The sequence below is a fragment of the Bradyrhizobium sp. NAS80.1 genome (genome assembly GCF_001908205.1).
Classification (GTDB): Bacteria; Pseudomonadota; Alphaproteobacteria; order Rhizobiales; family Xanthobacteraceae; genus Bradyrhizobium.
In genome coordinates this window covers 1-49,433 of the sequence record NZ_LGHL01000059.1, presented here as the reverse complement: position 1 = coordinate 49,433, position 49,433 = coordinate 1, and the positions used below count along the sequence as shown (strand labels likewise).

Here is a 49,433-nt window from a genome sequence, read left to right as displayed (position 1 = left end):
ATTACCGACACCTCACTCCAGGGCATGGACGGCCTCCCAAATCGACCAATCCAGCCCATGTTGATGTGTCAGCTATGTCTCCGAACACCCGTCAGTGATCTGTTCGGGCTAAACAGAAGCGGGCGATCCAGTACTCCGAGACGGTTATGATGAATCGAGGGGCCGCGGCGTACTGGATGCCCCGCTTTCGCGGGGCATGACACCGTCTTTGGCGGCCGCCCTACCGCTTCCTGTTCACGAACGCCTGCATCAGCCGCGTCGGTTCGTCCGTCAGGAACGACTCGCCGAATACCTTGACGCTGAGATTGACCGACTCCGTGAGCGGCAGTTCCTCCCATTGCCGCAGCAGCGCCTTCTGCGACCGCAGCGCTTCGGGGCCGCATTCGAGCAGAGCCTTCACGGTGTGCTCGACCTCGGCATCCAGGCCGCTGGCTGCCGCGACCTTGTCGACCAATCCCCAGGCCAGTGCCGTCGGCGCATCGATGTTTTCGGCGGTCATCACCAGCCAGCGCGCGCGGGCCCAGCCGATCAGGCGTGGCAGCAGGGCGGCGTGGATCACCGAGGGGATGCCGACGCGAACCTCCGGCATGCCGAAATGCGCATCATGCGCGGCGATCCGGAAGTCGCAGGCCGCCGCCACCTCGAGCCCGCCGCCGAGGCACCAGCCGGGCATGCGCGCAATGACGGGGGCCGGGAAGGCTCGCACGGCCTCGCAGAGATCGCGCAGACGGCTGATGAAGGCTTCGGCCGACTTCTGGTCGAGCTTCACCATCTCCTTGATGTCGGCGCCGCCGATCATGCTTTTCTCGCTCTGGCCGCGCAGCACCACGACGCGGATGCTGCGGTCGGTGGCAAGCTGTTGCAGGCCTTCGCGGACCGCGTCGGTCACGGGCGAGCCCAAGATATTCAGCGAGCCGGCGTTGCAAATCGCGACATGAACGACGCCGCGCGCATCGCGCGTCACGCCGCAGTGGTTGTTGAGCATTTCCATCGTGGCATCTCGAAGGTTTCGTGGACATGCGCAGTGGCGCGCCGGTCGGGACCACTTCCGGGCCGAAAAGCCGGACTTGTCAAGCGGGTGGGAGGCGGAGTTGCCAGTGCGAAGTCCGTGACATAGTATGACATGCATCATACAAAGAGGCCGTCATGACCCAACCCGATCAACTCGACCTGTTTTCACCTGCGCACCGGCGCGAGCGCGTGGTGGATTGGCTGGCGCCTGCGCCGGTTGCGAAAGTGGCCATGGGCTTGTCCGGCATGGACGCCATGCTCGGCATTCGCGACGGCCGGCTGCCGCCGCCACCCTTCGCAAAACTGATCGGCTTCGTCATGGCCGTGGTGGAGCCGGGCCGGATCGTGATGGAGCTGGAGCCGCGCGAGGATCTCGAAAATACCATCGGCCTGCTGCACGGGGCGACAGCCGCGGCGCTGATCGACACCGCCATGGGCTGCGCGATCTCGACCCGGTTGGAGGCGGGGCAATCGTCCGTGACCCTCGACCTGAAAATGACCTTCTTGCGCCCGCTCTCGGTCCGGTCCGGGCTGATCTCGGCCGAAGGTAAGATCATCAAGCTGGGGCGCCAGACCAGCTACACCGAGGGTTTCGTGCGCGACGGCAAGGGCGCGCTGGCGGTGCATGCAACTGCAACCTTTTCCATGATCGGCAATAACTTAACATGAATTAATGCTCCGTCCCGGCTGTTTCTGTGGTATAGGATGATCTCCGACATTCAATGAGACGCGCATGCGCTATTCCCGGGAACACAAGCAGGAAACCCACGACCGCATCGTGAAGAAGGCCTCGGTGCGGCTGCGTGAAAAGGGTGCCCACGGCATCGGCGTCGCCGACCTCATGAAGGAGGCCGGCCTGACCCATGGCGGCTTCTACGCGCATTTCGACTCCCGCGAGGCGCTGGTGATCGAGGCCTTTGCCTATGCCATGGACCGCTCGATGGAGCACTGGCGCAAGCAGTCGGACCAGGTCGCGCCCGAGAAGCAACTCACCCAGATCGTCGAGACCTATCTCTCGGCGTTGCATCGGGACAATCCCGGTCATGGCTGCTCGATCCCAGCGCTCGGCGCCGAAATCGCCCGCGAGAGCCCGAAGACGCGAAAGGCCTTTGCCGGCAAGCTCGACGAGATGGTCGAGATGATGACCGATTTCATTCCGAACCTGCCTCGCAAGGCCGCGCGCAAGCAGGCGATCGCGACGCTGGCCACGATGGCCGGCACCATGCTGCTGGCGCGCATCGCCGGCTCCAGCGAACTGTCGGATGAGGTGCTGAAGGCGGGCAGGGACAGCGCGCTCGATGGCGCGCGGCGCGAGCCGGCCAAGCCTGCGGCAACGAAGAAGCCGAAGCAGTAGGGCCAGATGCCGTAGGGTGGGCAAAGGCGCGTCAGCGCCGTGCCCACCATCTGGCCACGACTGCGATCGATGTGGTGGGCACGCTTCGCTTTGCCCACTCTACGAGAAACTGCGAATTCATCTTCCCGCAAACAGCGCCCGCTCGCGCTCCACGATCTCGCTGATGTAATCCGCCACGGCCCTGATCCGCGCGAGATCCTTGCTGTCGGCGTGCATTAGCATCCAGAACGTCCGCGTGATCGACACTTCCTCCGGCAGCACCGGAACGAGCTGCGGGTAGTCGCTCGCCATGAAGTGCGGCAGCACCGCGATGCCGAAACCCGCGAGTGTGGCGTTGAGCTGCGCGATCAAATTGGCGCTACGCAAGCGCGCGGAAATCCGCGGCGACACTTGCGGCAGATAGTCGAGCTCCGGCGTGAACAGCAGCTCCTCGATGTAACCGACGAAGCGATGTTGCGGCAGGTCCTGCCGCGAGGCAATCTTCGGGAAGCGATCCAGATACGCCGGCGCGGCATAGAGCCCGAGGCGGTAGTCGAGCAGCTTGCGGCCGACGATGCGGCCTTCCTTCGGCATGGTCAGGCTGATCGCGATATCCGCCTCGCGCTTGGAGAGGCTGAACAGCCGCGCGGTGGCCACAAGTTGCAGATCGAGATCGGGATAGCGGTCGGCGAAGGGGGCCAGCCGCGGCGCCAGGAAGGCGGTACCGAAGCCGTCAGGCGCGCCGATCCGTACTGTGCCGGTAAGTCGCGCCACCGAGCCGCCGACCTGCTCCTGGTTGGCGACGATGGTCGATTCCATCGCCTCCGCGCTGTCGGCGACGCGCTGGCCGGCCTCGGTGAGGAGGTAGCCGGTCTTGCGCCGGTCAAACAGCTTTGCAGAGAGATGCTTCTCCAGCCGGTCAACGCGGCGGATCACGGTCGCATGGTCGACACCGAGCTGTTTTGCCGCAGCCGATACCGAGCCGCCCCGCACGATGGCCAGCACGAAGCGAAAGTCGTCCCAGTCGATGCTACCTTGATCCAGCATTTTCGCACATCTATGGTGCAATATCTCAGACTTGAATCCTATAAAATGCAGGTCAATAGGATTTGTCAAAGTGATCTAACCTGTTTCGTGGGAGGACTTCATGCGCGCAGTCGGACATTTCATCGGTGGCAAGGAAGTAAAGGGCACGTCGGGCCGTACCGCCGACGTCTTCGAGCCGATGACTGGTGACGTCCAGGCCAAGGTGGCGCTGGCCTCCAAGGCCGAGGTCCGTGCGGCTGTCGAGAACGCCCGCGCCGCGCAGCCCGAATGGGCCGCGACCAACCCGCAGCGTCGCGCCCGCGTCATGACGAAATTCGTCGAGTTGGTTCAGCGCGACTATGACAAGCTCGCCGAGCTGCTTGCGCGAGAGCACGGCAAGACCGTTCCCGACGCCAAGGGCGACATCCAGCGCGGCCTCGAGGTCGCGGAATTCGCCTGCGGCATCCCGCATTTGATGAAGGGCGAGTTCACCGAGGGTGCCGGCCCCGGCATCGACATTTACTCTATGCGCCAGCCGCTCGGTGTCGTCGCCGGCATCACGCCGTTCAACTTCCCGGCCATGATCCCGATGTGGAAGTTCGCCCCCGCGATCGCCTGCGGCAACGCCTTCATCCTCAAGCCGTCAGAGCGCGACCCTGGCGTGCCGATGAAGCTCGCCGAATTGATGATCGAGGCGGGCCTGCCGGCGGGCATCCTCAACGTGGTCAACGGCGACAAGGAAGCGGTCGACGCCATCCTCGACGATCCCGATATCAAGGCCGTCGGCTTCGTCGGCTCCACGCCGATCGCGCAGTACATCTATGAGCGCGCCGCCCAGACCGGCAAGCGCTGCCAGTGCTTCGGCGGCGCCAAGAACCACGCCATCATCATGCCCGATGCCGACATGGACCAGGCGGTCGATGCGCTGATCGGCGCGGGCTACGGTTCTGCCGGCGAGCGCTGCATGGCCGTCTCGGTCGCCGTTCCCGTCGGCAAGACCACCGCGGATCGTCTGATGGACAAGCTGATCCCGCGCGTCGAGAGCCTGAAGATCGGCACCTCGATCGATCCGTCGGCCGATTACGGTCCGCTGGTCACGCGCGAGGCGGTCGAGAAGGTCAAGAGCTACATCGACATCGGCATCAAGGAAGGCGCAACCCTCGCCGTCGACGGCCGCGGCTTCAAGATGCAGGGCTACGAGAAGGGCTTCTATCTCGGCGGTTCGCTGTTCGACAACGTCACCAAGGACATGCGGATCTACAAGGAAGAGATCTTCGGCCCGGTGCTCTCGGTGGTGCGCGCGCACGACTACAAGGAAGCGCTGGCGCTGCCGTCGGATCATGACTACGGCAACGGCGTTGCCATCTTCACGCGCGACGGCGACGCCGCGCGCGATTTTGCGGCCAAGGTCAATGTCGGCATGGTCGGCATCAACGTGCCGATCCCGGTGCCGATCGCCTATTACACCTTCGGCGGCTGGAAGAAGTCGGGCTTCGGCGATCTCAACCAGCACGGCCCGGACTCGGTCCGCTTCTACACCAAGACCAAGACGGTGACCTCGCGCTGGCCGTCCGGCGTCAAGGAAGGCGCGGAGTTCTCGATCCCGACGATGAAGTAGGGCTGTCGCCCAACCCGTCATTGCGAGGAGCGTAGCGACGAAGCAATCCAGTCTTTCGCGGAGACGGTCTGGATTGCTTCGCGGAGCCTGTCATCGGGCCGCGCTTCGCGCGGACCCGGTGGCTCGCAATGACGGCGGGGCAAGAAGGGTAAGCGGCAACGATGCAGTTCGCTCTGAACGAGGACCAGATCGCGGTTCGCGACATGGCGTTGGCGTTTGCGGCGGAGAAGATCGCGCCGCACGCGCTGCGCTGGGACGAGGAGAAGCATTTCCCCGTCGATGTGATGCGCGAGGCCGCCGCGCTCGGCATGGGCGGCATCTACATCCGCGACGATGTCGGTGGCTCCGCGATGACGCGGTTCGACGCGGCGCTGATCTTCGAGGCGCTGGCGACGGGTTGCCCGACCACCTCGGCCTTCATCTCCATCCACAACATGGCGTCCTGGATGATCGATGCCTTCGGCAGCGACACCCAGCGCCACAAATGGCTGCCAAAACTCTGCTCGATGGAGCTGATCGCGAGCTACTGCCTGACCGAGCCGGGCGCCGGCTCCGATGCGGCAGCACTGCGCACCCACGCGGTGCGCGATGGTGATCATTACATTCTCAACGGCCAGAAGCAGTTCATCTCGGGCGCCGGCGGAACTGATCTCCTGGTCGCAATGGTGCGGACCGGCGGCGACGGCCCCGGCGGCATTTCGACGCTCGTGATCGACGGCAAGACGCCTGGCGTGTCCTTCGGCGCCAATGAGCGCAAGATGGGCTGGAATGCACAGCCGACCCGCGCTGTGATCTTCGAGAACGCCCGCGTGCCGGTTGCCAACCGGCTGAGCGAGGAGGGCGTCGGCTTCAAGATCGCGATGGCCGGTCTCGACGGTGGCCGCCTCAACATCACGGCTTGCTCGCTCGGCGGCGCACAGACCGCGCTCGACAAGGCGCGCGCCTACATGAAGGAGCGCAAGGCCTTCGGCAAACGCCTCGACGAATTCCAGGCGCTGCAGTTCCGCCTTGCCGACATGGCGATCGAGCTCGAGGCCGCGCGCACCTTCTTGTGGCGGGCGGCTGCTGCGCTCGACCGGAAAGACCCTGACGCCACCATGCTGTGCGCGATGGCAAAACGCTTCGGCACCGATGTCGGCTTCGAGGTTGCCAATCATGCGCTGCAGCTTCACGGCGGCTACGGCTACCTCAGCGAATACGGCATCGAGAAGATTGTGCGCGATTTGCGCGTGCACCAGATCCTCGAAGGCACCAATGAAATCATGCGGCTCATCGTGGCCCGCAAACTGATCGAGGGCGCGCGATGAATGTAGTGGAGGAGGGCGATCTCATCGTTCGCCGCGAGGGTGCGGCGGGCGTGATCCGCCTCAACCGTCCCAAGGCGATCAACGCCATGACGTTGGAGATGTCCATCGGTATCGACGCGGCGCTGGACCGGTTCGAAACCGATCCCGACGTCGCCGTGATCGTGCTGGAGGGCGCCGGCGAGCGGGGGCTCTGTGCCGGCGGCGACATCCGCGGCCTCTGGGAGAGCTCGCGCGAGGGCGGCGATCTCGGCGCGCGGTTCTGGCGCCAGGAATACATCATGAATGCGCGGATCGCGAAGTATCCGAAGCCCTATGTCGCATTCATGGACGGCCTCGTGATGGGCGGCGGCGTCGGGCTATCAGGCCATGCCAGCCATCGCGTCGTCACCGATCGCACCAAGCTCGCAATGCCCGAGGTCGGGCTCGGCTTCTTCCCCGATGTCGGCGGCACCTGGCTGTTGTCGCGCTCGCCCGGCGAGATCGGCACCTATTTCGGGCTGACCGGCCAGATCATGAACGGCCCCGACGCGATCCACGCGAAATTCGCTGACGCCGTTGTGCCGGCCGCCAAATGGCCGGAGCTGCGCGAGGCATTGACCAAGGTTCGTCCGGGCGTAACCGCAGCCGACGTCAGCAAGCTCATCAACGGTTTTGCGACCGGTGAGACCGCTGGGCCGGTCGCCGCGAAAGAGCCGATAATCGACGCACTGTTCGGCTTTGACCGGATGGAAGACATCTTCGCCGCGCTCAAGCGCGACGGCTCCGAGTTTGCGCTAGGCACGTTGAAGACGCTCAATGAGAAGTCGCCACGCGGCATGGTGGTGACACTGAAGCTTTTGCGGCTCGCGCGCACCGCGTCGAGCCTGGAGGAGTGCCTGGTGCGCGAGTATCGTGCCGCGCTGGAAGTCTTCCGCAGCGACGATTTCCGCGAGGGCGTGCGCGCCGCCGTCATCGACAAGGACCGCAATCCGACCTGGTCGCCGCCACGCATCGAGGATGTCACGCCGCAGATGCTGGCGCCGTATCTCGCCGAGATCGGCGCTGACGAGCTGAAGTTCAACTAACAACGCTACAGCGGAGGAAATGAAGATGGCCACGATCGCATTCATCGGTCTCGGCAACATGGGCGGCCCGATGGCCGCCAACCTGGTCAAGGCCGGCCATAAGGTGGTGGCGTTCGATCTCGTCGAAGCCTCCCGCAATCAGGCCAAGGCCGATGGCGCCAGCATTGCCGACAGCGCATCGGGCTCAGTGAAGGGCGCCGATGTCGTCGTCACCATGCTGCCGGCCGGCAAGCACGTGCTCGGCGTCTGGAACGAGATCGTTCCCGCCATGACCAAGGGCGCGCTGATCATCGACTCTTCCACCATTGACGTCGAGAGCGCGCGGCAGGCGCATGCGCTGGCCGCCAAGCACGGCGTGCTCTCGGTCGACGCGCCGGTCTCCGGCGGCACCGGCGGTGCCAAGGGCGCGACGCTCACCTTCATGTGCGGCGGCGAAGAGAACGCGTTTGCGGCGGCAAAGCCCGTGCTTGAGAAGATGGGCAAGAAGATCGTGCATTGCGGCGGCGCGGGCGCAGGCCAGGCGGCGAAGATCTGCAACAACATGATCCTCGGCATTTCCATGATTGCAGTCAGCGAGGCGTTTGCGCTCGGCGAGAAGCTCGGTCTCTCGCACCAGGCGCTGTTCGACGTGGCCTCGACCTCGTCGGGCCAGTGCTGGTCGCTGACCACATATTGCCCGGTTCCGGGCCCGGTGCCGACCTCGCCGGCCAACAACGACTACAAGCCGGGCTTCGCCTCGGCACTGATGGTGAAGGATCTGACGCTGGCGCAGGATGCCGCGAAGGCCGCTGGCGCGGCAACGCCGCTCGGCAAGCATGCGCAGGAGATCTATCAGTCCTTCGACGCAGCCGGCCAGGGCGGGGTGGATTTTTCCGGAATCATCAAGCACGTTCGCAGCCTCGCTGGAAAATAGCGGGGCTTTGCTCGCAGCCCGGATGGAGCCGACGGGTCGGCGCGAAGCGCCGCCCGATGGCAGGCTGCGCGAAATCCGGGACAGCTTCTGCCAATTGCGTAGCCGGGTCCCGGTTTGCGCTTTGCCCTCCATCCGCGCTACGCTCGAAGCTCAATTCGACGGGCTCGGACCATGACGACATTTCAGGAAGCGCGCGCGTTCCTTCTGCAACACCGCACGGACTACGAGGCAGCAGTCAAAGGCTTCCGCTGGCCCGATCCGGTTCCCTTCAACTGGGCGCTCGACTGGTTCGACGAGCTGGCGACGAACGCGAAGAGCAAGGACAGGCCCGCACTCTGGATCGTCGACGCCGCACAGGACGGGCAGACAAAGCTTTCCTTCGCGGCGCTGTCGCGGCGTTCCAACCAGGTCGCAAACTTCCTCCGCGCGCAGGGCCTGAAGCGCGGCGATCATCTCCTGCTGCTGCTCGGCAACGTGGTTCCGCTCTGGGAGACCATGTTAGCTGCGATAAAGCTCGGCGTCGTCGTGATTCCCGCGACCACGCTGCTGACGGCCGAGGAACTCCGCGACCGGCTCGATCGCGGCAAGGCGAAGGCGGTGGTGGCCGCCGAGGACCAGGTCCCGAAATTTGCGACGCTCGGCGCCGAAAAGCTCGTGCGGATCGTGGTCGGCGCAGTCTCCGATGGCTGGCTTGCCTATGACGAGGCGACGAAAGCGCCGGAGAGCTTTACGCCTGATGGCCCGACCAAGGCCGACGACCCGATGCTGCTCTATTTCACCTCGGGCACCACGGCGAAGCCGAAGCTGGTCCGGCACAGCCAGCGCAGCTATCCGGTCGGCCATCTCTCGACCATGTACTGGATCGGGCTGATGCCCGGCGACGTCCACCTCAACATCTCTTCGCCCGGCTGGGCCAAGCACGCCTGGAGCTGTTTCTTCGCGCCGTGGAATGCGGGCGCGACTGTGTTTGTGGTCAACCAGCCGCGCTTCGACGCAAAGGGCCTGCTCGCCATCATCGGCCGCTGCGGCGTCACCACGCTGTGTGCGCCGCCGACGGTGTGGCGGCTGTTCATCCAGGAGAATCTTGCGTCGTTCAAGGTCGCACTGCGCGAGGTGTGCGGCGCCGGCGAGCCGCTCAATCCGGAGATAATCGACCAGGTGCAGGCCGCCTGGGGCCTCACCATCCGCGACGGCTACGGCCAGACCGAAACGACTGCGCTCGCTGGCAATTCGCCGGGGCAAAAGATCAAGGTTGGCTCGATGGGCCGGCCGCTGCCGGGCTTTCGCGTGCAGGTCAGCGATGCCGACGGCCATCCGGCGAAAGAAGGTGAGGTGGCGCTGGTGCTGGGCGCCGCCCGTCCGGCCGGCCTCATGCAGGGCTATCAGGGCGATGACGGCAAGCTTTCGGGTGCGGAGGGCGAGCTCTATCGCAGCGGTGACGTCGTCTTCGCGGACGAGGACGGCTATCTCACCTTCGTCGGCCGTTCCGACGACGTCTTCAAATCCTCCGACTATCGCATCAGCCCGTTCGAGCTGGAGAGCGTGCTGCTCGAGCATGAACTGGTCGCCGAAGCCGCCGTGGTGCCGAGCCCGGATCCGATCCGCCTCGCCATCCCCAAGGCCTTCGTGCTGCTGACGTCGGGCGCGGAGCGGACGCCGGAGACGGCGCTCTCCATCTTCAAGCACCTGCACACGCGTCTTGCTCCGTTCAAGCGCATCCGCCGCCTCGAAATCGTCACCGAGCTGCCGAAGACGATCTCGGGCAAGATCCGCCGCGTTCAGCTCAGACGGTTAGAGCGCGACGACGACCGCAACGATGCCCTGCGCGGTCGCGAATTCCGGGAAGAGGATTTTCCGGAGCTGTCGAAACCCAGGGGTGAGACCTGATCAAAGTACGCTCGTCATTCCGGGGCGCGCGGAGCGCGAGCCCGGAATCCATTGCGCAGCACACACCGCGGTGCGATGGATTCTCAGATGCGCAATTGCGCATCATAGTTCGATGCTGCGCATCGCCCCGGAATGACGGCACTAGGAGTTATCAATGAACGAAGTCTGGAAGAAGCCGCCGATTACGCTAGAGGCCTATCAGGCCATGGTCGGCAAGGAGATTGGCGTATCGTCGTGGCACCTGATCGATCAGCCCCGCATCGACACCTATGCCGACGTGATCGAGGATCACCAGTTCATCCACGTCGACCCCGAGCGTGCGAAGGAGACCGCCTTCGGCACCACCATCGCGCACGGATTCCTGACGATGTCGCTGCTGTCGATCATGTCCTACGAGGTGATGCCCGCGATTGCCGGCGCCACGATGGGTGTCAATTATGGTTTCGACAAGCTGCGCTTCATCTCGCCGGTGCGCTCGGGCAAGCGCGTCCGCGGCCGTTTCGTGCTGGCGGAAGCCAAACTGCGCAAGCCGAATGAGCTGCAGTCCCGCACCAATGTGACGGTGGAGATCGAAGGCGAGGACAAGCCAGCGCTGGTCGCGGAGTGGCTCGGCCTGATCTATTTCGCTTAAGTCGGGGCGTCATGGCCGGGCTTGACCCGGCCATCCATCGCTGCTCAAAAGCTGTCCAAATCTCTCGCGGAGCGCTCTTACCCTCTCCCCCTGTGGGAGAGGGTGGCTTCGCGGAACGCGAAGCCGGGTGAGGGGTCTCTCTCCACGATCTCGGCTGCCGCGAGATACCCCTCATCCGGCGCCGTAGCCGACGCTACGCGTCGGCGTTCTCTTAAGAACGGCGGCCGTAGGCCGCCTACGCCACCTTCTCCCACAAGGGGCGAAGGAAGAAAGGAAGCACTCATGGCAATCAGGTTCGACGGACGCGTCGCCATCGTCACCGGCGCGGGCAATGGTCTGGGGCGCGCGCATGCGCTGGGATTGGCGAGCCGCGGCGCCAAGGTCGTCGTCAACGATTTCGGCGGCGCGCGCGACGGCACCGGCGGCTCGCTGTCGCCGGCAGAAGCCGTGGTCGAGGAGATTCGCAAGGCTGGCGGCACCGCGATGGCCGATGGCGCCGATGTCTCGAATTTCGAGCAGGTCACCGCCATGGTCGAGCGCGCCACCAAGGAATGGGGCAGCGTCGACCTGATGTGCGCCAATGCCGGCATCCTGCGCGACAAGTCGTTCGGCAAGATGGAAGCCGCCGATTTCCAGAAGGTGCTCGACGTGCACCTCGTCGGCACCTTCTATTGCTGCAAGGCGGCCTGGGCCGGCATGCGTGACCGCAACTACGGCCGCATCGTGCTGACGACGTCGTCCTCCGGCCTCTACGGCAATTTTGGCCAGGCCAATTACGGCGCGGCGAAGTCCGGCATGGTCGGCCTGATGAACGTGCTCGCCGAGGAAGGCCGCAAGAACAACATCCGCGTCAACATCATCTCGCCGACGGCGGCGACCCGCATGACGGAAGAGCTGCTGCCGCCGCAGGCGCTGCAGCTGATGAAGCCGAACGCGATCACGCCCGCGGTCGAATACATGCTGAGCGAGGACGCGCCGACCCGCACCATCATGGGCGCAGGTGCCGGCTCCTTCGCGGTGATCAAGATTTTGGAGAGCGAGGGCATCAACCTGCCGGAGTCCGAGTGGACGCCGGACGCGGTCGCCGCGCATTTCGCCGAGATCAGCGACATGTCGAAGGCCAGGGCGTTGCAGGGCGCGTTCGAGCAGACGCAGAAATATGTGGCGCAGGCCGCGGCGAGGGCGGGCATCAAGCTCTAATCGCGCCGTCATTCCGGGGCGATGCGCAGCATCGAGCCCGGAATCCATCGTGCCACAGAATCCGCCGCCCAATGGATTCCGGGCTCGCGCCCAAGCGGGCGCGCCCCGGAATGACAGGCCTCTTTCTGGCGTGAGAATCTGGCCTAAACTCCCGCCATGACCACAACGGAAAACCATGTCGCCGTCATTGGCGCCGGTCCCGCCGGGCTCATGGCGGCGGAGGTGCTGGCACGGGGCGGCGCCCGTGTCACCGTGTACGACGCGATGCCGTCCGCCGGCCGAAAATTCCTGATGGCCGGCCGGGGCGGACTCAATCTCACCCACAGCGAGCCGCTGCCGCACTTCATGGCGCGCTATCGCGGGGCGGCACCAAAGCTGCAAGCGGCGATCGCCGCGTTTTCGCCGGACGCTTTGCGCGCGTGGAGCGAGGCGCTGGGCGAGCCGACCTTCATCGGCTCCAGCGGACGGGTGTTTCCGAAGGCATTCAAGGCCTCGCCGTTGCTGCGTGCCTGGCTGCGGCGGCTCGATGCCGCCGGCGTGCGGTTCGCGTTTCGTCATCGCTGGACCGGCTGGGATGAAGAGGGGCGGCTACAGTTTCAAACACGCGGCGGCGCGCCTGCCATCGCGGCCGACGCCACCGTGCTGGCGCTCGGCGGCGCAAGCTGGCCTCGCCTGGGCTCCGACGGCGGCTGGACGACCATTCTGGCTGACAAGGGCGTTTCGATCGCGCCGCTACGGCCCGCGAATTGCGGCTTCACCGTCGCCTGGTCGGATGTCTTCCGCGCGCGCTTTGAAGGCCAGCCGCTCAAGGGGATCGCGCTGACCTTTGGCCCGCACAGCCTGCGCGGCGAGGCCATCGTCACGCAGGCGGGCATCGAGGGCGGGGCGATCTATGCGCTCTCGGCCGAACTGCGCGAGGCGATTGCCGCGAAGGGCGAGGCGGTCCTGCACCTCGCCTTGCGCCCCGATGTCGGTCGCGCCGAGCTGGTCAGGCGGCTGTCGGCATCGCGCGGAAAGCAGTCGTTCTCGAACTTCCTGCGCAAGGCCGCGCAGCTTGCGCCAGTGGCCGTCGGCTTGTTGCAGGAAGCCAGGATCGGTGCGGGGCAATCGTTGTCGGCGATGCCGCCGGCGCAGTTGGCGGAGCTCATCAACGCTGTTCCGATCAAGCTCGCCGGCACAGCTCCCATCGCGCGCGCAATATCGAGCGCCGGCGGCGTTTCGTTCGATGAGACCGACGCTGACTTCATGATCCGCAAACTGCCTGGCGTGTTCGCCGCGGGCGAGATGCTGGACTGGGAGGCGCCGACCGGCGGCTACCTGCTCCAGGCCTCGTTTGCGACCGGCGCCGCGGCGGGCAGGGGTGTGTTGAGGTGGCTCAACTTGTAGGATGGGTAGAGCGAAGCGAAACCCATCATTTCCAGCACCCGCCAAGTGCCGATGGGTTTCGCTTCGCTCTACCCATCCTACGAACCGCCTACCGCAGCTTCCCCCGCGCCGCGACCGGGAGCGTGCCGATGATCTCCTCGCCGCGCACCATCACCACCTCGTCCATCATGTTGACGACGACGCAGACGTGGTTCGGCACGATGCGGACGACGTCGCCGACATTGGGACGCGTGTTGCTGCGGGAGAGATCGAGGAAGCCGTGCTCCTCGGCGAAGCGGGCGATCTTGGCTTCGGGGTGCTCCAGGATCAGGCCGTGGCCGTCGAGCCCGCCGGTGTCCGACGTCAGCGTCTTCGAGCCGGCGTCGAGGATCCCGCGCTCGGGCGCGGCACGGCTGACCACCGTCGAATAGATGTGCAGCGCGCAGTCGTCCCAGCTGGCGACGCCGGCCGCAACCTGCATGCGGTCGTTGTAGATGTAAGTGCCGAAGCGATGCTCGGTACCACCGTTGAGCTTGCCGAGATTCTTCAGGTTCGGCGTGCCGCCGGTCGAGACGATCCTCGCGTCCAGCCCGTGCGCGCGCACGCCGGCCAGCGCCTCGTCATAGAACTTCTGCGCGTCGGCCCAGCCGGTCTCGGTCGGATACATCATGAAGCCGGCGAATTGCAGTCCCTTGGATGCGGCGATCTCGCGCGCCAGCGCAATCGCTTCGGCCGGCGTCTCGACGCCGGCACGCTTGCGGCCCGTGTCGCACTCGACCACGACCGAGAGCGGACGGCCCGACGCCGCAGCAGCCTTGGGCAGACCAGCGACGACGGTCGAGTTGTCGGCGGCGACCGTCATATTCGCCTTGGCCTGCAGCGCGCCGAGGCGGGCCATCTTCTCTTCGCCCAGCAGGTTGTAGCTGATCAGGATGTCGTCGATGCCGGCATTGGCCATGATCTCGGCCTCGCCGAGCTTCTGGCAGGTGATGCCTTTGGCGCCGCCTGCGATCTGCATCTTCGCGATCGTCGGGTTCTTGTGCGTCTTGATGTGCGGGCGGTTGGCGACACCGGCGTCATCGCAGGCCTTCTGGATTCGCGCGATGTTGCGCTCGACCTTGTCCATGTCGATGACGGCACAGGGCGTGCCGTATTCGCGCGCGATCTTTGCTGCGAGGGGAGTGGTCATGTGATCTCTCTGTTTTCGGCCCTGTAGGATGGGTAGAGCGAAGCGAAACCCATCAGAACCAATTCCCTTTGCGCGATGGGTCTCGCTGCGCTCTACCCATCCTACGATTTAAGCCTGTTCAATCTCTTCGCGGAGCATTTCCAGTTCGAGCCAGCGTTCCTCGGCTGCGGACAGTTCGTCATGCGCCTTGGCGATGGCGGCCGAGGTGTCGTCAAATTTCTTGCGATCCTTGGCGTAGAGGTTGGGATCGTCGAGCACGCGCTGCAGTTTTGCGATGTCCGCGTGCAACGTTTCCATCTTCTTCGGCAAGGTTTCCAGCGCATGCTTCTCGTTGAAGCTCAGTCGCCGTTTTGGCGCGGCGGCGGGAGCGGTTAGACGCTCCTCCTTCTTCTCGGCGGGGGCCTGCGCCTTCGCCGTCTCGCGCTTGAGGTCCGCACCGCGCTGCGCCAGCATGTCGCTGTAGCCGCCGGCATATTCGATCCACTTGCCATTGCCTTCCGGCGCGATCACCGAGGTGACGACGCGGTCGAGGAAATCGCGGTCGTGACTGATCAGGATCACCGTGCCCTCGTAATCGCCGAGCATCTCCTCGAGCACGTCGAGGGTCTCGAGATCGAGATCGTTGGTCGGCTCGTCCAGCACCAGAAGGTTCGACGGCTTCGCCAGCGCGCGCGCCAGCATCAGGCGGCCGCGCTCGCCGCCGGAGAGCACCTCGAGCGGCGTGCCGCGCTGCTCCTGCGCGAACAGGAAGTCCTTCATGTAGCCGACGACGTGCTTCGGCTTGCCGCCGACCATGACATGATCGCCGCGGCCGCCGGTCAGCGCCTCCGCAAGCGTCGATTTGGGATCGAGGCTTTCGCGGTGCTGGTCGAGTGTCGCCATCTCCAGATTGGCGCCGAGCCGCACCGTGCCGGAGTCCGGCTCCGCGCCGCCGGTGAGCAGATTGACCAGCGTGGTCTTGCCGGCGCCGTTCGGCCCGATGACGCCGAGCCGGTCGCCGCGCTGGATGCGGGTGGAGAAGTTCTCGATGATCTTGCGCTCGCCATAGGCCTTGGTGACGTTCTTCGCCTCGATCACCAGCTTGCCGGATTGCTCGGCCTCGGCGGCGGCGAGCGTGGCGCTGCCAGCCGTGCCGCGATAGTTGCGACGCTGGTCGCGCAGCGCATGCAGGTTGGCGAGCCGCTTGACGTTGCGCTTGCGCCGGCCGGAGACGCCGTGGCGCAGCCAGTGTTCCTCGTCGACAATCTTGCGGTCGAGCTTGTGCTGGTCGCGCTCTTCCTCGGCCAGCACCTCGTCGCGCCAGGTCTCGAATGATGCAAAGCCGCGATCGATTTGCTTGATCTTGCCGCGGTCGAGCCACGCGGTCGAACGAGAGAGATTGGTGAGGAAGCGGCGATCGTGGCTGATCAGCACCAGCGCGCTGCGGCGGCTGTCGAGCTCCTTTTCCAGCCATTCGATGGTGGAGAGATCCAGATGGTTGGTCGGCTCGTCGAGCAGCAGGATGTCAGGCGAGGGCGCCAGCACACACGCCAGCGCCGCGCGGCGCGCTTCACCGCCGGAGAGTTTTTGCGGGTTCTCGTCGCCTGTGAGCCCGAGCTGCTCCAGCAGATAGCGCGCCTGATGATGGTCGTCGCCGGGCGCAAGGCCTGCCTCGACATAGGCGAGTGTGGTCTTGTGGTCGCCGAAATCCGGCTCCTGCTGCAAATAGCGAACGGTAGCGCCCGGCTGCACGAAGCGCGTGCCGGCATCGGGCTCGACGATGCCCGCTGCGATCTTCAGCAGCGTCGACTTGCCCGAGCCGTTGCGGCCGATCAGGCAGACGCGTTCGCCCGGTGCGACATTGAGCTCGACGCCGCTCAGGAGCGGCGTACCGCCAAAGGTCAGCTTGATGTCTTTCAGTTGGATCAGCGGCGGCGCCATGAATCAGCCTTGGCTCGAATTCTGGCTCATTGCGGCCTGTTCAGTGCGGCGGCGCTGGATCCGGCGCAGCGTCTGGTCGAGCGCCGAGAGGAAGGCGGAGCGGTCGCGTGGCGCGAAGGACCTTGGTCCACCCGTGACTTCGCCCGCCGAGCGCAAATCCGTCATCAAATTGCGGACCGCCAGCGTCATCCCGATCGATTCTTCCGTGAACAGCTTTCCGTTCGGTGCGATCACGTCCGCACCGGTCTTCACGCAGCGGCTGGCGAGCGGAATGTCTGATGTCACGACTACGTCGCCGGGCCGAGCGCGCTCCGCGATCCAGTCGTCGGCGGCGTCCATGTCCGCGCCTGCGGCGATGCGCTCGATCAGCGGATCCTGCGGCACGCGGATGAAATTGCCGGCGACCACGCTCACGGGCACGCCGTGCCGGATCGCGACGCGGTAGATCTCGTCCTTCACCGGACAGGCGTCGGCGTCGACATAGATGCGGGTGGGGGTGTCAGTCATTCGCCGCGTGGTACCCCATTCGGGCCGCAAAGGCGAGGGGATTGACCCCAGTTCCTCAGGGCCTACCATCGGGGGCGAAATAGCAAGAACAAAGGGAAGATGACCTCATGCCGAACCGGCTCGAAACCTACCGCGTCGAGGCCTACAACACCGCAAAACAATCCGAAAACAAGATGCATGACAACACGGTGGCGCGCCGCTTCGGTTTCTCCGGCGGGCTGGTCCCGGGCGTCGATGTCTTCGCCTACATGATGCATGTGCCGGTGGCGCGCTGGGGCCGCGATTTCCTGTCGCGCGGGCTGATCGAGGCCCGTTTCATCAAGCCGGTCTATGACGGCGAGACCTCCGATGTCGAGGCGACCGAGCACGACGGGCTTCTCACGATCGAGGTGTTCAGCCGCACCGAGCTCTGCGCAACGGGAACGGCCTCGCTGCCGGCCGTCGCGCCTGCGGTTTCGCTAGGCGACTACGTCGAGGTCGCTGCGGTCGCCGAGCGCAAGCCCGTGAGTCCCGCGACATTCGAGACCGGCAAAAGGCTGGGCACGACGCCCCGACGCTGGGCCGGACAGGAGGCGACCGATTATCTCGCCGATATCAGGGAGGCCGATCCGATCTTCGCGCGCGAAGGGCTCGGTCATCCCGGCCTGATCCAGCGCGTCATGAACCGCGTGCTGGTGGACAATACGATCCTGGGGCCGTGGATCCACGTCGGCAGCCGCATGCAGCTGCTGTCAGCCGCACGCGCCGGCGACGAGATCACCGCGCGGGCGCGGGTCACCGCGAACTACGAGAAGAAGGGCCACCGCTTCGTCGAGCTCGACGCGCTCGTCGTCGCCAACGGCACGACGCCACTGGCGCATTGCCAGCACACGGCGATCTATCAGCCGCGCGAGCAGGCGGCGGCGTAAGGCGCGGGTCGGAGGCAGTCGGGTAGTACGCACTTGCCCCAAAAGACGGTGTCATGCCCCGCGAAGGCGGGGCATCCAGTACGCCGCAGCTTCTCGGCTCTTGCCGCGCCGTCTCTGGAATACTGGATCGCCCGCCTTCGCGGGCGATGACAGCGGTGGGTGTGGACGCGGCGCGCGACTCTCCGAGAGCGTAGGCCTTACGCCGCCCCCTTTGCGTCCTGGATCGCCCGCCACACCCGCTCCGGGGTCAGGGGCATGTCGATGTGCTTGATGCCGTAATCGGACAGTGCATCGAGCACCGCGTTCACGACCGTTGACAGGCTGCCGGCACAGCCGGCTTCGCCGCAACCCTTGCTGCCGAGCGGATTGGTCGTGGCCGGCACCGGGTGATCGCCGACCGTCATGAACGGGACGTCCTCGGCGCGCGGCAGGGCGTAGTCCATCAGTGAGCCCGTGATCGGCTGGCCGCTCTCGTCGTAGCGGATCTGCTCCATCAGCGCTTGTCCAATGCCCTGGACGACGCCGCCATGGAGTTGGCCCGCGACCAGCATCGGGTTGATCACCGTGCCGAAATCGTTCACCGCGCTGTAGCGCACGATCTGCACCACGCCGGTGTCGGGATCGATCTCGACCTCGGCGACGTGGCAGCCGTTCGGAAAGGCCGACGGCACCGGCTCGCTGGTGTGGTCGACGTCAAGGCTGTCGGGCACGCCGTCCGGAACCTTGCCGTCGTGCAGGCGCTTGGCCAGCTCCATGATGTCGATGCTGCGGTCGGTACCGGCAATCGTAAAACTGCCGTCGGCGAATTCGATGTCGGCCTCGGACGCTTCCAGCATGTGCGCGGCGGCGCGCTTGCCCTTCTCGATGACGAGTTTTGACGCCTGCACGATCGCCATGCCGCTCGCCGTGATCGAGCGCGAACCGCCCGTGCCGCTGCCAGTGTGGACGATGTCGCTGTCGCCCTGCACCAGTTTCACGTTCTCGAAGGGCACGCCGAGCTGCGCGCACAGGACCTGTGCGAACGGCGTGGCGTGGCCCTGGCCGTAGTCGTGCGTGCCGGTGATGAGCTGCACGCTGCCGTCGGGATCGAACACGATCTTGCCGAGCTCGACGCTCGGCGGTGCGGTGACTTCGAGATAGGAGCCGACAGCGATGCCGCGCAGCTTGCCGGCCTTCTTGCTCTCCTTCTTGCGCTTGACGAAATTCTCGTGGTCGGAGATTTCAAGCGCCTTGTTGAACACCGCCTGGAAGTCGCCGCTGTCATAGGTGACGCCGGAGGAGGCCGGGAAGGGCATCTGGTTCGGCTTGATGAAATTGCGCTTGCGCAAGGTCAGCCGGTTGATCCCCATCTCGTCGGCGGCGCGGTCGATCAGCCGCTCCATGTAGTAGTTCGCCTCGGGCCGGCCGGCGCCGCGATAGGCGCCCATCAGCGTGGTGTTGGTCAACACCGTCTTGATGTCGACCGCCATCAGCGGCGTGCGATAGACGCTGGAGAAGTTCTTGCCGGTGTTGAGCGAGAGCGGCCCCGGCGCGACGCCGGTGATGTAGGCGCCGAGATTGCCGTAGCCGGAAAGCTTCGCCGCGAGGAAATGTCCCTCTGCGTCGAGCGCCAACTCGGCATGGATCTTCTGCGCGCGGCCGTGGCTGTCGGAAAGGAAGCTGGTCGAGCGCTCGTCCAGCCATTTCACCGGACGTCCCAGCGCCTTGGCCGCATACAGGATGCACATGTACTCGGGATAGTTGACGTTCTTCATGCCGAAGGAGCCGCCGACATTGGCGGTGAGGATGCGCACCTTCTCGTTCGGCACTTTCAGGTTCTTGGCGAGGTTGGCGCGGTTGCCGGCGACGCCCTGCGTCGGCATCTGGATGGTGTAGCGCTCGGTTGTCTTGTCGTAGGAGGCAAGCCCCACGCGCGGCTCCATCGAGACCACGGCGACGCGGGTGTTCTCGATATCGACCTTGGTCACGTGGGCGGCGCTGGCAAAAGCCGCGTTCACCTTCTCCATGTCGCCATAGTGGTAGTCGAGCGCGACGTTGTTCGGGATGTGGTCGTAGAGAAGGGGCGCGCCGGGCTTGGCGGCTTCCTCGGGGTCCGTCACCGACGGCAGCGGGTCGATGTCGAGCTCGACGGCTTCGGCCGCATCGCGCGCCTGCGCCAGGGTCTCGGCCACCACGAAGGCGACGGGATCGCCGACAAAGCGGACCTTGTCGGTCGCAAGCGGCTGGCGGTTGGTCTGGAGCAGGGGCGAGCCGTCGCGGCTCTTCAGCGGCAGACCGCACGTGAACGGACCATAGCCGGCGGCATCGAGGTCCGTCCCGGTCCACACCCCCAGCAGGCCCGGCATCGCCTTGGCGGCCTCGGTGCGGATGCCGCGGATGACGCCATGGGCATGGGTCGATCGGACGATCACGGCGTAGGCCTGGCCGGGCAGGTTGAAATCGTCGGTGTAGCGGCCCTTGCCGCGCACCAGCGTGTCGTCCTCCTTGCGGCGGACCGGTTGCCCGACGCCGTATTTTTGCAGTGCGATAGCGATTTCGAGCGACGACGATTTTGTGTGTTCTTGCATGGAAATGACCTGAAAAGCCGGCATTTGCGCATTTTCGCGGCAGCGGAGGACCGGACCCCGTTCAGATAACCCACCACCCCGTTCACGACAACGCACGAATGGGCATGGTCCCATGTGATGCGTTGTTGCGCAGGCCCGCCGCGCTGCTAATGTTTCAGGCGAAAAAGCAATTCCTGATCGGCCCGACCGGCCGCGGAAAGACAATTTGTATGAATGACCACACGCGGCTCCGCGACGGCCATGCGCCGCACGGTGAGCTGAATGGGTCGATGGCGGCGGTGGCGTTGGCCTCCGAACCGGCCGTCGGCGCGCAAGCGCCGGGAACCGGCGTCTATGCGGCGCTCGACCTCGGCACCAACAATTGCAGGCTCCTGATCGCCTGTCCGACCAGCGATGGCTTTCGCGTGGTCGATTCCTTCTCGCGCATCATCCGGCTCGGCGAGGGCGTCTCGGCAACCGGGTGCATCAGCGAGGGCGCGATCGAACGTGCCATCGCGGCGCTCAGCATCTGCCGCGACAAGATCAATTTGCGCAAGGCCAAGCGGTTGCGGTTGATCGCGACCGAAGCCTGCCGCGCGGCCTCGAACGCGGAAGGTTTCCGCAGCCGCGTCGCGGCCGAGACCGGCATCGAGCTCGAGGTCATCGACCGCGAGACCGAGGCTGCGCTCGCTGTGCTCGGCTGTTCGCCGCTGGTCGACCCGAGGGGGCGCGGTGCGATCCTGTTCGACATCGGCGGCGGCTCGACCGAGCTGGTGCGGATCGAACGCGATCCGACAGGGCAAGATCCGGAGCCGCGCATCAAAGCCTGGATGTCGATCCCGTACGGCGTGGTCACGCTCGCCGAGCAGTTCGGCGGCCGCGACGTGACGACGGACATCTACGCGGCGATGGAGCGCGAGGTCGCCAGCCACGTCGCGCCGTTCGCCGAACAGCACGGCCGCGATCTCACGGACATGCATCTGCTTGGCACCTCCGGCACGGTGACGACGCTCGCCGGCATCCATCTCAATCTCTTGCGCTACGATCGCCGCCGCATCGACAGCATCTGGATGAACGATGCCGACATCACCGCGACCATCAACAGGCTGCTCGGCATGAGCTACGCGGAGCGCGCCGGCAACAATTGCATCAGCGTCGAGCGTGCCGATCTCGTGCTGGCCGGCTGCGCCATCCTCGATGCGATCCGCCGTGCCTTTCCGCTGCCGCGCCTGCGCGTCGCCGACCGGGGCCTGCGCGAAGGCATGCTGGTCGAGATGATGCGCGAAGACGGCGCGCTCAGGAGCTGGTGAGATGGGCAAGGACACCACCGGCCGCTTGCACGTCCAGGTCAAGACCGGCGGCAAGCGCAAATTGTCGTCAAAGCTCTGGCTGGAGCGCCAGCTCAACGATCCCTATGTCGCGAAAGCCAAGGCTGCGGGCTATCGCTCGCGCGCGGCGTTCAAGCTTCTGGAGATCGACGACAAGTTCCGGCTGCTGAAACCAGGCATGGCCGTGGTCGACCTCGGCGCGGCACCCGGCGGCTGGAGCCAGATCGCCGCCAAGCGCGTCGGCTCCGCGGAAGGCAAGGGCAAGGTCGTCGCGATCGACCTGTTGGAAATGCCTGAGATTCCCGGCGTCGATTTCGCGCAGCTCGATTTCATGGACAACGACGCACCGGACAAGCTCACAGCGATGCTGGGCGGCGGCGCCGACATCGTGATGTCCGACATGGCCGCCAACACCACCGGCCATCGCAAGACCGACCAGCTCCGCATCGTCGGCTTGGTCGAAACCGCGGCCGCGTTTGCGTGCGATGTGCTCAAGCCCGGCGGCACGTTCCTTGCAAAAACGTTCCAGAGCGGCGCCGACGCCGAGCTGCTCGCCCAGCTCAAGCGCGATTTTGCAACGGTGCGTCACGTCAAGCCCGCCGCGAGCCGGCAGGATTCCTCCGAGCGCTACGTCCTGGCGACGGGGTTTCGGGGCGGGGCGAAAGCGTAGCCACGATTTCCGTCATTCCGGGGCGCCTCGAAGAGGCGAGCCCGGAATCCATTTCTCCCAGCGTTCCTGCGGCACAATGGATTCTCGGATGCGCAATTGCGCGTCATAGCTCGATGCTGCGCATCGCCCTGGAATGACGGAAGGTTCACCCCAGCCGCTGATCCCGAACGTCCTGTGTATCCTCCGTCGCCGTCTTGACGGCGGCGGTCGCCGCGCTCTTCGCAGCACCCTTGCGGCTCGCGATTTCAGTTGCCTTCCGGCCGGATATTTCGTGGCCGGCATCGGCCGGCATCTGCCAGAAGAACCAGCTCGATGCCGCCGAGGTCAGCGCGACCACGACGAAGGCGGGAGCAAACACGGTGGCGTTGAGTTCGCTGACATGGCTGAGCCACATGGTCGTCTCGACCGAGGCGGCGCCGACGGCGACGCCGGCCGAGACCGCCAGCTGCTGGTTGACGCTGACGAGCGTGGTGGCGCGGCTCATCTGTGCGGTCTCGACGTCGGCGTATGCCACCGTGTTGATCGCGGTGAACTCGAGCGAACGGAAGAAGCCGCCGACCACCAGGATGACCATGATGATGAGCAGCGGCGTCGACACCGTAAACAGCGCACAGACGCCGAGGAAGAAGGCGCTGATGATCGCGTTCACCGTCATCAGGTTGCGGAAGCCGAAGGCGCGGATGATGCGCGCCGCCAGCGTCTTCATGCCCATGGCGCCGAGCGAGGAGGCGAAGGTCACGAGGCCCGAATGGAACGGCGTCAGCCCGAAGCCGATCTGCATCAGGAGCGGGAGCAGGAAAGGCAGCGCGCCGATGCCGAGCCGGAACATGAAACCGCCGAAAATGGCCGCGCGCAGCGTCGGCAGGTTCAGCAGCGAAAAGTCGAGCACCGGCGATCCCGTCCGCCGGGCGTGAATGACATAGAGCGTCATCGAGATCGCCCCGCCGACGACGAGCGCCGCGACCGTGCTCCATGGCAGGAGGTTGAGCCCGGCGACTGAAAGCCCGAACGCGATGCCGGAGAGCCCGATGCCGGCGAGCACCATGCCATAGAGGTCGAACGGCTCCTGCGTCTCGCTCTTGATGGGATCGATGAAGCGCAGCGCCATGAAGATGCCGAGCAGCCCGATCGGGATGTTGATCAGGAAGATCCAGTGCCACGACGCATAGGTCGTGATGAAGCCGCCGAGTGGCGGCCCGATCACGGGGCCAATGAGGGCAGGGATCGTCACCCAGGCCATCGCATTGACCAGCGCGCTCTTGTCGACCGAGCGCAAGAGCACGAGACGCCCGACCGGCGTCATCATCGCCCCGCCCATGCCCTGGAGGATGCGCGCGAACACGAAGTGGGTCACCGAGGTCGAAAGCGCGCAGCCGACCGAGCCGACCATGAACACGCCGACCGCGATCGCGAACACCATGCGGGCGCCGAAGCGGTCCGCGGTCCAGCCGCTCGCCGGGATAAACACCGCGAGCGAGAGCAGGTAGGAGGTGATCGCGAGCTTCAGCGTCAGCGGGCTCGTGCCGATGTCGGCCGCGATCGCCGGGAGCGAGGTGGCGATCACCGTCGAGTCCATGTTTTCCATGAAAAGCGCGGTGGCGACGATCAGCGGAATGATGCGTTGCTTGTCGACCATGACAGATTGGTAATGGAAATCAGAAGCGAGGGTGAATTGCGGCTTATCATCGCCGCCGGACCGGGACCATTGCGGATCAATGCATAGCACCTAAATCCTGCGTAACAACGGTGTGACCCCCAAGGTGATCCCGGAGGCGGTTGCGCTCGCTGCTGGAGACCCGCGATGATTTATCTGCTTGCCGCGCTGCCGCGAGGCGTGAGGGGGCAGGGCCTCTGGCTCCCGGTCATTCCGGGCTCGCGACTTCGTCGCGCCCCGGAATGACGGTGCGCATGGGCTATCCACGCTGAATTTACGTAAAAAGTGCCTGTGCATGGCTGGCCAGCGGTCCGAATTGCTTTGATTCGTCATCCGGCCGTGCTATCGACCCGCGTCAACCCCACCGATGGGCTCCGATTCTCCGGCGATGCCGCAAGGTACGCCGAGGGCGGCGCTCATCCATAGCTATTTGCGGCACGGCCGCAGGAAGGAGTTGGCATATGGCCACGGTGCAACTTCAAGGCATCCGCGAAGCCTTTACGTTCGACGACGTGCTGTTGAAGCCGGGCCTGTCGGACGTCATGCCGGGCGAAGTCGACATCCGCTCCCGCGTCACGCGCGCCATTCCGCTCAACATCCCGATCATGGCGTCCGCCATGGACACGGTCACCGAGGCGCGCATGGCGATCGCCATGGCGCAGGCCGGCGGCCTCGGCGTCATCCACCGCAATTTCGATCCCGAAGGGCAGGCCGCCCAGGTGCGGCAGGTCAAGCGGTACGAGTCGGGCATGGTGGTGAACCCGCTCACCATTAGCCCCGAGGCCACGCTCGACGACGCGCTCAAACTGATGAGCGATCACGGCATCTCCGGCATTCCCGTCGTCACCGGCGCGGGCAAGTCCACGCCGGGCAAGCTGGTCGGCATCCTCACCAACCGCGACGTGCGCTTTGCGACCGACCGTCAGCAGAAAATCTCCGAGCTGATGACGCACGAGAACCTCGTCACGGTGCGCGAGAATGTCAGCCAGGATGAAGCCAGGCGGATGCTGCACAAGCACCGCATCGAGAAGCTGCTGGTCGTCGATGACCAGTATCGCTGTGTCGGCCTGATCACCGTGAAGGACATGGAGAAGGCGGTCGCCCATCCGCTCGCCTGCAAGGACGCGCAGGGCCGCCTACGCGTTGCCGCCGCGACCACCGTCGGCGACACCGGCTTCGAGCGCACCGAGCGCCTGATCGATGCCGGTGTCGACCTCGTCGTGGTCGACACCGCGCACGGCCACTCCCGTCACGTGCTGCATGCGGTGAACCGCATCAAGCGTCTCTCCAACTCCGTGCAGGTCGTTGCCGGCAACGTTGCGACCTCCGATGGCGCGCAGGCGTTGATCGATGCAGGGGCGGACTGCATCAAGGTCGGCATCGGTCCGGGCTCTATCTGCACCACACGCATTGTCGCCGGCGTTGGCGTGCCGCAGCTCACCGCGATCATGGATGCGGTGGAAGCCGCGAAGAAGTCGGACATCCCCGTCATCGCTGACGGCGGCATAAAGTTCTCCGGCGACCTCGCGAAGGCGCTCGCCGCCGGCGCCGACATCGCCATGGTCGGCTCGCTGCTCGCGGGCACCGACGAGACGCCCGGCGAAGTGTTTTTGTGGCAGGGCCGTTCCTACAAGGCCTATCGCGGCATGGGCTCGGTCGGCGCGATGGCGCGTGGCTCGGCCGACCGCTACTTCCAGCAGGACATCAAGGACTCGCTCAAGCTCGTGCCCGAGGGCATCGAGGGCCAGGTGCCCTACAAAGGCCCGGTCGGCAACGTCATGCACCAGCTCGCCGGCGGCTTGCGCGCCGCGATGGGTTATGTCGGCGCAAAGGACATGAAGGACCTGCACGACAAGGCCCAGTTCGTCCGCATCACCGGCGCCGGCTTGCGCGAAAGCCACGTCCACGACGTCACCATCACGCGCGAAGCGCCGAACTATCCGGGCGGGGGTTAGTCTCGCTCCGCTCTCATGCCCCGGACGCAGCGCAGCGCTTCTTCAGCGGTGCGCTGCAGAGCCGGGGCCCATCTTTGCGCTTGGTCGCGTGTGGCCATCTGGGTCCGGCTCTGCGCAGCAGCGCAAGAGCGCTCCAGCGCGTCCGGGACACGAGAGGGGGCGCATGTCGTTGCCGCTAACCGCTCCGTCGCTTTTGTATTGACGCGCTTCGCTCCCTCCGCTTCGGTTCGCGGCGAAAGACAATCCGGAGGAAGCCATCATGTCCCAAGGCAAACGCATCGTTCTCGCCGCACGCCCTGTCGGCGAGCCCAAGTCGTCCGATTTCCGCATTGAGGAATTCGCAGTCCCGACGCCTGGCGCGGGTGAAGTCCTGCTGCGCACGATCTGGCTCTCGCTCGATCCCTATATGCGCGGGCGCATGAGTGAGGGTCCGTCCTACGCCGCACCGGTACCGATCGGTGGCGTGATGGAAGGCGAGGCGGTCAGTGAGGTCGCAGCCTCCAACAATCCGGACTTCGCCAAGGGCGACATCGTGCGCATCCGGTCAGGCTGGCAGACGCACGCCATCTCCAACGGCAAGGGACTGATCAAGGTCGATCCGAAGCTCGGGCCGATCTCGACGTCGATCGGTGTGCTCGGCATGCCCGGCATGACCGCCTATACGGGCCTGCTCGATATCGGCAAGCCGCAGGCATGCGAGACCGTCGTCGTCGCCGGTGCCTCTGGTGCCGTCGGCTCGGCCGTGGGCCAGATCGCGAAGATCAAGGGTGCACGCGCGGTCGGCATCGCCGGCGGCAAGGACAAGTGCGACTACGTGGTGAAAGAGCTCGGCTTCGACGATTGTCTCGATCATCGCGAAACCGATCTCGCCGCCAAGCTGAAGTTCGCCTGCCCGAAAGGCATCGACGTCTATTTCGAGAATGTCGGCGGCGCCGTGTTCGAGGCGGTCTTCCCGCTGCTCAATCCGTTCGCGCGCGTCCCGGTCTGCGGCCTGATCGCCCACTACAACGACACCGAGGCCAAGCCGCCGAAATGGGCGGCGTCCATGATGCGCGCGACGCTGACCAAGCGGCTGACCTTCCGCGGCTTCATCGTCTCCGACTTCGCCTCCCGCCATGGCGACTTCCTGCGCGACATGTCGGGCTGGGTCCGCGACGGCAAGGTCAAGTACAAGGAGTTCGTCACCGAGGGTCTGGAGAGCGCGCCCAGCGCCTTCATGGGGCTCCTGAAGGGCGCCAATTTCGGCAAGCAGCTGGTGCGGGTGGGGCCGGACAAGGCCTAGAGCTAAGTATTCGTTGCACCGGCGCCACAGTCCCGGCGCTGATGGTTAAGAAAGCGTCACCGATCGGCCACACCCGCCCGTAAAACCCGCAGGTGTGACCGTCGGTTCATTGACGTCCGGGCGAAGGCATTGAATCATCGCGCATATTTTAGGTGTTGCGATGTTAGAGATTGGTATTTTCTGCGTAATCCTTCTGGCCGCCGGATATTGGGCGGCGATGTACGTCATGGGGCGCCACGACGTGATCCATGGCAAGTTCGTGCACAGCGAGGACGAAGGCGCGTTCGCACCATCAGTGATGCCGACGCCTCCGCCGCCATTTCCGAAACGTCCATTCAAAGCCGCCCAGACCGACAGTGTCCCGCCTGCCAATGACGCGGTGGCCACGCCGGTAAACAGCGAAGCGCTGCAGTCCTTGCTCGCCGCGATCCAGCAGGATCTGAAGAGCGTCGCGTAAAGACCGTCGCTAATGCTCGCCGCCCATCTGGGCGAAGAGCTCCTCGATATCGACATCGACCTGGCCCGCTGCGCGGATGTGGCGAACCTCAAAGCTGTCGGGCCGGAAGCGATATTCGACGAGGCCGACTTCCTTGATCCCGATCCGGTCCTGGCGTGCGTCGTTGATCTTGAAGCCGGCCGACGGCGCCCAGACGTGCCTTGTGTGACGATAGGTGAAATCGCGCCGTTGATGAACGTGCCCGCTGGCGATGAGGCGCAGATCGACTGACGCAAGCATCTCGATCAGCCGTGCCCGTGCCGGCTGCGGCACGTAGCGGATCGAGGTTTCCGCCGTCTCGGGGTCGTCGGGCAGGTTGAGAAACACCGGCTTGTGCAGGAACAGCGCGACCGGCCTGCCGTTCGTGCGCGATATCTCCTGGGACAGCCAGTCGAACTGCTCGGCCTCGAAGGCGAGCCCTGAATTCATCACCGGCGAGTTGAGGCCGATGAAGCGCCAGCCCGCGGCCTCGAACGACCAATGGTCATCGCCGATGATATCGCAGAATTGCTGGCGGTGCGTTTCCGCAACCGGCGGCTTGGGCGCCGGCCCGATCACTGTCGGATTGTCGCCGATGTCGTGATTGCCCGGCAGGTAGCGGCAGGCGACGGGCAGGGCGTCATGCAGGCGCCTGGCGAATGCGACGTCGTCGCGGCTGGTCGGCCCGTCGAACGAGACGTCGCCGGTGTTGACGACGAGATCGGGCCTGCCAGCGTCGATATGCTCGCTGATGCGGTGGAAATTCGCGATCAGTCCGGGGAAGCGCTGGCCAAGATGGGTGTCGGAGATCTGCGTCAGGCGAAATTCGGACATGGGCTGATCATAGCCCGGCCAGGCGTCGGAACAATGACACCACAACACGCGGTAGCGAATCGTGTCGATCTCGCCTTGCGCCCCGAAAGGCGCGGAAAATCGCTTTAACTATCGGCAGTTGGTCGCCCCCCTTTGGAACGCCGGTTGAGCGGGCTGATTGTCAGCGGCAACGGTGACGGCTAATGGACGCCTGCTGTGGGCGCTTGCTCGCCAATCCTGATCTGAAAGATTCAAATGACCCCCGCTGCCCGGCTGTCCGCAGCCATCGAACTGATCGACACCATCGAGAGGGACCGCGTGCCTGCGGCCAAGGCGCTGAAGGAATGGGGCACCGCGCATCGCTTCGCCGGCTCGGGCGACCGCGCCGCCATTGCCGGCCTCGTCTGGGACGTGCTGCGCCGCTATGCCTCGAGTGCCTTCTTGATGGACGCCGATACCGCGCGGGCGCGGCTGATCGGCATGCTGCGCCTCGAGCGCGACATGGACACGGCGACCATGTCCGCATTGTTCGACGGCAGCCGCTTTGCGCCCGAGCCGCTGACGGGGGTCGAGCAGGCCGCGCTCGCCTCGCGCTCGCTGAAGGACGCCCCCCGCAGCCGTCGCCGGCGACTACCCCGAATGGCTTGATCCATATCTGGCAAAAGTGTTCGGCGAGGACCGTGCCGCGGAGGCCGCCGCGATGGCGAGCCGGGCCCCGTTGGACCTGCGCGTCAACACGCTAAAATCCAATCGCGACAAGGTGCTGCGCGCGCTTGCTCATCTTCACGCGAAACCGACGCCGTGGTCGGCAACGGGCCTGCGCATCGAGCTTTCGGCCGATGCGCGCAATCCCGGCATCCAGGCCGAAGAGGATTTCATCAAGGGCGCGATTGAAGTGCAGGATGAGGGATCGCAGCTCGCGGCCAGCTTCACTGCGGCCAAACCCGGCGAGCAGGTGATCGATCTCTGCGCCGGGGCCGGCGGCAAGACGCTGGCGCTCGCCGCGCTAATGCAGGGCAAGGGCCGGCTGATCGCGACCGACCGCGACAAGCGCCAGCTTGCGCCCATCCACGAGCGGCTGTCGCGCGCCGGCGTCCACAATGCCGATGTCCGCACGCCCAAGGGCGAGGCGGATCCGCTTGCCGACATCCGCGCCTCAGCCGACCTCGTCGTGATCGACGCGCCCTGCACGGGAACCGGAACCTGGCGCCGCAACCCCGACGCCAAGTGGCGTATGCGGCCGGGCGCGCTGGAGATCCGGCTGCGCGACCAGGCCGAGGTGCTGGAGCGCGCCGTGCCGCTGGTGAAGCCAGGTGGCCGCATCGCCTACATCACCTGCTCGGTGCTGGCGGAGGAGAACGGCGAGCAGGTGAGGGCGTTCGTGGAGCGCCATCCTGAGTTTACGGTGCAGCCGCCCGAGCAGACCGCGAGCGTGCTCTGGGACAAGGCGGAGGCCTTCGCTGAGGCCGCGCTGCAATCGCCGGAGGGCTGGCTGATGACGCCGCGGCGGACGGGGACGGATGGGTTCTTCGTCTCGGTGCTGAAGAAGACGGGCTGATCTCGCGCGGCCGTCATTCCGGGGCTCGCGAAGCGAGAGCCCGGAATCCATGGAGCCGCAGCGACCGCCGCGCGATGGATTCCGGGTTCGCCCTGCGGGCGCCCCGGAATGACAACTACAGGCGCCCAAAACGAAAGCCCCGCGCACCGAATCCCGGTCGCGGGGCCTGTATTGGTTGCGCTCTGCCGGTACGTCCGTGGTCAGAGCGCAGTGCGCCGGTATTAGCCGACGCGGAGATTGTCAGCCGAGGACTTGCCGCTGCGACGATCGGCGACGACGTCGAACGAGACCTTCTGGCCCTCGTTGAGGGTCGAGAGGCCGGCGCGCTCGACCGCGCTGATGTGCACGAACACGTCCTTGTTGCCGTCATCCGGCTGGATGAAACCATAACCCTTTTGGGTGTTGAACCACTTCACGGTGCCCATAGCCATGGGAATTTCCTTTGTTAGAGAAGGTACGCACGCAGACCGGTACGCACCATTGCGCCCTTGATCCTGATCAGTCGATGGTTGGGGAAATCATCTGAAGCGTGCGCGCCCGTCTGCAACGAAGCGAAGCGGCCCAGTCGTTCGGCCAATATCGATGATCACAATCTAGCGAGTTATTAGGGCTTCTTCAAGGCACCACCCGTTGATCGGGATTCCGCCAAAAGTTTCTATTTTGCGGTGCAAATTAACCGTCCCGCGCGCCTCAATCGACGATGAACAGCGTCGCGCCCGTCACTGTCGAGGACCGGTGCGCGGCATCGCCGAAATCCGAGACCTGGTAGCTCATCCCCGGCATCAGCTTGAATGTCCGCCCGTCGCGCAGCTCGGTGTCGAGCTCGCCCTTGAGCACGTAGAGCACGTGGCCGCGATCGCACCAGTGGTCGGCGAGATAGCCCGGCGAATACTCGACCATCCGCACCCGGAGATCGCCGATGTTCAGCGTCCGCCACAGCGCATGGCCGGTCTCGCCGGGATGCACGGTCGCCTCCACCTTGCTCCAGTCGGTGACGGTGAAGGGGGAGGTCGGGAGTTTCATGGTGAGAATCCTGCTTCACTGCGTCTTTGCGTGGGCGGTTAAAGCGTTTTCGAGCGAAGTGGATAGCGGTTCGCGTAAAGAAAACGCGTCAAAACAAGAATCTAGGGCCCCGTTCCGATCCCATCGGAACGGAAATGGCTCTAGGGCGTCAGCGCGCAGCCGGCCGGCTCCCGCATCCTACTCGCGGTGACGACCCATGCCAGCAGCGCGGCGGCGCTGATTCCGGCGCCCAGCATGCAGACGCCGGTCCAGCCGGCCACGGCATACACCATGGTCGACGCGATTCCGCCAACCGCGCTGCCGATCGAGTAGAACACCATGTAGCCCCCGACCAGCCGGCTTGCCGCGTCGGGACGCGCTGCGACGATCAGGCTCTGGCTGGTCACATGCACCGCCTGGAGCCCGAGATCCAGCATGATCACGCCGGCAACGACGAACCAGAGCGAGATGTGCAGGCAGGCTATCGCGGCCCAGGCGGCAAGCATCAGCATCAGCGACAGTCCGGTCGTGCGTTTGGCCCATCCGAGATCGGCGAGGCGCCCGGCATTGCGCGCACCGAGGGCTCCGGCGAACCCGGCGACCCCGAGCAGTCCAATCGTCGTGTGCGACAGCGCGAAAGGCGGCGCCGAAAGCGGCAGCACGATCGACGTCCAGAACACGTTGAGATCGGCGAAGATCAGGAACGCAAACAGCGCGCGCTCGCGCAGGATCGGTTCCTCGACGAACAGCGCCGCCGTCGAGCGCAACAGCGACAGATACGAGGAGGCGGCCATTGTGGCTTGCGGTCTGCGGGGCAGGACACACAGCAGCAACACGGCCATGGCGAGCATGAGGCCGGCCGAGACCAGGTAGACCGTGCGCCAGCCGCCGACATCGGCCAGCGCGCCCGAGGCGAAGCGCGCGAGCAGGATTCCCCCGACAACGCCGCTCGTGACGGTCCCGATGGCGCGGCCGCGGCCGTCCGGTGTCGCGAGCGTCGCGGCAAAGGCGACGAGGACCTGGACGACGACGGCGAGCACGCCGACCAGAGTCAGTCCCGTGAGCAGGACTGCGGCGTGCGATGCGGTGCCGACGATCACGAGGCCGATGGCTGACAGCGCGATCTGCCCGGCGATCAGGCGGCGGCGATCCCAGAGGTCGCCGAGCGGCACGATCAATATCAGGCCGAACGCGTAGCCGATCTGCGTGAAGGTCACGACCATGCCGATCGCGGCGGGAGCGATGCCGAGGTCGTGGGCCATTGCGTCGAGCAGCGGCTGCGCGAAGTAGATGTTGGCGACGCTCAGGCCGCAGGTCAGCGCGAGCAGCAGCGCCATTGCGGGGGAAAGCCCGCGCCCCGCCGTTCCGGCAATAGTCTTTGGGCTCTCTTTGGCGAGGTCGTCGCTCGTCATCCGTAGTCTCCGGCAGTTTCTGCTTGGTCCTATAATAGGACCAGTTGCGCGCGGCGCTGTCTAGTCTTATTTTAGAACCAATTTGGAGAGGAACATGAAGCGGACCGGTTTTTCCGAGGCTGACTGCCCCGTGGCGCGCGCGCTGGACGCAATCGGGGACTGGTGGTCGCTCCTGATCGTGCGCGACGCCTTCGACGGGCTGCGCCGGTTCGGCGATTTCCAGAAGAACCTTGGCATCGCCAAGGGGATGCTCAGCACGCGCCTGCACAAGCTGGTGGAGCTCGACGTGCTCGAGCTGGTCCCGGCCTCCGATGGGAGCGCGTATCAGGAATACGCGCTGACGAAGCGGGGACGCGACCTGTTTCCCGTCATCGTCGGTTTGCGCCAATGGGGCGAGGCGCATCTCTTCGCCCGGGGCGAGGCGCATTCCGACCTGGTGGACCGGGCGGGCCAGCCGGTCGGGCAGCTCGTGCTGCCGTCGCGGACTGGCCAGCCGCTGACATGGTCCGATACGAAGGTCCGGAAGATCGGTGCGCGCAGGCGCTGATGGAGCTAGCCGGATGGGTGACGTCAGTGCGGCAGATGGTTCGCCGATCCCTGCACGATCAGCCCCGCCGCATTCAGGCGCAGATACTCGCAGATGCGCTTGCCCGAATTAGGTCAATGATACTGATCTATATCCATTTGTCCATGCCCGAAGAAGAATGTGGGCCCGCGCACACACGCGGTTGCGGGGAGGGGCGCCGTCGCGTATCTGCTTGCCATGACAGCAGCACAGAACGACCGCTCCGCGTCGACGCCCTCCGTGGCCTCGGCGCACGACAAGATTCTCATCGTCGACTTCGGCAGCCAGGTGACGCAGCTCATTGCACGTCGCGTGCGCGAGGACGGCGTCTATTGCGAGATCGTCCCGTTCAACAAGGCCGAAGAGGCCTTCAAGGAGATGAAGCCGAAGGCGGTGATCCTCTCGGGCGGACCGGCCTCGGTGCTCGACGACAACGCCCCGGCCGCTCCCATGTCGCTCCTCACCGCCGGCATCCCGGTGCTCGGCATCTGCTACGGCGAGCAGACCATGGCGCAGCAGCTCGGCGGCACCGTCGAGGCCGGCCACCACCGCGAGTTCGGCCGCGCCACCATCGAGGTCACTGACGACTGCGCGCTGTTCGAGGGCGTCTGGCAGAAGGGCGGCCGCTACGACGTCTGGATGAGCCACGGCGACCGCGTCACCAAGCTGCCTGAAGGCTTCCGCGGCGTCGCCAAGGCTCAGGGCTCGCCGATCTCCGTCATCGCCGACGACAAGCGCAAATTCTACGCGATGCAGTTCCACCCCGAAGTGGTGCACACGGTGGACGGCGCAAAACTCCTCCGTAACTTCGTGCGCAAGATCGCCGGCCTCTCGGGCGATTGGACCATGCGCGCCTTCCGCGAGGAGGAGATCCAGAAGATCCGCCAGCAGGTCGGCGAGGGCAAGGTGATCTGCGGCCTCTCCGGCGGCGTCGATTCGGCCGTTGCGGCCGTGCTGATCCACGAAGCGATCGGCGACCAGCTCACCTGCGTCTTCGTCGATCATGGCCTGCTCCGCCTCGATGAAGCAAAGACCGTGGTCGACATGTTCCGCCACCACTACAACATCCCGCTCGTGCACGTGGATGCCTCCAAGCAATTCCTCGGCGAGCTCGAAGGCGTCACCGATCCCGAAGTGAAGCGCAAGACCATCGGCCGCCTCTTCATCGAGGTGTTCGAGCAGGAGGCCAAGAAGATCGGCGGCGCCGACTTCCTCGCGCAAGGCACGCTCTACCCCGACGTGATCGAGAGCGTCTCCTTCACCGGCGGCCCCTCGGTGACGATCAAGTCGCACCACAATGTCGGCGGACTCCCTGAGCGGATGAACATGAAGCTCGTCGAGCCCCTGCGCGAGCTGTTCAAGGACGAGGTTCGCAAGCTAGGTCGCGAGCTCGGCCTGCCCGAAATCTTCGTCGGCCGCCACCCGTTCCCGGGCCCGGGCCTCGCCATCCGCTGCCCCGGCGACATCACCAGGGACAAGCTCGACATCCTGCGCCAGGCCGATGCCGTCTACATCGACCAGATCCGCAAGCACGGCCTCTACGACGACATCTGGCAGGCTTTTGCGGTGCTGCTCCCCGTCAAGACCGTCGGCGTCATGGGCGACGGCCGCACCTACGACTACGTCGTGGGCCTCCGCGCCGTCACCTCAACCGACGGCATGACCGCGGACTTCTACCAGTTCGACATGAAGTTCTTGGGCGAGACCGCCACGCGCATCATCAACGAGGTGAAGGGCGTCAATAGGGTGGTGTACGACGTGACGAGCAAGCCGCCTGGCACGATTGAGTGGGAGTGAGGAGTAGTAGAAGAGGATGGGCCTGGGATAGCGGGGGATAGGGATCGCCAGCAGCGGTCAGTTGATAGTATTCGATTGACTACCTCGATTTCTTCAATCGCATTTGAGTGCTGAATTGCGATGTCACTATGATGAATTCTGCGCCAAAAATCATAGCGTGTCTCGGATCGAGCAGCACGGCGGGCAAGGGGCAAGCATTTGATTGGATCGCCGAGCTTCGCCGCCGACCGCGCAATGGCCAATTTAAGTTTCGGAATTTCGGAGTCGGTGGTGACCTGGCTTATAACGCGCTGCAGCGGCTGCCGGACGTGCTCGCTTGTCGCCCTAGCAAGGTCGTCGTGTGGGTTGGGGGCAATGACGTTCTCGCGCTTGTGTCAAGCAAGGCACGGCGCTTCTTCGTATTCTCGAAGCGTCTCCCATGCAATCCGTCGCCGAGCTGGTTCCGGGAGAACCTCGCCGAAATAGCCCGCACACTGAAGAGCGAGACCGAGGCGGACATAGGGTTTTGCTCGCTTTGTCCGATTGGAGAGGCCTTGGACTCGGCTGATCCGTTTCAAAGCGAGCTCAATCGGCGGGTCGAAGAATATTCTGCAATCGTGGCGGCTGTCGCGGACGCGGAAGGCTGCAGCTGCATTTCGCTCTACGAAGCGATCAGCGAAGCAATTCGCGCTTCGCCCGGTCGGGCCTTCATAGCCTTCAAATTTCTGCCATTCTACCGCGATGCGTTTCGCGTAGTGGTGCTACGACAGTCTCCGGACGAAGTCGCGCGCAGAAACGGGTGGCTATTTCACACCGACGGTGTGCACTTGAACAGCCGCGCAGGACGGATCGTGGCGGATCGCATACAGGAGTTCATCGAGGCCTGATCGGCAAAGCGGTCTCCGATTTGCGCCAGCTTAGGGTGATATTTGCTGTCTGGGAGGCTGACGGTATTTTCTCAGGCGGTCTAGGACCATCTATGCTGGCAGAAGACCCGCGGCGCGATAGTTGTCGATCGTCGAGTCGTATAGCGAAATATCGGAGCGGCTTCTGGCGATGAGCTGCGCGCCGGCGACGGCGGCGAAGATGGCGCGGGCCCGCTGTTCGCTCTTTCTCGAACTGACCAGGCCCGCAGCCACCAACAGCTTGCTCAGCCACGCCACGTTGACGTCGGCAAATGTCTGGACCTCCTTCTTTACTGCGCCCGGCAGGTCCTCGACTTCAGCGGACATGAAGCTACAGAGGCACATGCGATTGTCGCTCTCGAGCGCTTTGCGAAACACATCGGGATATCGACGCAGACAGCGGACAGGATCCGCCGTTTCTGCCAGCATCGCCTCGAGTTGGGCGGCGGTGTCCTCCCAGTAGCGCCGTGCGACGGCCACGCCGAGATCGGCCTTGCTTGGGAAATGGTGGTAGATGCTGGCGGCCTTGATGCCGACTTCGTCCGCGAGATCGCGGAAATTCAGGCCGCCATAGCCGTGCGCCTGCGCGGTCCGCTTTGCTGCCGCCAAGATGGCCTCCCGAGCGCTTGAACTCACTTTGTCGCCTCACTGCTTCGTTATCTACCAAGTGACAGGTAGGGCTTGACCAGCCGGATTGGAAGTCTTCATATCGGGCCTACCAAGTGACAGGTAGACAAAACAGGAGTCGTGATGAAGATTTACGATTGGCCAACGGGTCCATATCCGGCCCGCGTTCGCATCGCCCTGGCCGAGAAGAACCTGCGGTCGCAGGTGCAGTTCGTATTAGTCGATCTCTACAAGGGCGAGCACAAGAAGCCCGAATTCCTCGCCAAGAACTACTCCGGCACGCTGCCGGTGCTCGAACTCGACGACGGGACCTTCATTGGCGAGTGCACGGCAATTACCGAGTACCTTGATGCGTTCGATGGCGCGTCGACGCTGACCGGCAGGACCCCACGCGAAAAGGGCGTGATTCACATGATGAGCAAGCGCGCCGAACTGGAAGTGCTCGATGCCATCAGTGTCTATTTCCACCACGCCACGCCGGGTCTTGGGCCTCATGTCGAGATCTATCAGAACCCCGAATGGGGATTCCGCCAGCGCGACAAGGCGCTCAGGGGGATGCACTACTTTGACGGCATTCTGAAAGAACAGCCGTTCGTCGCCGGCGAGGCGTTCACGATGGCCGATATCACCCTCATAGGCGGCTTGATCTTCGCGGGACTCGTGAACGTGCCGGTGCCGGTGGAGTGCGAGGCTCTTCTGGCATGGTACGCAAGGATGCAGGAGCGTCCCAGCGTCAAGAACCGGATAACGATGTCCGAGACGACCGAGGCATCTGCTTGAGATCGTCTGCGAACAACCGCTCTCGCGCGGCCAGCGCGAGGGCGGATCGGCAAGTGGGGCCCGGATGAACGTAGCGATATCCGGGGCTCTTCCATTCGTGTTGTGGTCTCCTGCATGTCGCCGCGCTCTGCGGGCTCCGCGACCAACTGCTCCTCCCGCGGCCGCACATTCCGTATTTGGCCTATCAGTGTTGCGGCGCAGACGTGCTCAACCGCGACTACCGCCAAGCACGACCAATCCGGGGCGGTGCGCCGATGCAAAGCCGTTGTCGAGAAATCGCAAATAACGCCTCATCGCTTGCGACCCCAGGTTAACCGGCAAGGACCGGACCGGTGGGCGGCCCCCAGACGGAAACGCTTGTTGCGTGTCCCGCTAGGACAGCCGACCAGCGCTGGCCCATAGCAAATCCTGCTCCAACCCTGGGTATCCCATGCCAACTTTCGACATCCTGTTCAGCTCTTATCGGCTGAACGCCCTTAATCTGCCGAACCGCGTCGTCATGGCTCCGATGAGTCGATATGTCTCTCCAGGCGGCGTGCCAACCCCCGAGGTCGCCGCCTACTATCGCCGCCGCGCGGAGAAAGGCGTCGGCCTCATCATAACCGAGGGAACTGGGGTCGGCCGCCCGGCCGCACTCAACGACCCTAACATGCCCCAATTCCGTGGCGAGGCGGCGCTGGCCGGCTGGAAGATGGTGGTGGACGAGGTTCACGCGGCGGGCGGGCGCATCGCGCCGCAGCTGACTCACGTGGGGCAGAAGCGCTCGAATAGGGCGCCTGACTGGACGCCGCCCGCGCCCTACGAGAGTCCTTCGGGGCTCTCGATGACGGGCGAGCCCGTGGGGCAGCCTATGAGCGAGGCCGATATAGCGGACACCATCGACGCTTTCGCGCGTGCAGCGGCCGATGCCGAGCGGCTCGGGTTCGACGGCGTCGAACTGCTCGGCAACCATAACTACCTGATCAATCAGTTCTTCTGGGACCAGTTGAACCTTCGCAGCGATCGGTATGGCGGCTCGACGCTTGTCGAGCGCTCCCGCTTCGCAATCGAGATCCTGAACGCGATACGGTCGGCTGTGACCTCAGGCTTCCCGGTGATTCTGCGCCTTTCGCAATGGAAGCCCCAAGACATCAATGCACGGCTCGCCGAGACACCGCAGGCGCTGGAGCAGTGGCTCGGCGTTCTCGTCGAAGCTGGCGCGGATGCTTTCCACTTCTCGCAGATGAATGTTAGGGAGCCTGCCTTCCCCGAAATCGACGAGGAGATGAACCTGGCCGGCTGGGCGAAGAAGCTCACGGGCGCCACCGCCATCACGGTCGGCGCCGTCGGGCTGTCCGGCGACGTCAACGAATCCTTTGCGGGCAAGAGCGCTCGATCCGTACCGCTGGATGGGCTGCTTGCGCGGCTGGACCGTGGCGAGTTCGACCTGGTAGCCGTCGGACGCGCGTTGCTGCAGGATCCGGCCTGGCTTGAGAAGGTGCGGCAAGGTCGCCTCGACCAAATTGCCGACTTCACGCCGGCCGCCTTCGCTACCTTGAGTTGATGATCGCAAGCGCGGGAGGCAGACGGGTCCTTTTTTGATGCCGAGGACGCATTGGCCGGGCGGCCCGAAGGTCCGGTCTTGGGTGCTAACCCAAAAGACCGCTCTTGGCGCGGAGCCGACCGACGCCGGTGTCGGCGAATGGGAAGCTAGAGCCGAGTACCGCCCGTTGCGTCTATTACCTGTCCCGTCACCCAGCGCGCCTTATTGGACGCGAGAAAGGCGATAACGTCGGCCACGTCGGCAGGTTGACCGACACGCGAGAACACGGACATCGCTTCCGCACCGGCACGCGCCTGCGGTATCACCATCCACGCAGCGTTCATGTCGGTCTCCGTGACTCCTGGCATGACCGTGTTCACCGTGATGCCACGGGGGCCGAACTCTGGAGCAAGCGCCAATGTCAGAGTTTCAAGCGCACCTTTTGACGCAGCGTAGGCGGGATGGGTAGGTGCGGCGACGCGCGTAAACCCCGTCGAAATGTTGATGATGCGTCCATTGTCGCGAATATGGTCAGCGACGGCCTGAATAAGAAAGAAGGGCCCTTTCAGATTTATCGCCAGGGTTTCGTCAAAGACAGCCTCACTCGTTTGCGCGAGGGAAAGTGCCGGGGCAACGCCTGCGTTGTTGATGTGAATGTCGAGGCACGGCTCCCCCGTGGTTGCGATCGCAGCCGTCTTAAATTGTTGCCAGATATCGTCTGTGGCTTCCTTGCCTTTCTTCAAGTCTGCCTCGATCGCCACGGCTTTTGCTCCGAGCGCCTCGATCTCGCGCACGGTCGAGTGGGCCGCATCCGTATTGCTCGCGTAATGCACGCCGATAAGGCTCGCGCCCTCCTTCGCCAACGCCAGCGCCGCAGCGCGGCCAATCCCCCGTGAACTGCCCGTTATCAGGGCGACTTTGTTCGACAATGCTTTGGACATCTCAGGCTCCCGGTACGATATTATTGGGATCGATAGACAAGCTAGGCTGCATCCTGGATGTCGAAGCGCGCCACCTTGCCATCTCGAAGACGGAAAATGTGTCCGACCATCTTGTCTTTAAGCCCGTGCGTCTGCCCCTGGAGCGGCTTGCCTTCGAGGTCGCGGATGGTCTGCCGGACTTCCGCAACGATCGTGCCATCGGCCGTTCGATGAAAGCCCACAGGCTCGACGTGCGGACTGACCATGGACCACTGGCGGGTCCAGTACGCGCGTATGGCCTCGCGGCCATGGACGTAGCCACCATCCATACCGTTGGCCCAGACGACATCATCGGTGAGCGCGGTCAGCACTCCGTCTATGTCCCGGGCGTTAAAGCGATCGTACATGCGTTCGAGGACTTTGATATCATCGTCCATCGGACCTCTCCTTGCACAGTGCGAGTGTTGAGAATGTCGATCTTCTGAACATTCCATTACATCGGATCGCGTCTGATCGACGCAAATTCGTTGCGAGCTGGCCGGTGCCGGGCGTCCGATCACTGCTCCTTCTTGAACACATCCTGGAAGATGAGCGGACCCCAAATGCGGCCGCGCGCGTGCACCAGCGCGCCACCCTCGTTGAGCTTTCCCAGCTTGACGGGTGCGAACCCGAGTTGCTTGGCCAGGGCCGCCACCGGAGCGGCCGCGTCCTCGTCGTCGCTCGACAGAAAGACGACCCGGTGCCCGCCCTCGACGATCGGATCCGCAGCCAGTTTGGCCGCAATCAGGTGATTGAAGCCTTTCACGAGCTTGGCGCCGGTGAACGCCTTCGCGACGAAGGCGGAGGACAGGAGACCGTCCATCTCCTCAAGAGGAATCAACGCGTTCATCGCGTCGATGACCGTCTTGCCTTTCCAGCTCGGCAGGGCCTTCGCAACCTCGCGATGCTCCCCGAACGGGACCGCCAGGATGATTGCGTCGGCTTCGAGTGCTTCCCGCAGCGACTTGGCGACGACCGTGGGTCCAATCGCCCGAGCCTGCGGCGCCAACGCCTCGGGCGGCCGGCGGCTCGCGACGGCCACCTTGATGTCCTTACGGGCGAAGGCCCGGGCGAGGGCCTGGCCTACCGCGCCGAATCCTACAATCGCATAGCTCATGATACTCTCCTGAGTTTGATTAGTTTGATCGTCGCTTGAGCGGACGGAAGCTACCGGCCCGTTCCGGCGACTCATTGACAGCGATCCTCGGTTCTCAGACCTGGCCGATCCCGCCGTCGCTCATCAGATCCGCGCCCGTCACGTAGGAACTCTGGTCGGACGCGAGAAACAGCGCCGCGCTGGCCATCTCCTCGGCTCGAGCGAGGCGACCGATTGGGACCATGCTCTGGTACATGGCCACCAACTCCTCACGTGTCGCCGATTGAGAGTCGAGTATCGGGGTGTCGGTGACGCCGGGGCTGAGCACGTTGACGCGAATGCCGCGATCCTTGAACTCCGCCGCCCAGGTACGCGCATAGGAGCGCAACGCCGCCTTGGTCGCCGCGTAGGCGGTATGACCGGGAATGCCCATCAGGTGCATGGCCGAGGAGACCAGGACGATCGACCCGCCACCCGTCATCAGCGGCAGCAACTTCTGCACCAGGAAGACAGGGCCGCGCGCCATGAGATTGAAGGCCTTGTCGAAGTGCTCAGGCGTAATGGTGTCGATCGAAGCCTGCTCCGTGAAACCCGCGTTCGACACGACGATGTCGACCGTACCCTTCTCCTTCCGTACTGCCGCAGCGACATGGTCAAGGTCATCGAGCTTCGCGGCGTCGGCCTGGATCGCGGTAACGTTGTGTCCGATCAGTTTGGCGGCCGCATCGAGCTGTGCCTTGCGACGGCCGAAGATAAAGACGTGAGCGCCTTCCGTGACGAACCGTTGAGCGATCGCTAAACCGATGCCCGTCGTTCCGCCGCTGATCACGGCAACCTTGCCTTCCAATTTCGACATGCTGCTTCCCTTAGATGCTTCGCTGCGCGGCGACCGGCGCGATTTCAGATGGCCGACAGGCCGCCGTCGACAGCCAACTCCACCCCGTTCACGAAGCGCGAATCGTCTGAAGCAAGAAACAGCGCGACCGTCGCAATTTCCTCAGGACGCCCCATCTTTCCCGGCGGGATCTGCGATTCGAAAAACCGCTTCCCCTCCTCGTCGAGGACGAGGTCCTGGGTCGGTGTGGCGATCGGCCCCGGGTGCAGCACGTTCACCCGGATATTCCTGCCCTTCAGTTCGTTGAGCCACCCGCGTGCGAATGCGCGCAGCGCCGCCTTGCTCGCCGCGTACACGCTGAAACCAGAGTAACCTTTCATCGAAGCAACGGACCCGGTCATGAAGATCGATCCGCCATCGTTGAACAGCGGCAACGCCTTCTGGACCGTAAACAACGTGCCGCGTACATTCAGGCCGAAGGCCGCATCGAAGTGCTGCTCCGTAATCTCGCCCAATGGGACGAACTCGCCCATGCCGGCGCTCGCGTAGAGGACGTCGATCTTGCCCTTTTGCCGCTTGACCGTGTCGAACAGGCGGTCGAGGTCGTCGAGATTGGACGCGTCGCCGCGCACGCCAGTCACGTTCCGGCCGATCTGCTCGACGGCCTCGTCGAGCACCTCCTGCCTCCGGCCCGTGATGAAAACATATGCGCCTTCTTCGACGAATCGCTTGGCGCTCGCCAGCGCCATCCCGCTCGATCCGCCCGTGATGACTGCAACCTTACCTTCAAGCTTACCCACGACTTCTCCTTTCAGGCTCCGCCTTTGGTCATTCGGGGAAGTCCCCGAGGCCCTCGACGTAGGTCCGCCGGCGTCAGGTGTGGAGTGCGGAAGCGCGCACATCGGTGGTGCGAAATCGATCCGGCTGGACGATTGACGCCAGTCGCGACGATCGGTGTCCGCCGTTCGGAATTGGGCCGCGTTTGTCGGCGTCGGCTATGATTACCGCCCGTGCTACCCACATACGAGATGCTGCTCGATGTGTCGGATACGAGCTTTGGAAGGGGCACCGCGGCGGTGCCGGATTGCACCATGATTGACTGGGATGACGTTCGCCACTTTCTAGCCGTCGCACGCGGAGGCTCGGTGCGGGCTGCCGCCGAGCGCCTCGGTGTGAACCACTCGACCGTGCTGCGACGCATCGCCCAGCTCGAGGAACGCCTCGGGGTGCACATGTTCGAAAAGCTGCCTTCGGGCTACCGCCTGACGGCTGCGGGCGAAGAGGTCCTCGAGTTCGCGGACCAGATGGAAGCGTCGTCGCATCTGCTGGAGACGCGGGTGTTCGGGCGCGACCAGAGCGTGCGTGGGCGTCTGCGGGTGACGCTGGCACCACCCCTTGCGGCACACCTGCTCATGCCGGACTTCGCCGATTTCGTGCGTCTGCATCCGGACATCGAGATGGAAATCCTGTCATCCGGCGAGCTGGCAAATCTGACCAACCGAGAGGCCGACGTCGCGATCCGCGTCTCTACGACCGCAAGACCATGCCGCTCAATCTTCACGGCATGAAGGGGCCGGAGGTGTTCGGCGGCGTCTACATGTCCCGCGATCGACTGGCCGCGTGGCGTGCGGGCGCGCCTGATCCCATCCGGTGGATCGTCATCAGCATGCATGGAATTCCGGATTGGGCCAGCGAGGGTGAAGTGCGCACCACGGGGGTTCCGTTCAGGACCAGGGACGCCGAGGCGCAGATTGTTGCTGCACGGCAAGGGATCGGAATGACGACACTGCCGTGCTTCATTGGCGATGCCGACCCCCACCTGGTGAGGGTGCCGGGCACCGACCTGCACATGTACGGAACGCTCTGGCTTCTCACCCAGGGGGAGACACGCAAGACGAAGCGCGTGCGGCTCTTCACCGAGTTCGTATCCCGCAGGCTCGCAGCGTACGCACCGCTTCTGGCGGGACTGTCCATATCGCGCGACTGACGCGCGGCAGCGCTACGACGCAGCTTTCGGATTCAAACCGGTCGAGCGCTCGGCCTAAACTGTGTCAAGGCAACACCAGAGATCGCTAGGAGCGCACCAATAATCAACTTCGGAGTCATCGGCTCGCCAAGAAATACCGCGCTCGACATCAAGGCGAACACCGGCAGCAGTAGGCCGAACGGGGCAACGCGCCCTATAGAGCAGCGAGCGATCAGCCAGAACCAAAGGCCAAATCCAACAATTCCTCCGATAAAAATTGTGTAGGCGAGTGCCAGCCAGCCACGTTCATCCGCAGCAACGAGTCTCGCCAGTTGTCCATGTTCAAGGAGCAACGACATCAACATCACCTGCGGCACCGTGAACAGCGACGACCAACCCATCAACATCAAGGGGTCAAAAGGGCCGTAGCGTTTCGTCAAGACGTTGGATACCGCGAACGCGAAGGCAGCTCCGATCACCAGCAGTAGTGGTAGCCCGTTTGACGACAGGCCGGGCTCCGCCCTCAACACAAAGACGCCGGCGAATGCAAGCGCTACTCCTGAGACGGTAGTGAGAGACGGCCTCTCCGCCAGCAGCGGCCAGGCCAACAGCACCGTGAAGGGCGTGGAGAGTAGATATGCGACAGCCGTCGTGCTTCCCGAGCCGAGCCCAAGACCAACGTAGAAGAGCCCGAAGTTCAGTCCACCGAGAAAAAGCGAGATAGCTGCGATAGGACGCAACTGTTCACGCGTGGGCTTTTTGACGAACGGAATAAGCAGGAGCGCGGTGGCGAGGAAACGCAGCGCAAGGAAGAAGAACGGCGGAAACTCTGCAACGCCCAGTTTGATGACCACGAACTGATAACCCCAGAGCAAAGGAACGGCCACCGCGCAAACAATCTGGATCGCGGACATGGGTGTACTCTCCTTTAAAGACTGATCGGTCTAGATATCGGCGCGCCGACCGTGAGGAAGGGCCCGGGTTTGCTTACCTGATGAAACGATCGAGCAGAGCGTCAGCCGCGGCTTGGGTTATGGTCCCCGTCGGCGCCGTTTTGCTGATCACTCGCAGCCCTTCAACGAAACAGACGAGAATGCGGGCAGCATTTGCAGGGTCGACACCGTCGGCTAACTTGCCCGCCGCCTTCGCACGGGAAAGTGCATCCGCCACCCGCGCCTCCATGACTTTGAAAAAGCTCGCGATGCGACGATTAACATCAGCATCACGCCCGGCCAGTTCCATTGTTGTGGCAATCACCAGACATCCGCGCCGACCGTGGGCGCCGCTCGCGCGGTCAACATATCCAGCAAGGTAGGCCCGCAGGCCGTCCACCGGCTCCTTGCGAGGGTCAAGCTCGATATCCATCCGTGTCACGGCATCGGCAATGTAACAATCGAGCGCGCGCAGGAAGAGCGAGTGCTTGTCACCGAAAGCAGCATAAAGGCTGCCACGCGAAAGCTTCGTCGCACGAAGAAGGTCTGGCAGAGCCGTGGCATGATAGCCACGCGACCAGAACACACCCATCGCGCGTTCGACAGCGGCTTCGGCATCGAAACTGCGCGGGCGGCCGCGGGGCAACGGCACTGAGGTTCGGTTGCTCATTGGAGAAATATAGACCAAATGGTCGTTAAATCAAGTGACCGCTTTGGGGCACGAACCGAACTGACGGAGAGGGCGGCTTTTGAATGCGGAGCGGACCTGTATGGCTGCCGCACCTCAGCGGGAGGAGCAGCGCCGGAACCAAAGATCTCTCCCTGATCGCTGACGGTATCTACCAGTGCGGGCGGTGTCGGTCTTGATTGCGCACGCGGCGCGCCATCCAGTCGATAGACCTCGATAGGTCGCGGAATTGCCAGTGCTTCGTGAGGAGCAACTTTTTCTGTGAATTCAAGACCGGGAAATTGCGGCGGGCATACCGTCGGCATTTGTCCGTCAGACTTGAAAAATTTGTGCTTGTAAATCAACAACGAAACGTTGTTTGAAATGATAGAGTGGGAGTAGGGGGGCGTCGTACGCGGACCGTTACGTATCGCTCGATTCCGTTCTCCGTTACTACATGTGCAAGCCCATACAGTGTCGCATCGTTCCAAGGTCGCTTGCCGCTCTACAGCTTCGTCACCTACTCTGGGTCGGCCGAGGCAAGCGCCTCGCACCGGCACTGGACGATGCGGCGCTCTGTCTGACTCTACAAAATCCCGCGGTAGGCGCCGCCATCGATCAGGAGGCTCTGCCCGGTGATGTAGCCGGCCTGGGCCGAGCACAGAAAGGCGCAGGCAGCACCGAATTCGGAGGCGTCGCCGAAGCGCCCGGCGGGAATGTCGGCTTGGCTCTCCTGCCGCACGGTCTCGATCGGAACACCGCGCCGTTCGGCTGCTGCCTGCTCGTTCGAGCGGCGCCGGCGTGTTTCGAACGCCCCTGGCAGCAGGAAGTTGATGGTGACGTTGGCATGCGCCACCGACCGCGCCACGCCGGCAAGGAAGCCGGTCAGCCCGGCCCGGGCGCCGCTAGACAGGTCGAGCCTTGCTATCGGCATCTTCACCGAGGCCGAGGTGATGTTGACGATGCGACCGAAGCGCCGCTCGACCATGCCGTCGATCACCCGCTGCACCAACTCGATCGGCGCCGCCATGTTGCCGACCACGCCGGCCAGCAGTGCCTCGCGATCGATCTCGCGGAAGTCGCAGAGCGGCGGGCCACCATTGTTGTTAACCAGGATGTCGACCTGGGGCGCGGCCTGCATCAGCGCATCCTGGCCAGCGCGGGTGGTGACGTCGCCGACGACGGCGACCACCTCCGCCCCGGTCTCGGTCCGGATCTCGTCGACGGTCCGCTCCAGCGTCGCCTGGTCGCGGCCGTTAACCACCACCCTGCAACCGGCCCGCGCCAGTTCCAGCGCACAGGCCCGCCCGAGCCCCCGGCTCGACGCGCAGACTACTGCCTGCCGTCCCTTCAACCCGATATCCATGTCATCCTCCTTTTCCAACGCCCAGTCAGCGGGCGGTATAACGGTGCTCGAACCCAACGCCGGCGCACGCCTCGCGCGCCGGTTCAACGATCTTCTGGACACTCGAGCAGTGGTGTCGAACGCGCACCTGGAACGAGCGTTCAGTCGATCCGAAGGCTCTGCTGCATGGCGAAGCACTGAGACCAGATGAAAACGTCGTACGCCGCCAGGCGCGACTGCCATTTGGGCGTCACCGCGTTGACGCACTTGACCACCACGCGGTCGATGTAGTTGTCAGCCACTGCCCAGGGGTTGGCCTTGTCTGCATCAGCCATCCCGACGAACGGGGGGTGGTCTGAAGCGCCGTCCTGGTGGCCGACTTGACGTCATTCATGAATTCGAGCTGTTCGCGCACGTCAGCGTGGGTCCCGACGCGGTCCACGTGCCCACTGACCAAGGTCTTGAACGGAATCTTGTCGATCTCGGCAACCTGCTCGAAATAGCCAGGCACATCCTGTGCGTCGGCGAAGCCCGACCACGCCATCCAACCCGGGAAGACGATATCGACCACCATCAGCACCTTCTGCGCCGGCGCCCAGATGAAGATGTTGCCGGGCTCGTGGGCGACACCGTGATAGCTGAGCTCCAAGACCTGGCTGCCAACCTTTAGCGTGTATCGATCCTTGAACGTGATCGCGGGCACGGGCCGCTTCGGATCATTTGCTCGAACGAGCAGGCGTCGTGTTTCCTCCTGAGCGATGACGATGGGGTGCCCCCCAGATATGCCGCGCCGCCGATATGGTCGATATGAGCATGGCTGTAGATCAAATGGGTGATCGGCCGATCCGTCACGTCCGCGATCGCCTGCTTCAGATGTGCTGAATAGCTGGGCGGCGCATCCACCACCACGACACCCTTGTCGTAGACCAGGAACATCGACTGGTATGCATTGTCGGTCACCATGTAGAGACCATCGCCCAGCTGCTGGAGGCGGTACCCTTTGGCGGGATCCACCGGCGGCACTGCCGCGGAGTTTGGGAGCGGCAGATACCGGTCCACGCGGACGCCGATCGGGGCGATCGCCGGCATCTCCTGGTAGGCTGCACCCGCTTCTCCGGGCGCCGCCGCTGATTGCGCCCACGCACCATTCCCGGACGCCAGCCCGAGACCAAGCACAATCGCCAGCGCGCTTGAAATCGAGGAATTCATTGGAACGTTCCAGGCCATTGTTTCTCCTGTGTTGGCATGGGCACGGTGCTCAGCTAGCGAGTCTGGTGCCCCGGTGCCCCAGCGCCATTGCGGCCATTGCAGAGCGATTGCTGTTAACGCGTGGGGCGACGCCAATCGGTCGGGATATCGCCGGTCAGCCGTTTGAATGCGGCCGCAAAAGCAGTCTAGGAGGCGTAGCCAAGCGCAGCGGCGATCGTCACGACCGACGCTTCCGTCTCGCGCAGCATCTGCATCGCTCGCTCCAGCCGGTTCGATCTCAACCGACTGATCGATCATCCATCCGTTGATCTTGCGCCAGCAATGACACCAGGCCGCCATGGCATGGGCTGAGGCGAACTCAGGATCGAGCGCGATGGCCCTTGCCCGAGTGAGGGGCGCGTCGCCGGCAAGACGCGCGTTGTCGTCCAAATCGCGCACTGTCCCTTCTCAGGCCCACATGGCGTCCATATTCACACTTCTATTGACCTTCGCTGACCTTCGCAGCGAGCGCCGCAATGTCTGCTTTCGGAATATGCATCGACCTAGTTTGAGCAGCCTTGGAGGCAAGCGCAGAAAGTGTTCAGCTGAAGTATGCGATTGCCGTCGATAGATGCCGATGTCGAGCGCTCGGAGTGGCCAAAGAAATATTGCTGTGGATTCATAAGGGTCAGGTTGTGGCGGTCTGGTCGTCGGCGCTTCGGAGTGGCCGCGTCGATTTGTGTTTTAAAAATCATGGTGATAGGTCGATGCAGGACAATCGAGTGGGAGTAGGGGACAACCGGCGGCGACAGCGTAGTTTGGGCGGCGATTTTCGCTGCCGTGCTACCGCTCTGTCGATCCCTTCGTCACTGGCTCGGAGGCTCTTCTATGTGCGCGTTCTCGGGTAGCTCGCAGAACCGATCTGCGCGTAATCCGCGGAGTATGTAAAGTGCCTTCAACGGGTGGGAGGGCTATAGCGTCGAATGGTGTGCAAATCGGCGGGTCTGGTTTGCGCCCATCATCGCTGTTCCTGGGCAAAGTGAGCCGCTCCCAAACCGACAGACATAACTTCAGAATGTTGATTTCGAGGGCCGGACGAAGATGTTCGTCTCGCTATTCCAGATACGGCGCCAGCACATCTTCGATCCATTTCATGAATGCGCGGACTCGGTGCGACAGATTGCTCCGGTGTGCTACGACGAGGGACACGGCGAGCGCCCGGCGACGAAAATCGGGTATGATCTCCACAAGCGCTCCACTCTCTAGGTATCGGCCAATCCCCAAGAGTGGCGCCTGAATCAGGCCAAGCCCGGCGAGGGCAGCGGCTTCGTAGGTCTGCGCGCTGTTGACGTGTAGCGCACCTGGCAACTGAAGCGTCGCGTAACTGTCGCCGTCCGGATATTCCCATCCATAAGGTTTTGCGCCCAGCATCGTCGAAAAATGAATTGTCCGATGTTCCTGACGCTGGAGATCTTCCAGCGATCGAGGGACGCCATAGCGCGCCAGATAGGCGGGACTGGCAGCGTTGACCATGCGCAACAGGCCCAGCGGGCGGGCAACCAGCGTCTCGTCCCTGATGGGACCAGGTCGTGTCCCCAGTGATGGTGTAGCTCGGTAGAGCAAAGCCGTCCGCACGCGCGCCCTCCAATAGCGCCGTAGCGGGCGGGCGGCTTTGCGGTGGTCACCGATGATTCGT

43 protein-coding genes and 5 pseudogenes are annotated in these 49,433 nt (G+C 64.3%); 23 read left to right on the top strand and 25 right to left on the bottom strand.

Annotated elements, in window-relative coordinates; translation table 11 throughout:
- Window positions 1-220 precede the first annotated feature (220 nt).
- Window positions 221-991: an enoyl-CoA hydratase gene (locus AC629_RS15345; protein ID WP_084805544.1), complete on the bottom strand. Its 771-nt coding sequence runs from the start codon at window positions 989-991 to the stop codon at window positions 221-223.
- Between the two features lie 155 nt (window positions 992-1,146).
- Here AC629_RS15345 and AC629_RS15340 point away from each other — a divergent pair, with 155 nt between their 5' ends.
- Both AC629_RS15340 and AC629_RS15335 read left to right on the top strand, forming a co-directional pair.
- Window positions 1,147-1,680, top strand: a complete 534-nt coding sequence (locus AC629_RS15340) for a PaaI family thioesterase (protein WP_084805543.1) — start codon at window positions 1,147-1,149, stop codon at window positions 1,678-1,680.
- A gap of 64 nt (window positions 1,681-1,744) precedes the next feature.
- Window positions 1,745-2,365, top strand: a complete 621-nt coding sequence (locus tag AC629_RS15335) for a TetR/AcrR family transcriptional regulator (RefSeq protein ID WP_084805542.1) — start codon at window positions 1,745-1,747, stop codon at window positions 2,363-2,365.
- Window positions 2,366-2,482: 117 nt separating this feature from the next.
- Here the strand turns inward: AC629_RS15335 and AC629_RS15330 are convergent, their stop codons facing one another.
- Entirely contained in the window at window positions 2,483-3,391 is a 909-nt protein-coding gene (locus AC629_RS15330) for a LysR family transcriptional regulator (protein ID WP_084805541.1), read from the bottom strand.
- Window positions 3,392-3,491: 100 nt separating this feature from the next.
- Between AC629_RS15330 and AC629_RS15325 the strand changes: the two genes are divergently transcribed.
- The 8 genes and pseudogenes from AC629_RS15325 (at window position 3,492) to AC629_RS15290 (ending at window position 13,376) form a co-directional block, all read left to right on the top strand.
- Entirely contained in the window at window positions 3,492-4,988 is a 1,497-nt protein-coding gene (locus AC629_RS15325; protein WP_084805540.1) for a CoA-acylating methylmalonate-semialdehyde dehydrogenase, read from the top strand.
- Window positions 4,989-5,149: 161 nt separating this feature from the next.
- Window positions 5,150-6,295 (top strand): isobutyryl-CoA dehydrogenase, encoded by a 1,146-nt coding sequence (locus AC629_RS15320; RefSeq protein ID WP_084805539.1) that lies wholly within the window; start codon window positions 5,150-5,152, stop codon window positions 6,293-6,295.
- Complete coding sequence (locus AC629_RS15315; RefSeq protein ID WP_084805538.1) at window positions 6,292-7,359, top strand: enoyl-CoA hydratase/isomerase family protein; 1,068 nt, start codon at window positions 6,292-6,294, stop codon at window positions 7,357-7,359. The genes AC629_RS15320 and AC629_RS15315 overlap by 4 nt, the downstream gene beginning before the upstream one ends.
- A 13-nt stretch (window positions 7,360-7,372) precedes the next feature.
- Window positions 7,373-8,272: pseudogene (gene mmsB, locus AC629_RS15310) on the top strand (3-hydroxyisobutyrate dehydrogenase); the annotation flags it as partial.
- A gap of 171 nt (window positions 8,273-8,443) precedes the next feature.
- Window positions 8,444-10,159 (top strand): AMP-binding protein, encoded by a 1,716-nt coding sequence (locus tag AC629_RS15305; RefSeq protein ID WP_084805537.1) that lies wholly within the window; start codon window positions 8,444-8,446, stop codon window positions 10,157-10,159.
- A gap of 154 nt (window positions 10,160-10,313) precedes the next feature.
- Complete coding sequence (locus AC629_RS15300) at window positions 10,314-10,790, top strand: MaoC family dehydratase (RefSeq protein ID WP_084805536.1); 477 nt, start codon at window positions 10,314-10,316, stop codon at window positions 10,788-10,790.
- 282 nt (window positions 10,791-11,072) lie between these two features.
- On the top strand, window positions 11,073-11,990 hold the full coding sequence (locus AC629_RS15295) for an SDR family NAD(P)-dependent oxidoreductase (protein ID WP_084805535.1): 918 nt from the start codon (window positions 11,073-11,075) through the stop codon (window positions 11,988-11,990).
- Between the two features lie 156 nt (window positions 11,991-12,146).
- Window positions 12,147-13,376: a BaiN/RdsA family NAD(P)/FAD-dependent oxidoreductase gene (locus tag AC629_RS15290; RefSeq protein ID WP_084805534.1), complete on the top strand. Its 1,230-nt coding sequence runs from the start codon at window positions 12,147-12,149 to the stop codon at window positions 13,374-13,376.
- Between the two features lie 88 nt (window positions 13,377-13,464).
- Here the strand turns inward: AC629_RS15290 and AC629_RS15285 are convergent, their stop codons facing one another.
- The 3 genes from AC629_RS15285 to AC629_RS15275 all read right to left on the bottom strand — a co-directional run bounded on the left by AC629_RS15285 (window position 13,465) and on the right by AC629_RS15275 (window position 16,971).
- Complete coding sequence (locus AC629_RS15285; protein WP_084805533.1) at window positions 13,465-14,544, bottom strand: D-TA family PLP-dependent enzyme; 1,080 nt, start codon at window positions 14,542-14,544, stop codon at window positions 13,465-13,467.
- Between the two features lie 108 nt (window positions 14,545-14,652).
- Window positions 14,653-16,464, bottom strand: coding sequence for an ABC-F family ATP-binding cassette domain-containing protein (locus AC629_RS15280; protein ID WP_084805532.1), 1,812 nt, complete (start codon window positions 16,462-16,464; stop codon window positions 14,653-14,655).
- 3 nt (window positions 16,465-16,467) lie between these two features.
- Window positions 16,468-16,971, bottom strand: a complete 504-nt coding sequence (locus AC629_RS15275) for a YaiI/YqxD family protein (RefSeq protein WP_084805531.1) — start codon at window positions 16,969-16,971, stop codon at window positions 16,468-16,470.
- Between the two features lie 107 nt (window positions 16,972-17,078).
- On the opposite strand from AC629_RS15275, the gene AC629_RS15270 reads away from it, so the two are divergent.
- Window positions 17,079-17,879 (top strand): hypothetical protein, encoded by an 801-nt coding sequence (locus AC629_RS15270; protein WP_084805530.1) that lies wholly within the window; start codon window positions 17,079-17,081, stop codon window positions 17,877-17,879.
- Window positions 17,880-18,076: 197 nt separating this feature from the next.
- Here the strand turns inward: AC629_RS15270 and AC629_RS15265 are convergent, their stop codons facing one another.
- Window positions 18,077-20,446 carry a xanthine dehydrogenase family protein molybdopterin-binding subunit gene (locus tag AC629_RS15265; RefSeq protein WP_084805549.1) on the bottom strand — a complete coding sequence of 790 codons (2,370 nt, stop codon included), beginning with the start codon at window positions 20,444-20,446 and terminating at the stop codon, window positions 18,077-18,079.
- A 209-nt stretch (window positions 20,447-20,655) separates the two neighbouring features.
- Between AC629_RS15265 and AC629_RS15260 the strand changes: the two genes are divergently transcribed.
- Window positions 20,656-21,735 (top strand): Ppx/GppA phosphatase family protein, encoded by a 1,080-nt coding sequence (locus AC629_RS15260; protein ID WP_084805548.1) that lies wholly within the window; start codon window positions 20,656-20,658, stop codon window positions 21,733-21,735.
- Between the two features lies 1 nt (window position 21,736).
- Window positions 21,737-22,423, top strand: a complete 687-nt coding sequence (locus tag AC629_RS15255) for an RlmE family RNA methyltransferase (protein WP_084805529.1) — start codon at window positions 21,737-21,739, stop codon at window positions 22,421-22,423.
- A 145-nt stretch (window positions 22,424-22,568) separates the two neighbouring features.
- On the opposite strand, the gene AC629_RS15250 is transcribed toward AC629_RS15255, so the two are convergent.
- Window positions 22,569-24,059 carry an MFS transporter gene (locus AC629_RS15250; protein WP_084805528.1) on the bottom strand — a complete coding sequence of 497 codons (1,491 nt, stop codon included), beginning with the start codon at window positions 24,057-24,059 and terminating at the stop codon, window positions 22,569-22,571.
- A 479-nt stretch (window positions 24,060-24,538) separates the two neighbouring features.
- On the opposite strand from AC629_RS15250, the gene guaB reads away from it, so the two are divergent.
- The 3 genes from guaB (at window position 24,539) to AC629_RS15235 (ending at window position 27,771) form a co-directional block, all read left to right on the top strand.
- Window positions 24,539-26,032 carry an IMP dehydrogenase gene (gene guaB / locus AC629_RS15245; protein WP_084805527.1) on the top strand — a complete coding sequence of 498 codons (1,494 nt, stop codon included), beginning with the start codon at window positions 24,539-24,541 and terminating at the stop codon, window positions 26,030-26,032.
- A 259-nt stretch (window positions 26,033-26,291) separates the two neighbouring features.
- Window positions 26,292-27,314, top strand: coding sequence for an NADPH-dependent curcumin/dihydrocurcumin reductase (gene curA, locus AC629_RS15240; protein WP_084805526.1), 1,023 nt, complete (start codon window positions 26,292-26,294; stop codon window positions 27,312-27,314).
- A gap of 160 nt (window positions 27,315-27,474) precedes the next feature.
- Window positions 27,475-27,771, top strand: coding sequence for a hypothetical protein (locus tag AC629_RS15235; protein ID WP_084805525.1), 297 nt, complete (start codon window positions 27,475-27,477; stop codon window positions 27,769-27,771).
- A gap of 9 nt (window positions 27,772-27,780) precedes the next feature.
- Here the strand turns inward: AC629_RS15235 and AC629_RS15230 are convergent, their stop codons facing one another.
- On the bottom strand, window positions 27,781-28,623 hold the full coding sequence (locus AC629_RS15230) for a metallophosphoesterase family protein (protein ID WP_084805524.1): 843 nt from the start codon (window positions 28,621-28,623) through the stop codon (window positions 27,781-27,783).
- A gap of 234 nt (window positions 28,624-28,857) precedes the next feature.
- Between AC629_RS15230 and AC629_RS15225 the strand changes: the two are divergent.
- A pseudogene (locus AC629_RS15225) lies at window positions 28,858-30,160 on the top strand (RsmB/NOP family class I SAM-dependent RNA methyltransferase).
- 221 nt (window positions 30,161-30,381) lie between these two features.
- Here AC629_RS15225 and AC629_RS15220 read toward each other — a convergent pair.
- From AC629_RS15220 to AC629_RS15205, 3 genes are all read right to left on the bottom strand, one after another.
- Window positions 30,382-30,591 (bottom strand): cold-shock protein, encoded by a 210-nt coding sequence (locus AC629_RS15220; RefSeq protein WP_084805523.1) that lies wholly within the window; start codon window positions 30,589-30,591, stop codon window positions 30,382-30,384.
- 259 nt (window positions 30,592-30,850) lie between these two features.
- Window positions 30,851-31,183: a DHCW motif cupin fold protein gene (locus tag AC629_RS15215; RefSeq protein WP_084805522.1), complete on the bottom strand. Its 333-nt coding sequence runs from the start codon at window positions 31,181-31,183 to the stop codon at window positions 30,851-30,853.
- Between the two features lie 140 nt (window positions 31,184-31,323).
- Window positions 31,324-32,574: an MFS transporter gene (locus AC629_RS15205; protein ID WP_084805520.1), complete on the bottom strand. Its 1,251-nt coding sequence runs from the start codon at window positions 32,572-32,574 to the stop codon at window positions 31,324-31,326.
- A 94-nt stretch (window positions 32,575-32,668) separates the two neighbouring features.
- On the opposite strand from AC629_RS15205, the gene AC629_RS15200 reads away from it, so the two are divergent.
- Window positions 32,669-33,121: a winged helix-turn-helix transcriptional regulator gene (locus AC629_RS15200; RefSeq protein WP_084805519.1), complete on the top strand. Its 453-nt coding sequence runs from the start codon at window positions 32,669-32,671 to the stop codon at window positions 33,119-33,121.
- Window positions 33,122-33,144: 23 nt separating this feature from the next.
- Here the strand turns inward: AC629_RS15200 and AC629_RS48695 are convergent.
- Window positions 33,145-33,225 (bottom strand): annotated as a pseudogene (locus AC629_RS48695) (DUF4440 domain-containing protein); the annotation flags it as partial.
- 112 nt (window positions 33,226-33,337) lie between these two features.
- Here AC629_RS48695 and guaA point away from each other — a divergent pair.
- Together guaA and AC629_RS15185 are read left to right on the top strand one after the other, a co-directional pair.
- Entirely contained in the window at window positions 33,338-34,936 is a 1,599-nt protein-coding gene (guaA, locus tag AC629_RS15190; RefSeq protein WP_084805547.1) for a glutamine-hydrolyzing GMP synthase, read from the top strand.
- Window positions 34,937-35,064: 128 nt separating this feature from the next.
- Window positions 35,065-35,802 carry an SGNH/GDSL hydrolase family protein gene (locus AC629_RS15185; RefSeq protein ID WP_084805518.1) on the top strand — a complete coding sequence of 246 codons (738 nt, stop codon included), beginning with the start codon at window positions 35,065-35,067 and terminating at the stop codon, window positions 35,800-35,802.
- Window positions 35,803-35,892: 90 nt separating this feature from the next.
- Here AC629_RS15185 and AC629_RS15180 read toward each other — a convergent pair whose 3' ends face one another.
- Entirely contained in the window at window positions 35,893-36,456 is a 564-nt protein-coding gene (locus tag AC629_RS15180; RefSeq protein WP_084805517.1) for a TetR/AcrR family transcriptional regulator, read from the bottom strand.
- A 114-nt stretch (window positions 36,457-36,570) separates the two neighbouring features.
- On the opposite strand from AC629_RS15180, the gene AC629_RS15175 reads away from it, so the two are divergent.
- Complete coding sequence (locus AC629_RS15175; protein ID WP_084805516.1) at window positions 36,571-37,227, top strand: glutathione S-transferase; 657 nt, start codon at window positions 36,571-36,573, stop codon at window positions 37,225-37,227.
- A 430-nt stretch (window positions 37,228-37,657) separates the two neighbouring features.
- Window positions 37,658-38,770 (top strand): NADH:flavin oxidoreductase, encoded by a 1,113-nt coding sequence (locus tag AC629_RS15170; protein WP_084805515.1) that lies wholly within the window; start codon window positions 37,658-37,660, stop codon window positions 38,768-38,770.
- 146 nt (window positions 38,771-38,916) lie between these two features.
- Here AC629_RS15170 and AC629_RS15165 read toward each other — a convergent pair whose 3' ends face one another.
- The 5 genes from AC629_RS15165 to AC629_RS15145 all read right to left on the bottom strand — a co-directional run bounded on the left by AC629_RS15165 (window position 38,917) and on the right by AC629_RS15145 (window position 42,439).
- Entirely contained in the window at window positions 38,917-39,690 is a 774-nt protein-coding gene (locus AC629_RS15165; protein WP_084805514.1) for an SDR family oxidoreductase, read from the bottom strand.
- 41 nt (window positions 39,691-39,731) lie between these two features.
- Window positions 39,732-40,106, bottom strand: coding sequence for a nuclear transport factor 2 family protein (locus AC629_RS15160; RefSeq protein WP_084805513.1), 375 nt, complete (start codon window positions 40,104-40,106; stop codon window positions 39,732-39,734).
- Between the two features lie 119 nt (window positions 40,107-40,225).
- A complete protein-coding gene (locus AC629_RS15155; RefSeq protein WP_283846677.1) occupies window positions 40,226-40,900 on the bottom strand; it encodes an NADPH-dependent F420 reductase in 675 nt (224 codons plus the stop codon).
- Window positions 40,901-40,919: 19 nt separating this feature from the next.
- Entirely contained in the window at window positions 40,920-41,660 is a 741-nt protein-coding gene (locus tag AC629_RS15150) for an SDR family NAD(P)-dependent oxidoreductase (RefSeq protein WP_084805511.1), read from the bottom strand.
- A gap of 44 nt (window positions 41,661-41,704) precedes the next feature.
- Complete coding sequence (locus AC629_RS15145; RefSeq protein ID WP_084805510.1) at window positions 41,705-42,439, bottom strand: SDR family NAD(P)-dependent oxidoreductase; 735 nt, start codon at window positions 42,437-42,439, stop codon at window positions 41,705-41,707.
- Window positions 42,440-42,730: 291 nt separating this feature from the next.
- On the opposite strand from AC629_RS15145, the pseudogene AC629_RS15140 reads away from it, so the two are divergent.
- Window positions 42,731-43,626, top strand: a pseudogene (locus AC629_RS15140) (LysR family transcriptional regulator).
- A gap of 32 nt (window positions 43,627-43,658) precedes the next feature.
- Here the strand turns inward: AC629_RS15140 and AC629_RS15135 are convergent.
- The 7 genes and pseudogenes from AC629_RS15135 to AC629_RS15110 form a co-directional block, all read right to left on the bottom strand.
- Window positions 43,659-44,519 (bottom strand): DMT family transporter, encoded by an 861-nt coding sequence (locus AC629_RS15135; protein ID WP_084805509.1) that lies wholly within the window; start codon window positions 44,517-44,519, stop codon window positions 43,659-43,661.
- Between the two features lie 73 nt (window positions 44,520-44,592).
- Window positions 44,593-45,129: a TetR/AcrR family transcriptional regulator gene (locus AC629_RS15130; protein ID WP_502693015.1), complete on the bottom strand. Its 537-nt coding sequence runs from the start codon at window positions 45,127-45,129 to the stop codon at window positions 44,593-44,595.
- A gap of 661 nt (window positions 45,130-45,790) precedes the next feature.
- Window positions 45,791-46,570: an SDR family oxidoreductase gene (locus AC629_RS15125; protein WP_084805546.1), complete on the bottom strand. Its 780-nt coding sequence runs from the start codon at window positions 46,568-46,570 to the stop codon at window positions 45,791-45,793.
- A gap of 229 nt (window positions 46,571-46,799) precedes the next feature.
- A complete protein-coding gene (locus tag AC629_RS47715) occupies window positions 46,800-47,252 on the bottom strand; it encodes an MBL fold metallo-hydrolase (protein WP_210419049.1) in 453 nt (150 codons plus the stop codon).
- The gene (locus AC629_RS48690; protein ID WP_245331876.1) at window positions 47,216-47,485 is read right to left on the bottom strand and encodes an MBL fold metallo-hydrolase; all 270 of its coding nucleotides are present in this window, start codon (window positions 47,483-47,485) and stop codon (window positions 47,216-47,218) included. Before AC629_RS48690 ends, AC629_RS47715 begins: the two co-directional genes overlap by 37 nt.
- A gap of 386 nt (window positions 47,486-47,871) precedes the next feature.
- Window positions 47,872-48,039 (bottom strand): annotated as a pseudogene (locus tag AC629_RS48685) (helix-turn-helix domain-containing protein); the annotation flags it as partial.
- An 811-nt stretch (window positions 48,040-48,850) separates the two neighbouring features.
- Window positions 48,851-49,433 (bottom strand): LysR substrate-binding domain-containing protein (locus AC629_RS15110; RefSeq protein ID WP_245331875.1); only part of this gene is annotated, 583 nt, incomplete at its 5' end.

What these genes read in the sequence shown, in the direction of transcription:
- AC629_RS15200 (WP_084805519.1), top strand. Translation starts at nt 32,669, where the DNA reads ATGAAGCGGACCGGTTTTTCCGAGGCTGACTGCCCCGTGGCGCGCGCG.
- AC629_RS15235 (WP_084805525.1), top strand. Translation starts at nt 27,475, where the DNA reads ATGTTAGAGATTGGTATTTTCTGCGTAATCCTTCTGGCCGCCGGATAT.
- AC629_RS15175 (WP_084805516.1), top strand. Translation starts at nt 36,571, where the DNA reads ATGAAGATTTACGATTGGCCAACGGGTCCATATCCGGCCCGCGTTCGC.
- AC629_RS15185 (WP_084805518.1), top strand. Translation starts at nt 35,065, where the DNA reads ATGATGAATTCTGCGCCAAAAATCATAGCGTGTCTCGGATCGAGCAGC.
- AC629_RS15230 (WP_084805524.1), bottom strand. Translation starts at nt 28,623, where the DNA reads ATGTCCGAATTTCGCCTGACGCAGATCTCCGACACCCATCTTGGCCAG.
- AC629_RS15170 (WP_084805515.1), top strand. Translation starts at nt 37,658, where the DNA reads ATGCCAACTTTCGACATCCTGTTCAGCTCTTATCGGCTGAACGCCCTT.
- AC629_RS15290 (WP_084805534.1), top strand. Translation starts at nt 12,147, where the DNA reads ATGACCACAACGGAAAACCATGTCGCCGTCATTGGCGCCGGTCCCGCC.
- AC629_RS15295 (WP_084805535.1), top strand. Translation starts at nt 11,073, where the DNA reads ATGGCAATCAGGTTCGACGGACGCGTCGCCATCGTCACCGGCGCGGGC.
- AC629_RS15150 (WP_084805511.1), bottom strand. Translation starts at nt 41,660, where the DNA reads ATGTCGAAATTGGAAGGCAAGGTTGCCGTGATCAGCGGCGGAACGACG.
- AC629_RS15265 (WP_084805549.1), bottom strand. Translation starts at nt 20,446, where the DNA reads ATGCAAGAACACACAAAATCGTCGTCGCTCGAAATCGCTATCGCACTG.
- AC629_RS15135 (WP_084805509.1), bottom strand. Translation starts at nt 44,519, where the DNA reads ATGTCCGCGATCCAGATTGTTTGCGCGGTGGCCGTTCCTTTGCTCTGG.
- AC629_RS15160 (WP_084805513.1), bottom strand. Translation starts at nt 40,106, where the DNA reads ATGGACGATGATATCAAAGTCCTCGAACGCATGTACGATCGCTTTAAC.
- AC629_RS15165 (WP_084805514.1), bottom strand. Translation starts at nt 39,690, where the DNA reads ATGTCCAAAGCATTGTCGAACAAAGTCGCCCTGATAACGGGCAGTTCA.
- AC629_RS15275 (WP_084805531.1), bottom strand. Translation starts at nt 16,971, where the DNA reads ATGACTGACACCCCCACCCGCATCTATGTCGACGCCGACGCCTGTCCG.
- AC629_RS15325 (WP_084805540.1), top strand. Translation starts at nt 3,492, where the DNA reads ATGCGCGCAGTCGGACATTTCATCGGTGGCAAGGAAGTAAAGGGCACG.
- AC629_RS15280 (WP_084805532.1), bottom strand. Translation starts at nt 16,464, where the DNA reads ATGGCGCCGCCGCTGATCCAACTGAAAGACATCAAGCTGACCTTTGGC.
- AC629_RS15305 (WP_084805537.1), top strand. Translation starts at nt 8,444, where the DNA reads ATGACGACATTTCAGGAAGCGCGCGCGTTCCTTCTGCAACACCGCACG.
- AC629_RS15315 (WP_084805538.1), top strand. Translation starts at nt 6,292, where the DNA reads ATGAATGTAGTGGAGGAGGGCGATCTCATCGTTCGCCGCGAGGGTGCG.
- AC629_RS15260 (WP_084805548.1), top strand. Translation starts at nt 20,656, where the DNA reads ATGAATGACCACACGCGGCTCCGCGACGGCCATGCGCCGCACGGTGAG.
- AC629_RS15215 (WP_084805522.1), bottom strand. Translation starts at nt 31,183, where the DNA reads ATGAAACTCCCGACCTCCCCCTTCACCGTCACCGACTGGAGCAAGGTG.
- AC629_RS15320 (WP_084805539.1), top strand. Translation starts at nt 5,150, where the DNA reads ATGCAGTTCGCTCTGAACGAGGACCAGATCGCGGTTCGCGACATGGCG.
- guaB (WP_084805527.1), top strand. Translation starts at nt 24,539, where the DNA reads ATGGCCACGGTGCAACTTCAAGGCATCCGCGAAGCCTTTACGTTCGAC.
- guaA (WP_084805547.1), top strand. Translation starts at nt 33,338, where the DNA reads ATGACAGCAGCACAGAACGACCGCTCCGCGTCGACGCCCTCCGTGGCC.
- AC629_RS15335 (WP_084805542.1), top strand. Translation starts at nt 1,745, where the DNA reads ATGCGCTATTCCCGGGAACACAAGCAGGAAACCCACGACCGCATCGTG.
- AC629_RS15220 (WP_084805523.1), bottom strand. Translation starts at nt 30,591, where the DNA reads ATGGCTATGGGCACCGTGAAGTGGTTCAACACCCAAAAGGGTTATGGT.
- AC629_RS15340 (WP_084805543.1), top strand. Translation starts at nt 1,147, where the DNA reads ATGACCCAACCCGATCAACTCGACCTGTTTTCACCTGCGCACCGGCGC.
- AC629_RS15155 (WP_283846677.1), bottom strand. Translation starts at nt 40,900, where the DNA reads ATGAGTCGCCGGAACGGGCCGGTAGCTTCCGTCCGCTCAAGCGACGAT.
- AC629_RS15250 (WP_084805528.1), bottom strand. Translation starts at nt 24,059, where the DNA reads ATGGTCGACAAGCAACGCATCATTCCGCTGATCGTCGCCACCGCGCTT.
- AC629_RS15270 (WP_084805530.1), top strand. Translation starts at nt 17,079, where the DNA reads ATGCCGAACCGGCTCGAAACCTACCGCGTCGAGGCCTACAACACCGCA.
- AC629_RS15125 (WP_084805546.1), bottom strand. Translation starts at nt 46,570, where the DNA reads ATGGATATCGGGTTGAAGGGACGGCAGGCAGTAGTCTGCGCGTCGAGC.
- AC629_RS15255 (WP_084805529.1), top strand. Translation starts at nt 21,737, where the DNA reads ATGGGCAAGGACACCACCGGCCGCTTGCACGTCCAGGTCAAGACCGGC.
- AC629_RS15205 (WP_084805520.1), bottom strand. Translation starts at nt 32,574, where the DNA reads ATGACGAGCGACGACCTCGCCAAAGAGAGCCCAAAGACTATTGCCGGA.
- AC629_RS48690 (WP_245331876.1), bottom strand. Translation starts at nt 47,485, where the DNA reads ATGTTCCTGGTCTACGACAAGGGTGTCGTGGTGGTGGATGCGCCGCCC.
- AC629_RS15285 (WP_084805533.1), bottom strand. Translation starts at nt 14,544, where the DNA reads ATGACCACTCCCCTCGCAGCAAAGATCGCGCGCGAATACGGCACGCCC.
- AC629_RS15345 (WP_084805544.1), bottom strand. Translation starts at nt 991, where the DNA reads ATGGAAATGCTCAACAACCACTGCGGCGTGACGCGCGATGCGCGCGGC.
- AC629_RS15130 (WP_502693015.1), bottom strand. Translation starts at nt 45,129, where the DNA reads ATGGGTGTGTTCTGGTCGCGTGGCTATCATGCCACGGCTCTGCCAGAC.
- curA (WP_084805526.1), top strand. Translation starts at nt 26,292, where the DNA reads ATGTCCCAAGGCAAACGCATCGTTCTCGCCGCACGCCCTGTCGGCGAG.
- AC629_RS15300 (WP_084805536.1), top strand. Translation starts at nt 10,314, where the DNA reads ATGAACGAAGTCTGGAAGAAGCCGCCGATTACGCTAGAGGCCTATCAG.
- AC629_RS15330 (WP_084805541.1), bottom strand. Translation starts at nt 3,391, where the DNA reads ATGCTGGATCAAGGTAGCATCGACTGGGACGACTTTCGCTTCGTGCTG.